The organism is Curtobacterium sp. UNCCL17, assembly GCF_000686685.1.
Classification (GTDB): Bacteria; Actinomycetota; Actinomycetes; order Actinomycetales; family Microbacteriaceae; genus Curtobacterium; species Curtobacterium flaccumfaciens.
On sequence record NZ_KK366002.1, the window covers coordinates 1 to 56590 of the forward strand.

The 56590-nt window shown below is 71.4% G+C and carries 53 protein-coding genes, 1 tRNA gene and 1 rRNA gene (1 of these 55 cut by a window edge); 20 read left to right on the forward strand and 35 right to left on the reverse strand.

Annotation, left to right across the window (positions count from 1 at the left end; translation table 11 throughout):
• The 16 genes from BR70_RS0113770 to infC form a co-directional block, all read right to left on the reverse strand.
• Positions 1 to 139 (reverse strand): 16S ribosomal RNA (locus BR70_RS0113770); the annotation flags it as partial.
• Positions 140 to 720: 581 nt separating this feature from the next.
• Complete coding sequence (gene tyrS / locus BR70_RS0113775; protein WP_027466540.1) at positions 721 to 2034, reverse strand: tyrosine--tRNA ligase; 1314 nt, start codon at positions 2032 to 2034, stop codon at positions 721 to 723.
• 63 nt (positions 2035 to 2097) lie between these two features.
• On the reverse strand, positions 2098 to 2796 hold the full coding sequence (locus BR70_RS0113780) for a DNA-3-methyladenine glycosylase (RefSeq protein WP_051596959.1): 699 nt from the start codon (positions 2794 to 2796) through the stop codon (positions 2098 to 2100).
• A complete protein-coding gene (gene argH, locus BR70_RS0113785) occupies positions 2793 to 4229 on the reverse strand; it encodes an argininosuccinate lyase (protein ID WP_027466542.1) in 1437 nt (478 codons plus the stop codon). Before argH ends, BR70_RS0113780 begins: the two co-directional genes overlap by 4 nt.
• A gap of 38 nt (positions 4230 to 4267) precedes the next feature.
• Positions 4268 to 5464 (reverse strand): argininosuccinate synthase, encoded by a 1197-nt coding sequence (locus tag BR70_RS0113790; RefSeq protein ID WP_027466543.1) that lies wholly within the window; start codon positions 5462 to 5464, stop codon positions 4268 to 4270.
• 18 nt (positions 5465 to 5482) lie between these two features.
• Positions 5483 to 6406: an ornithine carbamoyltransferase gene (argF, locus tag BR70_RS0113795; protein ID WP_027466544.1), complete on the reverse strand. Its 924-nt coding sequence runs from the start codon at positions 6404 to 6406 to the stop codon at positions 5483 to 5485.
• Entirely contained in the window at positions 6403 to 7626 is a 1224-nt protein-coding gene (locus tag BR70_RS0113800; RefSeq protein ID WP_027466545.1) for an acetylornithine transaminase, read from the reverse strand. The genes argF and BR70_RS0113800 overlap by 4 nt, the downstream gene beginning before the upstream one ends.
• Entirely contained in the window at positions 7623 to 8675 is a 1053-nt protein-coding gene (gene argB, locus BR70_RS0113805) for an acetylglutamate kinase (protein WP_027466546.1), read from the reverse strand. The genes BR70_RS0113800 and argB overlap by 4 nt, the downstream gene beginning before the upstream one ends.
• Entirely contained in the window at positions 8675 to 9874 is a 1200-nt protein-coding gene (gene argJ / locus BR70_RS0113810) for a bifunctional glutamate N-acetyltransferase/amino-acid acetyltransferase ArgJ (protein ID WP_027466547.1), read from the reverse strand. The genes argB and argJ overlap by 1 nt, the downstream gene beginning before the upstream one ends.
• Positions 9871 to 10968: an N-acetyl-gamma-glutamyl-phosphate reductase gene (locus BR70_RS0113815; protein ID WP_027466548.1), complete on the reverse strand. Its 1098-nt coding sequence runs from the start codon at positions 10966 to 10968 to the stop codon at positions 9871 to 9873. Before BR70_RS0113815 ends, argJ begins: the two co-directional genes overlap by 4 nt.
• A 77-nt stretch (positions 10969 to 11045) precedes the next feature.
• On the reverse strand, positions 11046 to 13538 hold the full coding sequence (gene pheT / locus BR70_RS0113820; RefSeq protein WP_027466549.1) for a phenylalanine--tRNA ligase subunit beta: 2493 nt from the start codon (positions 13536 to 13538) through the stop codon (positions 11046 to 11048).
• A complete protein-coding gene (pheS, locus tag BR70_RS0113825; RefSeq protein WP_027466550.1) occupies positions 13538 to 14578 on the reverse strand; it encodes a phenylalanine--tRNA ligase subunit alpha in 1041 nt (346 codons plus the stop codon). The genes pheT and pheS overlap by 1 nt, the downstream gene beginning before the upstream one ends.
• Before the next feature lie 96 nt (positions 14579 to 14674).
• Positions 14675 to 15526, reverse strand: coding sequence for a TrmH family RNA methyltransferase (locus BR70_RS0113830; protein WP_027466551.1), 852 nt, complete (start codon positions 15524 to 15526; stop codon positions 14675 to 14677).
• Positions 15527 to 15591: 65 nt separating this feature from the next.
• Entirely contained in the window at positions 15592 to 15975 is a 384-nt protein-coding gene (gene rplT, locus BR70_RS0113835) for a 50S ribosomal protein L20 (RefSeq protein WP_017887975.1), read from the reverse strand.
• 28 nt (positions 15976 to 16003) lie between these two features.
• On the reverse strand, positions 16004 to 16198 hold the full coding sequence (rpmI, locus tag BR70_RS0113840) for a 50S ribosomal protein L35 (protein WP_017887976.1): 195 nt from the start codon (positions 16196 to 16198) through the stop codon (positions 16004 to 16006).
• 60 nt (positions 16199 to 16258) lie between these two features.
• Entirely contained in the window at positions 16259 to 16933 is a 675-nt protein-coding gene (gene infC / locus BR70_RS0113845; RefSeq protein WP_081827403.1) for a translation initiation factor IF-3, read from the reverse strand.
• A 283-nt stretch (positions 16934 to 17216) separates the two neighbouring features.
• On the opposite strand from infC, the gene BR70_RS0113850 reads away from it, so the two are divergent.
• Entirely contained in the window at positions 17217 to 17567 is a 351-nt protein-coding gene (locus tag BR70_RS0113850) for a DUF1844 domain-containing protein (protein WP_027466553.1), read from the forward strand.
• A gap of 75 nt (positions 17568 to 17642) precedes the next feature.
• On the opposite strand, the gene BR70_RS21050 is transcribed toward BR70_RS0113850, so the two are convergent.
• Positions 17643 to 18956, reverse strand: coding sequence for a phosphotransferase (locus tag BR70_RS21050; protein ID WP_231495708.1), 1314 nt, complete (start codon positions 18954 to 18956; stop codon positions 17643 to 17645).
• A 128-nt stretch (positions 18957 to 19084) separates the two neighbouring features.
• On the opposite strand from BR70_RS21050, the gene BR70_RS0113860 reads away from it, so the two are divergent.
• The 4 genes from BR70_RS0113860 to BR70_RS0113875 all read left to right on the forward strand — a co-directional run bounded on the left by BR70_RS0113860 (position 19085) and on the right by BR70_RS0113875 (position 24375).
• Entirely contained in the window at positions 19085 to 20557 is a 1473-nt protein-coding gene (locus BR70_RS0113860; protein ID WP_027466554.1) for a CYTH and CHAD domain-containing protein, read from the forward strand.
• Positions 20558 to 20577: 20 nt separating this feature from the next.
• Positions 20578 to 21033 carry a MaoC/PaaZ C-terminal domain-containing protein gene (locus tag BR70_RS0113865; protein WP_027466555.1) on the forward strand — a complete coding sequence of 152 codons (456 nt, stop codon included), beginning with the start codon at positions 20578 to 20580 and terminating at the stop codon, positions 21031 to 21033.
• A 90-nt stretch (positions 21034 to 21123) separates the two neighbouring features.
• Entirely contained in the window at positions 21124 to 23004 is a 1881-nt protein-coding gene (locus BR70_RS0113870; protein WP_027466556.1) for a glycoside hydrolase family 2 protein, read from the forward strand.
• Positions 23005 to 23154: 150 nt separating this feature from the next.
• Positions 23155 to 24375 carry a hypothetical protein gene (locus BR70_RS0113875; protein ID WP_027466557.1) on the forward strand — a complete coding sequence of 407 codons (1221 nt, stop codon included), beginning with the start codon at positions 23155 to 23157 and terminating at the stop codon, positions 24373 to 24375.
• Between the two features lie 105 nt (positions 24376 to 24480).
• Here the strand turns inward: BR70_RS0113875 and BR70_RS21055 are convergent, their stop codons facing one another.
• Complete coding sequence (locus BR70_RS21055; protein WP_051596960.1) at positions 24481 to 25551, reverse strand: amidase domain-containing protein; 1071 nt, start codon at positions 25549 to 25551, stop codon at positions 24481 to 24483.
• A gap of 107 nt (positions 25552 to 25658) precedes the next feature.
• Between BR70_RS21055 and BR70_RS0113885 the strand changes: the two genes are divergently transcribed.
• Positions 25659 to 26042, forward strand: a complete 384-nt coding sequence (locus BR70_RS0113885) for a response regulator (protein WP_027466558.1) — start codon at positions 25659 to 25661, stop codon at positions 26040 to 26042.
• A gap of 72 nt (positions 26043 to 26114) precedes the next feature.
• On the opposite strand, the gene BR70_RS0113890 is transcribed toward BR70_RS0113885, so the two are convergent.
• The 4 genes from BR70_RS0113890 to galU form a co-directional block, all read right to left on the reverse strand.
• Positions 26115 to 26190: transfer RNA gene (locus BR70_RS0113890), tRNA-Ala, on the reverse strand.
• 73 nt (positions 26191 to 26263) lie between these two features.
• Entirely contained in the window at positions 26264 to 27391 is a 1128-nt protein-coding gene (locus BR70_RS0113895) for a hypothetical protein (protein WP_027466559.1), read from the reverse strand.
• 117 nt (positions 27392 to 27508) lie between these two features.
• Positions 27509 to 28168: a GNAT family N-acetyltransferase gene (locus BR70_RS0113900; protein ID WP_017887986.1), complete on the reverse strand. Its 660-nt coding sequence runs from the start codon at positions 28166 to 28168 to the stop codon at positions 27509 to 27511.
• A gap of 88 nt (positions 28169 to 28256) precedes the next feature.
• Positions 28257 to 29147, reverse strand: a complete 891-nt coding sequence (gene galU / locus BR70_RS0113905; RefSeq protein ID WP_027466560.1) for a UTP--glucose-1-phosphate uridylyltransferase GalU — start codon at positions 29145 to 29147, stop codon at positions 28257 to 28259.
• A 115-nt stretch (positions 29148 to 29262) separates the two neighbouring features.
• Between galU and BR70_RS0113910 the strand changes: the two genes are divergently transcribed.
• From BR70_RS0113910 to mscL, 3 genes are all read left to right on the forward strand, one after another.
• The gene (locus tag BR70_RS0113910; protein ID WP_027466561.1) at positions 29263 to 29847 is read left to right on the forward strand and encodes a 5-formyltetrahydrofolate cyclo-ligase; all 585 of its coding nucleotides are present in this window, start codon (positions 29263 to 29265) and stop codon (positions 29845 to 29847) included.
• A gap of 1 nt (position 29848) precedes the next feature.
• Positions 29849 to 30139: an FmdB family zinc ribbon protein gene (locus BR70_RS0113915; protein WP_027466562.1), complete on the forward strand. Its 291-nt coding sequence runs from the start codon at positions 29849 to 29851 to the stop codon at positions 30137 to 30139.
• A gap of 77 nt (positions 30140 to 30216) precedes the next feature.
• On the forward strand, positions 30217 to 30711 hold the full coding sequence (mscL, locus tag BR70_RS0113920; RefSeq protein ID WP_027466563.1) for a large conductance mechanosensitive channel protein MscL: 495 nt from the start codon (positions 30217 to 30219) through the stop codon (positions 30709 to 30711).
• 111 nt (positions 30712 to 30822) lie between these two features.
• On the opposite strand, the gene BR70_RS21060 is transcribed toward mscL, so the two are convergent.
• Together BR70_RS21060 and BR70_RS0113935 are read right to left on the reverse strand one after the other, a co-directional pair.
• Complete coding sequence (locus tag BR70_RS21060) at positions 30823 to 31407, reverse strand: CDP-alcohol phosphatidyltransferase family protein (RefSeq protein WP_051596961.1); 585 nt, start codon at positions 31405 to 31407, stop codon at positions 30823 to 30825.
• Between the two features lie 355 nt (positions 31408 to 31762).
• Positions 31763 to 35590 (reverse strand): ATP-binding protein, encoded by a 3828-nt coding sequence (locus tag BR70_RS0113935; protein ID WP_027466564.1) that lies wholly within the window; start codon positions 35588 to 35590, stop codon positions 31763 to 31765.
• Positions 35591 to 35753: 163 nt separating this feature from the next.
• Between BR70_RS0113935 and BR70_RS0113940 the strand changes: the two genes are divergently transcribed.
• The 4 genes from BR70_RS0113940 to BR70_RS0113955 all read left to right on the forward strand — a co-directional run bounded on the left by BR70_RS0113940 (position 35754) and on the right by BR70_RS0113955 (position 39442).
• Positions 35754 to 36626 (forward strand): HpcH/HpaI aldolase/citrate lyase family protein, encoded by an 873-nt coding sequence (locus tag BR70_RS0113940; protein WP_027466565.1) that lies wholly within the window; start codon positions 35754 to 35756, stop codon positions 36624 to 36626.
• A gap of 10 nt (positions 36627 to 36636) precedes the next feature.
• Entirely contained in the window at positions 36637 to 37104 is a 468-nt protein-coding gene (locus BR70_RS0113945) for a DUF6264 family protein (RefSeq protein ID WP_027466566.1), read from the forward strand.
• A gap of 144 nt (positions 37105 to 37248) precedes the next feature.
• Positions 37249 to 38496 carry an FAD-dependent oxidoreductase gene (locus BR70_RS0113950; RefSeq protein ID WP_035809213.1) on the forward strand — a complete coding sequence of 416 codons (1248 nt, stop codon included), beginning with the start codon at positions 37249 to 37251 and terminating at the stop codon, positions 38494 to 38496.
• A gap of 67 nt (positions 38497 to 38563) precedes the next feature.
• Complete coding sequence (locus tag BR70_RS0113955) at positions 38564 to 39442, forward strand: aldo/keto reductase (protein WP_027466568.1); 879 nt, start codon at positions 38564 to 38566, stop codon at positions 39440 to 39442.
• 95 nt (positions 39443 to 39537) lie between these two features.
• Here BR70_RS0113955 and BR70_RS0113960 read toward each other — a convergent pair whose 3' ends face one another.
• Positions 39538 to 39990, reverse strand: a complete 453-nt coding sequence (locus tag BR70_RS0113960; RefSeq protein ID WP_027466569.1) for a hypothetical protein — start codon at positions 39988 to 39990, stop codon at positions 39538 to 39540.
• A 149-nt stretch (positions 39991 to 40139) separates the two neighbouring features.
• Between BR70_RS0113960 and BR70_RS0113965 the strand changes: the two genes are divergently transcribed.
• Complete coding sequence (locus BR70_RS0113965) at positions 40140 to 41105, forward strand: NAD(P)H-quinone oxidoreductase (RefSeq protein ID WP_027466570.1); 966 nt, start codon at positions 40140 to 40142, stop codon at positions 41103 to 41105.
• Here BR70_RS0113965 and BR70_RS0113970 read toward each other — a convergent pair.
• The 6 genes from BR70_RS0113970 to BR70_RS21070 all read right to left on the reverse strand — a co-directional run bounded on the left by BR70_RS0113970 (position 41102) and on the right by BR70_RS21070 (position 47277).
• Positions 41102 to 41878, reverse strand: coding sequence for an amino acid ABC transporter ATP-binding protein (locus BR70_RS0113970; RefSeq protein ID WP_027466571.1), 777 nt, complete (start codon positions 41876 to 41878; stop codon positions 41102 to 41104). The genes BR70_RS0113965 and BR70_RS0113970 overlap by 4 nt on opposite strands.
• The gene (locus BR70_RS0113975) at positions 41875 to 42753 is read right to left on the reverse strand and encodes an amino acid ABC transporter permease (RefSeq protein ID WP_027466572.1); all 879 of its coding nucleotides are present in this window, start codon (positions 42751 to 42753) and stop codon (positions 41875 to 41877) included. Before BR70_RS0113975 ends, BR70_RS0113970 begins: the two co-directional genes overlap by 4 nt.
• A 4-nt stretch (positions 42754 to 42757) precedes the next feature.
• The gene (locus BR70_RS0113980; protein ID WP_027466573.1) at positions 42758 to 43579 is read right to left on the reverse strand and encodes an ABC transporter substrate-binding protein; all 822 of its coding nucleotides are present in this window, start codon (positions 43577 to 43579) and stop codon (positions 42758 to 42760) included.
• An 82-nt stretch (positions 43580 to 43661) separates the two neighbouring features.
• Complete coding sequence (locus BR70_RS0113985) at positions 43662 to 44180, reverse strand: cupin domain-containing protein (protein ID WP_231495709.1); 519 nt, start codon at positions 44178 to 44180, stop codon at positions 43662 to 43664.
• Entirely contained in the window at positions 44177 to 45562 is a 1386-nt protein-coding gene (locus BR70_RS0113990; RefSeq protein WP_027466575.1) for an amidohydrolase family protein, read from the reverse strand. Before BR70_RS0113990 ends, BR70_RS0113985 begins: the two co-directional genes overlap by 4 nt.
• Complete coding sequence (locus tag BR70_RS21070) at positions 45559 to 47277, reverse strand: adenosylhomocysteinase (protein ID WP_051596963.1); 1719 nt, start codon at positions 47275 to 47277, stop codon at positions 45559 to 45561. Before BR70_RS21070 ends, BR70_RS0113990 begins: the two co-directional genes overlap by 4 nt.
• Before the next feature lie 81 nt (positions 47278 to 47358).
• Here BR70_RS21070 and BR70_RS0114000 point away from each other — a divergent pair, with 81 nt between their 5' ends.
• Both BR70_RS0114000 and BR70_RS0114005 read left to right on the forward strand, forming a co-directional pair.
• Positions 47359 to 47628 carry a glutaredoxin family protein gene (locus tag BR70_RS0114000; protein ID WP_027466576.1) on the forward strand — a complete coding sequence of 90 codons (270 nt, stop codon included), beginning with the start codon at positions 47359 to 47361 and terminating at the stop codon, positions 47626 to 47628.
• Positions 47629 to 47731: 103 nt separating this feature from the next.
• Complete coding sequence (locus tag BR70_RS0114005; protein WP_027466577.1) at positions 47732 to 48007, forward strand: GlsB/YeaQ/YmgE family stress response membrane protein; 276 nt, start codon at positions 47732 to 47734, stop codon at positions 48005 to 48007.
• A gap of 222 nt (positions 48008 to 48229) precedes the next feature.
• Here BR70_RS0114005 and BR70_RS22500 read toward each other — a convergent pair whose 3' ends face one another.
• Positions 48230 to 48823, reverse strand: coding sequence for a TetR/AcrR family transcriptional regulator (locus BR70_RS22500; RefSeq protein ID WP_051596964.1), 594 nt, complete (start codon positions 48821 to 48823; stop codon positions 48230 to 48232).
• A gap of 77 nt (positions 48824 to 48900) precedes the next feature.
• On the reverse strand, positions 48901 to 50961 hold the full coding sequence (locus BR70_RS0114015; RefSeq protein ID WP_027466578.1) for an MDR family MFS transporter: 2061 nt from the start codon (positions 50959 to 50961) through the stop codon (positions 48901 to 48903).
• Between the two features lie 170 nt (positions 50962 to 51131).
• On the opposite strand from BR70_RS0114015, the gene BR70_RS0114020 reads away from it, so the two are divergent.
• Complete coding sequence (locus BR70_RS0114020; RefSeq protein WP_027466579.1) at positions 51132 to 52082, forward strand: phosphotransferase family protein; 951 nt, start codon at positions 51132 to 51134, stop codon at positions 52080 to 52082.
• 72 nt (positions 52083 to 52154) lie between these two features.
• Positions 52155 to 52544, forward strand: a complete 390-nt coding sequence (locus BR70_RS0114025) for a hypothetical protein (protein ID WP_027466580.1) — start codon at positions 52155 to 52157, stop codon at positions 52542 to 52544.
• 34 nt (positions 52545 to 52578) lie between these two features.
• Here BR70_RS0114025 and BR70_RS21080 read toward each other — a convergent pair whose 3' ends face one another.
• Together BR70_RS21080 and nadE are read right to left on the reverse strand one after the other, a co-directional pair.
• Entirely contained in the window at positions 52579 to 54036 is a 1458-nt protein-coding gene (locus tag BR70_RS21080) for an SPFH domain-containing protein (RefSeq protein WP_051596965.1), read from the reverse strand.
• A 177-nt stretch (positions 54037 to 54213) separates the two neighbouring features.
• The gene (gene nadE, locus BR70_RS0114035) at positions 54214 to 55041 is read right to left on the reverse strand and encodes an ammonia-dependent NAD(+) synthetase (RefSeq protein WP_027466581.1); all 828 of its coding nucleotides are present in this window, start codon (positions 55039 to 55041) and stop codon (positions 54214 to 54216) included.
• A gap of 452 nt (positions 55042 to 55493) precedes the next feature.
• Here nadE and BR70_RS0114045 point away from each other — a divergent pair, with 452 nt between their 5' ends.
• Positions 55494 to 55931 (forward strand): MarR family winged helix-turn-helix transcriptional regulator, encoded by a 438-nt coding sequence (locus tag BR70_RS0114045; protein WP_027466582.1) that lies wholly within the window; start codon positions 55494 to 55496, stop codon positions 55929 to 55931.
• Positions 55932 to 56171: 240 nt separating this feature from the next.
• Positions 56172 to 56590, forward strand: the 5' portion of a protein-coding gene (locus BR70_RS21085; protein WP_035809216.1) for an MATE family efflux transporter. 1009 nt of this gene lie beyond the right edge of the window; only the first 419 of its 1428 coding nucleotides appear in the window; the start codon lies at positions 56172 to 56174; the stop codon falls past the right edge of the window.

Below are 56590 nucleotides of genomic sequence, written 5' to 3' on the forward strand. Positions count from 1 at the left end.
GAGTCAGGGGCAGGTTACTCACGTGTTACTCACCCGTTCGCCACTAATCCACCCAGCAAGCTGGGCATCATCGTTCGACTTGCATGTGTTAAGCACGCCGCCAGCGTTCGTCCTGAGCCAGGATCAAACTCTCCGTAAAAAAATACAGACCCAACACCCGAAGGCATCAGACCGAGTTGATTCTGACTGTTGACTGTCTACTGACAATCTTCAATCCAAAAGGAATTGCTTCATGACCCAGTCAGCAAGCCGACCAGGCACGAGGTCAATCAATAAATTGGCATTGACAATGTGCACGCTGTTGAGTTCTCAAGGACCAGACGCACTTGCTCCTCAGCTCGAGTTCGAGCTTCAGCCACAAGGCTTGTGTTCTTGGCTTGCCACCGTTGGTTCGTCGGACCCGGAGGTCCAGTGGCTCATCCCGAGGGGAGAGAACCGGTGGACTTGTCATCCTAGGCGTCGAAGCGATCCGGCGCAAGGCCCGATCTGAACTTCAGTGGAGGATGGTCCCGCTTGAGGGCCGACGTGCTCTGGGCTTTCGCTCCAGCCGCTCCGCCGCACCTTTGGGGTGACGAGTAAGAACTATACGCAGCCCTGAGCGAGTGCGCCAAGCCAGCTCCCATCCCGGGCGTGTCGCGTTGTGCAACAGGCGTCGCCCGGACGCAGCGATGCCCGGTTCCACAGGGGAACCGGGCATCGCTGGGGGTCGAGCAACCGGGGTCAGGCGAGGGTCACGCCGGCGAGGGTCTTCTTGCCACGACGCAGTACGAGCACTCCCCCGGGCAGGGCGAGGTCGGACAGCGGGGCGGCCGGGTCTTCGGCCCTGACGTTGTTCACGTAGACGCCGCCCTGGTCGATCGCGCGGCGGGCCTCGCCGAGGGACTTCACGAGTCCGGTCTCCACGAGTGCGCGTGCGACGTCCGCTCCGGAGTCGAGCGTGACCGTGCCCGGCAGCGCGGCGATCGCCGACCGCAGGGTCTCCGGGTCGAGCGCGCCGAGCTCGCCGTTGCCGAACAGCGCTGCCGCGGCATCGATCGCCGCCTGGGTCGCCGCCACCCCGTGCACGATCGAGGTCACCTCGAACGCCAGGGTCCGCTGGGCCTCTCGTCGGAAGGGTTCGTCGGCGACGGCCTGCTCGAGTCGTTCGATCTCGGCACGCGTCAGGAACGTGAACTGCCGCAGTCGGGCGATGACGTCGGCGTCCGCCGTGTTGAGCCAGAACTGGTACAGCGCGTAGGGCGAGGTCATCTCGGCATCGAGCCAGATCGCGTTGCCCTCGCTCTTGCCGAACTTCGTGCCGTCGGAGTTCGTGATGAGCGGGGTCCCCAGGGCGTGCACCGTGGCCCCTTCGGCACGACGGATGAGCTCGGTCCCGGAGGTCAGGTTGCCCCACTGGTCCGAGCCACCGGTCTGCAGCGTGCACCCGTACTGGCGCCAGAGCTCGCGGTAGTCGAGCCCCTGCAGGATCTGGTAGCTGAACTCGGTGTAGCTGATCCCCGCATCGGAGTTCAACCGCGCGGCCACCGCGTCCTTCTTGAGCATCGAGTTGACGCGGAAGTACTTGCCGACGTCACGCAGGAAGTCGATCGCGGACAACGGCGCGGTCCAGTCGAGGTTGTTCACCAGGCGGACGCCGTTGTCGCCGTCCGGACTGAGGAACCGGGACACCTGTGCCTGCAGCCGGGACACCCACTCCGCCACGGTCTCCGGGGTGTTCAGCGTCCGCTCGGCCGTGGGACGGGGATCGCCGATGAGACCGGTCGACCCACCCACCAACGCGAGTGGCTTGTGCCCGGCGAGCTGCAGCCGGCGCATGGTCAGGAGCTGCAGCAGGTTGCCGCAGTGCAGCGACGGCGCCGTCGGGTCGAAGCCGCAGTAGTACGTGATCGGCTCACCGTCGAGGGCCTCTTGCAGCGCGGTCTCGTCGGTCGAGACCTGCACCAGACCGCGCCACTGGAGTTCGTCCCACACCGAGTCGAAGGCGGGATCGTTCTGCTGGCGCGTCAGGACGTCTTGAGCGGTATCACTGGACACCCCGCCATCGTAGCGGCGACGGACGTCCGTCAGGCGCGGCAGCCGGGAGGCCCGGGGCCGGGTTCACGAGTCGAGGGCGCCCTTGTGCCGTCGGTACGTCGAGACCGTGGGGTCACCCGTCAGCCAGAAGCGCCAGGGGTACCGCACCCCGCCGGCGATGCCGCCGACGCCGGTGCGCGGGCCGCGGGAGATCCGCGGGACCGCAGCGCCCGCGGGCGGGCCGGCCAGGGTCTCGGACAGGAGCTCGTCGACCACGTGGGCCGGTCCGGCGGAGGCGAGCCGGGCCTCCAGGCCGGGTGCCAGGGTGAGCACGAACGGGCCGGACCCGTCGAGGAGCGACGTGCCCTCGTCCTGCCCGAGGATCGCTCCGAGCGCACCACCGAGGTTGCCGGGCCCACGTGCCAAGGCGACGTCCGCGACCTTCGACCCGCGACGCGCTCGCGCGACGTCCAGGCCCTCGACGACCTGCGCACCGCGCAGCAGGGAGCCCGACGAGGTGCCGGTCGGCCCGCTCACGACGTTGACGCAGGTGTGGATGCCGTACGAGCGGTAGGCGTACAGCGTGCCGGGCGGACCGAAGAGGTGGCGGTTGCGCTCCGTCATCCCCCGGTGTCCGTGTGAGCCGGGGTCGGTGGGGCCGGAGTAGGCCTCGACCTCGGTGATGCGGAGCGCCACGCCGCGCCCCGCGATCGTCGCACCGAGCAGGGCCGGCGCGATGATCGGGGCGGGCTCGGCGAGCAGCACGGCGATCCCCCGGGTCATCGCGAGAAGGGTGCGCCCTCGGCCAGGTCGCGGACGCGGCGGGTGACGGACGCGAGCTGCTCGGCGACCCGGTCGGGTGCGGTGCCGCCGACGCCGGAGCGCGATGCGACGCTGCCCTCGATGGTCAGGACGGAACGGACGTCGGGCGTGAGGTGCTCGGAGACCGACCGGTACTCGTCGTCGGTCGGCTCGTCGAGCTCGATGCCGCGCTCCTCGCAGTACCGTACGAGCGCGCCGGAGACCTCGTGCGCATCCCGGAACGGGACGCCCTGACGGACCAACCACTCGGCGACGTCCGTCGCGAGCGAGAAGCCCTGCGGCGCGAGCTCGGCCATCCGGTCGGTGTCGAAGGTCAGGGTCGCGATCATGCCGGTGAACGCGGGCAACAGGACCTCGAGCGTCGCGACGGAGTCGAAGACCGGCTCCTTGTCCTCCTGCAGGTCGCGGTTGTACGCCAGCGGCAGTCCCTTGAGGGTCGCGAGGAGCCCGGTCAGGTTGCCGATCAGGCGCCCCGACTTGCCCCGGGCGAGCTCGGCGATGTCCGGGTTCTTCTTCTGCGGCATGATGCTCGAGCCGGTCGAGAACGCGTCGTGGAGCCGGACGAAGCCGAACTCCTTCGTGTTCCAGAGGATGACCTCTTCCGACAGGCGCGAGACGTCGATGCCGATCTGCGCGAGGACGAACGCGAACTCGGCGACGACGTCACGGGCTGCCGTGGCGTCGATCGAGTTGTCCGCCGGACGGTCGAAGCCGAGCTCCGCGGCGATCGCGGCGGGGTCGAGGCCGAGGGAACTGCCCGCCAGCGCACCGGCACCGTACGGGCTGACGCTCGCGCGGCCGGCCCAGTCGCGGAGGCGCTCGAGGTCGCGGACGAGCGGCCAGGCGTGCGCGAGCAGGTGGTGGGCCAGGAGCACCGGCTGTGCGTGCTGCAGGTGCGTGCGCCCCGGCATGATCGCGGCCGGGTGCTCGGTCGCCTGCTGAGTGATCGCGTCGACGAGGTCGATGACGAGTCGGCCGATGCGCCGCCCGTGGTCGAGCATGTGCATGCGGCCGAGGGTGGCGATCTGGTCGTTGCGGCTCCGACCGGCACGGAGCTTGCCGCCGAGCTCGGGACCGAGGTCGGCGATGAGCAGGCGTTCGAGGGCGCCGTGGACGTCCTCGTCGGAGTCGTCGGGCTGCAGTGTGCCGTCGACGTGCGCCGCTTCGAGCCGGTCGAGGCCGGCGAGCATGCGTTCGAGCTCGTCGGCGGTCAGGTAGCCCGCGGTGTGCAGCGCTCGGGCGTGGGCACGGGACCCCGCGATGTCGTAGGGCGCGAGCTGCCAGTCGAAGTGCGTCGACTTCGAGAGCGCGGCGAGGGCCGCACTCGGGCCGTCGGCGAAGCGGCCGCCCCAGAGGGCACCGGTGTTGGTGGCGTCGGTCTTCTCGTCGGTCATGTCGTCCTGCGTCGTTTCGTCTGTGGTGCGGCTGTCGGTCAGTTCGCCGCGTCGCGGCGGGCGGAGATCTTGCTGGGCAGTGACCAGAGCTCGATGAACCCCCTGGACACGGACTGGTCGAACGCGTCGCCGGTGTCCGACGTCGCCAGGTCGAAGTCGTAGAGGCTCTGCTCCGACCGACGGCCCGTCACGGTGGCACGCCCGCCCTGCAGCCGCAACCGGACGTCGCCGGAGACGTGCTGCTGGGTGTGCTCGACGAAGGCGTCGAGGCTGCGCTTGAGTCCGCCGAACCACAGGCCGTCGTAGACCAGGTCGGCCCACTCGGACTCGACGCCGCGTTTGAACCGGGCGACGTCGCGCTCGAGGGTGAGGCTCTCGAGCTCCTCGTGCGCGGCGATGAGCGCGATCGCGGCCGGCGCCTCGTAGACCTCGCGCGACTTGATGCCGACCACCCGGTCCTCGACGACGTCGATCCGCCCGACGCCGTGCTTGCCGGCGACCGCGTTGAGCTCCTGCACCATGCGCAGCACGCTGAAGCGCTGCCCGTCGAGGGCGACCGGGACACCACGGTCGAAGGTGATCGTGACCTCGTCGGCCTGCTGCGGGAGCGCCGGGTCCTGCGTGGTCGCGTAGAGGTCGGCGGCGGGGGCGTTCCACGGGTCCTCGAGGAGCCCGGTCTCGACGGCTCGGCCCCACACGTTCTGGTCGACCGACCACGGCTCCCGCTCCGAGTGCTGGATCGGCAGCCGGTGCTCCTGCGCGTACGCGATGGCGCGGTCGCGGGTCAGGGCGAGGTCCCGCACCGGGGCGACGGTCCGCAGGTCCGGTGCGATCGCCGCGACGGCTGACTCGAAGCGGACCTGGTCGTTGCCCTTGCCGGTGGAGCCGTGCGCGACGCTGTCGGCACCGAGTTGCTTCGCCGTCAGCGCGAGGTGCTTCGCGATGAGCGGGCGGCTCAGTGCCGAGACGAGCGGGTACCGCTTCTGGTAGAGCGCGTTGGCCCGGAGCGCCGGCACGATGTACTCGTCGGCGAACTCGTCCTTGGCGTCGACGACGAGTGACTCCACGGCGCCGCAGTCGAGCGCACGCTGCCGGACCGCCCCGAGGTCTTCTCCGCCCTGGCCGACGTCGACCACGAGTGCGACGACGTCCTTGCCGGTGGCGTCGCGCAGCCAGCCGATCCCGACGGAGGTGTCGAGACCGCCGGAGTACGCGAGGACGACGCGGTCAGCCACTGGTGATCGGTCCGTCGGCTAGTCGTTGGCGAGCAGCCAGGCCAACAGCGCCTTCTGGGCGTGCAGACGGTTCTCCGCCTCGTCCCAGATGATGCTGCGCGGGCCGTCGATGACGTCGGCGGTCACTTCGAACCCACGGTCGGCCGGCAGGCAGTGCATGAAGACGGCGTCGTCGGCGGCGTGCGCCATGAGCGCGTCGTCGACGCGGTACCCCGCGAAGGTGTCGAGACGCGACTGCTTCTCGGACTCCTTGCCCATCGACACCCAGGTGTCGGTGACGACCACGTCGGCACCCGCGACCGCGGCCACCGGGTCGGTCACCACGAGGACGGAGCCACCCGTCACGGCGGCGCGTTCCTCGGCGTCGGTGACGACCTGCGCCGACGGGGAGAACTCGGCGGGGGCGGCGACGCGGACGTGCATGCCCGCCGTCGCCCCGGCGAGCAGGTACGACTGCGCCATGTTGCTCGCGCCGTCGCCGATGACCGCCACGGTCTGCCCGGCGAGGGCGCCGCGGTGCTCACGGATGGTGAGCAGGTCGGCGAGGAGCTGGCAGGGGTGGAAGTCGTCGGACAGCGCGTTGACGACGGGGACCGTCGTGCCGGCGGCCATCTCCTCGAGCCCGGCCTGGCCGTAGGTGCGCCACACGATCGCCGACACCATGCGCTCGAGCACGCGGGCGGTGTCCGACGGGGTCTCCTTGCCGCCGAGCTGGCTGTTCGCCGTCGAGATGATCAGCGGGCTGCCGCCGAGGTCGGAGATGCCGACGTGGAAGGACACCCGGGTACGGGTCGACGACTTGTCGAAGATCACCGCGACGCTCTGCGGACCGGCCAGCGGCTTCTCCGCCCAGCGGTCGGCCTTCATGCGGTCGGCGATGTCGAGGATCGCGGACTGCTCGGCCTGGCTCAGGTCGTCGTCGCGGAGGAAGTGGCGGGTCATGCGGTGGGCTCCTGCGCTGCGGCGACGGCCGCGAGGCTCTGGGCGAGGATCGACAGGAACTCGTCGATCTCGGCGTCGGACACGATGAGCGGCGGCGCGATGCGCAGGCTCGACTCGTTGGGGGCGTTGATGATGAGGCCACGCTCGAGGGCGGCCGCGTTGACGGCCGGACCGATCGGACCGGTCAGACCGACGCCGATGAGCAGGCCGGTGCCACGGACCTCTTCCACCAGCGGGGAACCGATGGCGCGGATGCCGTCACGGATCCGCTCACCCTTGACCACTGCGCCGGCGACGAGGTCGGCGCGCTCGATCTCCTCGAGCACCGCGTTGGCGACTCGGGTGCCGAGCGGGTTGCCGCCGAAGGTCGAACCGTGCTGCCCGGCCGAGAACAGGTCGGAGGCCCAGCCGAACGTGACGAGGGCGCCGATGGGGAAGCCACCGGCGATGCCCTTGGCGACGGTGATGGCGTCCGGCGTCACACCGTGGCCCTGGAACGCGAACCAGTTGCCGGTCCGGCCGACACCCGTCTGGATCTCGTCGAGGATCAGCAGTGCGCCGTGCTCCGCGGTCAGTCGGCGTGCCGCCAGCAGGAAGCCCTCCGGCAGGTCGACCACGCCGGCCTCGCCCTTGATGGGTTCGAGGATCAGGGCGGCGACGGAGTCGTCGATCGACGCTTCGAGGGCCTCGATCGAGGTGTCGATGTGCTCGACACCCGGGATCATCGGCAGGAAGTCCTGCTGCAGCGCGGGCTTGCCGGTGAGCGCGAGCGCGCCCATCGTGCGGCCGTGGAAGCCCTGCTTGAGCGCGAGGATCCGGGTCTTGGTGCCGTCCGCACCCTTGTTGAGGCGGGCCAGCTTGAACGCGGCCTCGTTCGCCTCGGCGCCGGAGTTGCCGAAGTACACGCGGCCCGCGTCGCCCGCGCCGGTGATGCGCTTGAGGCGCTCGGCGAGTTCGAGCTGCGGCGGGGTGGCGAAGTAGTTCGACACGTGCACGAGCTTCGCGGCCTGGTCGGCGATCGCCTCCACCAGGGCGGGGTGCGCGTGGCCGAGCGAGTTCACCGCGATGCCGGCGAGGAAGTCGAGGTACTCGTTGCCCTCGACGTCCCAGACGCGGCAGCCCTGGCCGCGCTCGAGCATGATCTTCGGCGGGGTCAGGGATCGCATGAGCGACGCCCCGAACCGGTCGTTCCAGGTCTCGGTCTGCGTCTCAGTGCTCACTGCTGGTGTCCCTTCTCGTTCGTACCCGCCACGTGCTGGCCGGTACGGCTGTCGATCGACGGCGACGCCACGCGACGGCCGATCTCGGCGTGGGTCATCTGGTTCTCGGTTCGTCGGCTCGGGTCCGGGATCACCTCGGTGCCCGCACCCCGCAGGGTGAAGACCTCGAGCAGGATCGAGTGCGGGATCCGGCCGTCGATGATCGTCGCACCGCCGACCCCGCCGACCACTGCGTCGAGGCACGCGGTCATCTTGGGGATCATCCCCGACTCGAGGCTCGGCAGGAGCTCGCGGAGCTCGTCGACCGCGATGAGGTCGACGATCGAGTCACGGTCGGGCCAGTTGCGGTACAGGCCGGGGACGTCGGTGAGCATCATGAGCTTCGATGCCCGGAGCGCGATCGCCAGGGCACCCGCCGCAGCGTCCGCGTTCACGTTGAGTGCCTGGTCGGGGTGCGCGTCGTCGATCGCGATGCTCGAGACGACCGGGATCCGGCCGGCCTCGATCGCGGCGAGCACACCGGACGGGTCGACGTGGGTGATGTCCCCGACATGGCCGAGGTCGTACTCCTGCCCGTCGACGACGACGCCCTTCTTCTCGCCGGTGAACAGCGAGCCGCCGTCGCCGAACACGCCGACGGCCAGGCCCTCGCCGTGTTCGTTCACCAAATCGACGATCTCGCGGTTGACCTCGCCGGCCAGGACATCGCGGACGACCGTGATCGCCTCGGTCGTCGTGACGCGGTAGCCGCCGCGGAACTCGGACTCGATGCCCTGTTCCTTGAGGGCGGCGGAGATCTGCGGCCCCCCACCGTGCACGACGACCGGGTGCAGGCCGGCGTAGCGCAGGTAGACCATGTCCTCGGCGAAGGCGCGCTTCAGGTCCTCGTTCACCATGGCGTTGCCGCCGAACTTGACCACGACGACCTTGCCCGAGAAGCGCTTGAGCCACGGCAGCGACTCGATGAGCGTCGCCGCCTTGACCGCGGCGAACTCGTGTTCTTCTTCCTTCGTGAGGGGCGTGCCGGCCCCGTTCGTGTCGGCCGCCATCAGCTGGAGTACGCGCTGTTCTCGTGCACGTAGTCGTGCGTGAGGTCGTTGGTCAGGATCGTGGCGGAGTGCGTGCCGACACCGAGGTCGATGCGCACGTGGGTGTCACGTGGGGTCAGGTCGACGGAGTCGCTCGGCTCGTCGGGTGCGCCCGCGTGGCAGACCCGGACGCCGTTCATGCTGACGTCCACCGCGTACGGGTCGAACTCGGCGTCGGTGGTGCCGATCGCCGCGAGCACCCGGCCCCAGTTCGGGTCGTTGCCGAAGACCGCGGCCTTGAACAGGTTGTTCCGGGCGACGCTCCGACCGACGGTCACGGCGTCGTCCTCGGTCGCGGCGTGCACGACCTCGATCGCGATGTCGTGGCTCGCGCCCTCGGCGTCCTGCTGCAGCTGGCGGGCCAGGTCGGCACAGACCGCGGTCAGGGCCTCCTGGAAGTCACCGACCTCGGGCGTCACGCCGCTCGCACCCGACGACAGCAGGACGACGGTGTCGTTCGTCGACATGCAGCCGTCGGAGTCGACCCGGTCGAACGTGATGCGGGTGGCGGCGCGGAGCGCCTGGTCGAGCTGGTCCGGCGTCTGCACGGCGTCCGTCGTGATGACGACGAGCATCGTCGCGAGCCCGGGCGCGAGCATCCCGGCGCCCTTGGCCATGCCGCCGACGGTCCAGCCGTCCTCGGTCACGACGGACTGCTTGGCCTTCGTGTCCGTCGTCATGATCGCGGTCGCCGCATCGGGACCGCCGTCGTCGCTGAGTGCCGCACTCGCCAGGTCGACGCCACGGAGCACGTTGTCGCGGAAGGTCTGGTCGCCCACACCGATGAGCCCGGTGGAGCAGACGACGACGTCGCCGGCCCCGATCCCGAGGGCGTCGCCCACGGCTTCGGCCGTCAGGTGCGTGGTCTGGAAGCCGAACGGGCCGGTGAAGCAGTTCGCGCCACCGGAGTTCAGGACGACGGCACGCGCGACGCCGTCCCCGACGACCTGGCGGGACCAGATGACGGGGTGCGCCTGGGCCCGGTTGCTGGTGAAGACGGCGGCCACGGCCGCGTCGGGGCCGTCGTTGACGACGAGGGCCACGTCCGGCTTGCCGCTCGTCTTGAGACCGGCGGTGACGCCGGCGGCGCGGAAGCCCGCTGCCGCGGTGACGCCCTGGAGGCCCGGCTCGGTCTGGGTGGTCGTGCCTGCGTCGGTCACGGTGCGACTCCGTCCACGCTGAGGCCCGTGGTCTCGGGGAGACCGAGGGCGATGTTCGCCGACTGGACGGCGGCGCCCGCCGTGCCCTTGGCGAGGTTGTCGAGCGCGGTCACCGCGACGACACGGCTGGCGGCCTCGTCGACGGCGATGCCGACGAGCGCGGTGTTCGCACCGATCGTGTCCGCGACCCGGGGGAACTCGCCCTCGGGCAGCAGGTGGACGAACGGCTCGTCGGCGTACGCCTGTTCCCAGGCGAGTCGGACGTCGCGTGCGCTGACGCCGGGCGAGAGCTTCGCGGTGGTGGTCGCGAGGATCCCCCGCGACATCGGGACCAGGACCGGCGTGAACGAGATCGTCACGTCGGAGGCCCCCGCGACCTGCAGGTTCTGCTGGATCTCGGGGACGTGCCGGTGCGAGCCGCCGACGGCGTACGCGCTGGCGGACCCCATGATCTCGGAGGCCAGGTAGGTGGTGCTGAGCTTCTTGCCGGCACCGCTCGGGCCGACGCTGAGCACCGCGACGAGGTCGTCGGACTCGACGAGGCCGGCCTGGATGCCCGGCTGGATGCCGAGCGTCACCGCGGTGACGTTGCAGCCGGGCACCGCGATGCGCTTCGTGCCGACCAGGGCGGAACGCTGCTTGCCCTGCGAGGCGATGTCGTCGACCTCGCGCCATTCATCGGCCGAGCCCGGAGTGGGCGCCGCGAGCAGCAGCTCGGGCAGCCCGTAGGTCCACGCGCCGAAGTAGTCACCGCCGTAGAACCGTTCCCACGCCGCCGGGTCCGTCAGACGGTGGTCCGCGCCGCAGTCGATGACGAGCGCGTCGCCGCCGAGTTCCGCGGTGATCGCTCCCGACTGCCCGTGCGGCAGCGCCAGGAACACCACGTCGTGCCCGCGCAGCGTCTCGGCCGTCGTCTCCGCCAGGGTCAGGTGCGACAGTGAACGGAGGTGCGGCTGCGTCGCGATCAGGGGCTGTCCGGCGTTCGAGAACGCCGTCACCGTCCTGACCTCGAACTCGGGGTGGGCGGAGAGCACGCGCAGGAGCTCACCACCCGCGTAGCCGGAGGCTCCCGCCACGGCGACGGATACGGACATGGGATTCCACCTTTGGTCGGACTGGTCGTCGAGAGAGTCGGAGGCGGCGACCCCGGGCGGTGCTGATCCCGTGTGGGTCAGTCGCGCAGGGTCGCCCCGAATCGCTCGCCGGCACGTCGGACAGCGCCGTCACGGGCCTCGGTGGCCTCGGCAGCGGTCAGCGTGCGGTCCGTGGCACGGAAGCGCAGGGCGAACGTCAGGGACTTCTGTCCCTCGTCCACGCCGGAGCCCCGGTAGTCATCCACGAGCCGAGCATACTCCAACAGGTCTCCGGCGCCAGAGCGCACCGCATCCAGCACGTCACCGGCCGGCACGTCGGCGTCGACGACGAGCGAGAGGTCCTGCGTGGCTGCCGGGTAGGAGACGATCGGCGCGACCGCGACGAGTTCCGGGGCCGCGGCGACCAGTGCGTCGAGGTCGAGCTCGACGGCTGCCACCACGCGGGGCAGGACGGCGGCCTCGGCCAGTTCGGGCAGGAGCTCTCCGGCGACGCCCACGACCGTGCCGTCGACGAGCAGCGACGCGGCGCGGCCCGGGTGCAGGGACGGGTGGGTCGTCTGCGCGACGGTGAGTTCGACACCGACGGCCCAGGCGACCTGGCGGGCCGCATCGATCGCGTCGGCGATGCCGAACGGTTCCGCCGTGGTGCCCGGCTGCTTGACGACCCGGTGGCCGGTGAGCAGTGCGGCGACGTGGAAGGGCTGGGCGGGCAGCGAGGCGTCCAGCGCCTCGAGCGTCGCACGGTCGGGCCGGGCGGCGCCCGCCGGGACCTCGTCGGTGCCGAGCGTCACGCCCGTCACCGGCAGGAACACCCGGGACGTCTCGTAGAGCGCGACGTCGACGAGCCCGCGCGACACGTTGCGGCGGGCGGCGTCGACCAGGGCCGGCACGCCGCTGCGGCGCAGGAGGTTCTGCTCGCTGTCCAGGGCGTTGGCGAGCACGACGCTCGGTCCGCCCTGCGGGTCGATCCCCGGGTAGGCGTCCTGCGTGGCCGCGGACACGAACGGCGCCGTGACGACCTCGGTCAGGCCCGCCGCGGCCAGCGCCGAGGCGACCCGACGACGAGCCTGCTGGTGCCGGGTCAGGCCCCGACCGGGCGGAGCGACCGGCAGCACGCTCGGGATCCGGTCGTAGCCGACGATGCGCGCGACCTCTTCGACGAGGGTGGTGTCGTCGGTCAGGTCGGGACGCCAGGTGGGCGGGGTGACCGCGAGCTGCTCACCGTCGGCCTCGACCGTGGCGCCGATCGCGCGGAGCGTGTCGATGACCTCGGCGTCGGTGTACTCGACGCCGACGAGCTCGGCCGGACGCGAGAGCCGCATCGTCACGGTCGCCCGCGGCTCGGTGTCGACGAGTGTCGACCCGAGGGCGTCAGCGGTGCCGCCGGCGAGCTCGACGAGGAGCTCGACGGCACGGTTCGCCGCGGCCTCGGCCACCTGCGGGTCGACACCACGCTCGAAGCGACGGGATGCCTCGCTGGGGAGCTTGTGGCGACGAGCGGTGCGAGCGATGGAGACCTGGTCGAACCCGGCGGCCTCGATCAGGACGTCGGTCGTGCTCGCCGAGATCTCGGTGCGGGCTCCGCCCATGACGCCGGCGAGGCCGACGGGACCGTCGTCGTCGGTGATGACGAGGTCTTCGGGGTCGAGCTTCCGGACGGTGCCGTCGAGGGTCTCGAGCGTCTCGCCAGCGGCCGCCCGGCGCACGCCGAGGCCGCCCGCGACGGTCTGCAGGTCGTAGCCGTGGAGCGGCTGGCCGAGCTCGAACATGACGTAGTTCGTGATGTCGACGGGCAGGGAGATGGAGCGCACCCCGGCCAGCGACAGGCGCGACACCATCCAGGACGGTGTCTTCGCGGCCGGGTCGATCCCGCGCACGACACGCGTGACGAACGTCGATGCTCCGGCCCGACCCCGGATCGGGGCCTGGTCGTCGATCGTGACCCGGAAGCCCTCGGCCGTACGCGGCGCGACGCGGTCGACGGGGTCGTGGAAGCTCGCTCCGGTGGCGTGCGCGTACTCACGGGCGACCCCGCGCATGCTGAGCACGTAGCCGCGGTCCGGCGTGACGTTGATCTCGACCGCGGCGTCGTCGAGGCCGAGGAGCGCGATGGCGTCGGCACCGACGGTGGGGTCCATGCCGAGGTCGGCGAAGCGCAGGATGCCGTCGTGCTCGTCGCCCAGCCCGAGCTCGCGGGCCGAGGCGATCATGCCGTCGGACACGTGCCCGTAGGTCTTGCGGGCTGCGATCGGGAACGGCCCGGGCAGGACTGCGCCGGGCAGCGTGACGACGACGAGGTCGCCGACGTCGAAGTTGTGCGCGCCGCAGACGATGCCGCGGGGCTCGGCTTCGCCGACGTCCACCTGGCACCAGTTGATGGTCTTGCCGTTCTTCTGCGGCTCGGGGACGCGCTCGAGGACCCGACCGACCACGATGGGTCCGGTCAGGTCGAAGGTGTGGACGTCCTCTTCCTCGAAGCCGACCGACACGAGCGCCGCGTGGACGTGCTCGAGGGTGACGTCCTCGGGGAGGTCGACGGACTCACCGAGCCAACGGAGTGGGACGCGCATCAGACCACCGTTCCGAACTGCTGCGAGAAGCGGATGTCGCCCTCGAGGAAGTCACGCATGTCGTTCAGGCCGTTGCGGAACTGCAGTGTCCGCTCGATGCCCATGCCGAACGCGAAGCCCTGGTACTCGTCCGGGTCGATGCCGGCGGCACGCAGGACGTTGGGGTTCACCATGCCGCAGCCACCCCACTCGACCCACCGCGCGCCACCCTTGGCGTTCGGCTGCCAGACGTCCATCTCGGCGCTGGGCTCGGTGAACGGGAAGTAGTTCGGGCGGAGCCGGATCTGCGCCTCGGCGCCGAACATCTGCCGGGCGAAGTGCTCGAGCGTGCCGCGCAGGTGCGCCATCGTGAGGCCCTTGTCGATCGCGATGCCCTCGACCTGGGTGAAGACCGGCAGGTGCGTGGCGTCGAGCTCGTCGGCGCGGTAGACGCGACCCGGGGCGATGACGTACAGCGGGAGGTCACGCGACAGCAGCGACCGCACCTGCACCGGTGAGGTGTGGGTGCGCATGACCAGGTGCCGGTCGACGGGCTCGACGAAGATCGTGTCCGCCATGGCCCGGGCCGGGTGGTCCTGGTCGAAGTTCAGCGCGTCGAAGTTGAACCACTCGTGCTCGAGCTCGGGGCCTTCTGCCACTTCCCACCCCATGCCCACGAAGATGTCGGCGACGGCTTCGTTCAGCAGCGAGAGCGGGTGGCGGGAGCCGGTGGCGCGGTGGACCGGCAACGCGGTGACGTCGACGCGCTCGGCTTCGAGCCGTGCGCGCTCCTCGGCCACCGCGAGGACGGATTCCTGCTCGGCGATCGCCGCGTTCACCCGCCCACGGGCCTGCCCGACGAGCTTGCCCGCCGCGGCCTTCTGCTCCGGCGGCACACTGCGCATCGATGCGTTCATCCGCGCCAACGGTGACTGCTCACCGGTGTGCTCGGCCCTGGCCTGCTTCAGTTCTGCGACCGTCGTCGTGGCACGGACGGCGGCGAGGGCCGCGTCCACCGCGTCGGCGACGGCCGATTCGCTGATCTCGAGAGGTTCTGACACGAGACCCAAGCCTACCGGCCGTCGGGATACCACCCACCTGCACCGAGCGGACGGTGGATGGCCGACGCCGACGACCGGCCTGGGGAGGGACGAGGGTCAGCTCCGGAGCGCGAAGGCCGACTCGTACAGGCACACCGACGCGGCCGTGGCGAGGTTCATCGACTCCGCCTGCCCGTAGATCGGCACCTTGACGGCCCGGTCGACGAGCGCCAGGTCGTCGGCAGTCAGTCCGCGGGCCTCGTTGCCGAAGACCCACGCGGTCGGTCCGTCGAGCATCCCCTCGGCTCGGACCACCGGCAGGTCGTCGCCGGAGACGTCCGCCGCGAGCACCGTGTAGCCCAGGGCCTTCGCCCGCTCGATCGTGTCCGCCAGGGTCACGCCGACGGACACCGGGACGTGGAACAGGGACCCGGTCGTCGACCGGACGACCTTCGGGTTGTACGGGTCGACCGAGCGTCCGGTCAGCACCACCGCGTCGGCGCCGGCCGCGTCGGCGGCCCGGATGATCGTGCCGGCGTTCCCCGGGTCCCGCACCTCTTCGAGGATGGCGACCAGTCCGGGCAACGCGGCCTGCTCGTCGGACGCATCTCGGGCCTCCGCGTCGGCGGCGGCCGCAGCGCGGTCCGGGAAGACGTCCTTCACCGACGTCGGGAACTGCTGGCACACCGCCACCACGCCCTGCGGGGTGACCGTGTCGGCCATCGCGTCGAGCACCTGCTCGGTCACGAACCAGGTGTCCACCGGCGCATCGTCGAGCCCGTAGCGGGCAGCGGCGGTCGGCGTCACGTAGAGCTCGCGCAGGAGCTCCGGGGCGTACTCCAGCGCTTCGCGGACCGCTTGGGGCCCTTCCAGCAGGAACAGGCCGGTCTCGGCCCGGACGTCCTTCTTGGCCAGGGCCGCAACGGCCTTCACGCGTCCGGCACGGGGGTTCTCGAGGAGATCGCTCACGACCCAAGTCTAGGAACGACGAAACCCCCGCCGTGCGGCGGGGGTTTCGCGAGCAGAAGAACTGACTACGCAGCCTTCGGGGCCGAGGTGTCGGCCGGGAGGGCCTTCTTCGCGGTCTCGACGAGCGCGGTGAAGGTCTCGGGGTTGTTCACCGCGAGGTCGGCGAGGATGCGACGGTCGACCTCGACGCCGGCCAGGTTGAGACCCTGGATGAGGCGGTTGTAGGTCAGGCCGTTCGCACGGGACGCAGCGTTGATGCGCTGGATCCAGAGGCGACGGAACTCGCCCTTCTTCGCGTGACGGTCGCGGTACGCGTAGACGAGGGAGTGGGTGACCTGCTCCTTGGCCTTGCGGTACAGGCGCGAACGCTGGCCGCGGTAGCCCTCGGCGCGTTCGAGGATGACGCGGCGCTTCTTGGCGGCGTTGACCGCTCTCTTTACTCGTGCCATTGCACTATTCCTTTACGATCTGCGGGGCTCAGTGGCCGAGGAGCTTCTTGACGTTCTTCGCGTCACCCTTGGAGAGGACCTGGTCCTCGTTCAGGCGGGCCTTGCGCTTGGAGCTCTTGACCTCGAGGTTGTGACGCATACCGGCCTGCTGCTTCATGATCTTGCCGGTACCGGTGACCTTGAAGCGCTTCTTCGACCCGGAGTGGGTCTTCTGCTTGGGCATGGTGGTGCCTTTCCGTGGGATGGATGGGGGGCCGCGTCGTTGCGGGGTCGGTCCGGGGACCTATTCGGCCGCGGCGTCCGTGGATTCCGCGGCTGCCTCGGACGTGGAACCGGCCTCGGCCTCGTCCTTGCCCTTCGCGGCGTGCTCGGTGGCACGACGCTCGGCCTTCTGTGCAGCACGCTTGGCGTTCTGCTCGCCCTTGACGTCGGACTTGTTCTTGAGCGGGGCGATGATCATCGTCATGTTGCGGCCGTCCTGGGTCGGACGCGACTCGACGACACCGAACTCGGCGATCTCTTCCGCGAACTTCTGGAGGAGACGGACACCCTGCTCCGGACGCGACTGCTCGCGGCCACGGAAGAGGATCATCGCCTTCACCTTGTCGCCACCGAGGAGGAACCCCTCGGCGCGCTTGCGCTTCGTCTCGTAGTCGTGCACGTCGATCTTCAGGCGGAAACGGACCTCTTTCAGGTCCGTGTTCACCTGGTTGCGACGAGCTTCCTTGGCCTTCTGAGCGGCTTCGTACTTGAACTTGCCGTAGTCCATGATCTTGGCCACGGGCGGCTTCGAGTTCGGCGCGACCTCGACCAGATCCAGTTCGGCTTCCTGCGCGAGACGCAGTGCCATGGCGATCGGGACAACGCCGACCTGCTCACCCTGCGGACCGACGAGTCGGACTTCGGGAACGCGGATTCGGTCGTTGGTACGGGGATCGGTGATGCGGAGCTCCTTCAATCAGGTGGTGGCCGTCCGGGGCGTTTGCCCTGGACGACAGCACGAGAGAGGAGATCTGACGCACGGGATGTCAACCCGTTCGGCAGCCGCCCTGCATCGGATCCGTGGGATCCGACCGACGAGCACAACACGTGCACTCGCGGAGCGGTGGTGACCCGGTAGCCTGGTGGAACGCGGCCGCGGGTGGGAGAGACTCCTCTTTCGTGACACCGTCCGGGTGTTGTCGAGGAACTGACGGCACACGGACAGCATCTGCCGCGAGCAAGCCTAGCAGAGGAGCACCGTGAGCGACACCCCGATCGACGACACCGGCATCGACGCCGCCAGGGACATCGCGGAGGTGCCGGCGGTCGAACTCATCAACACCGTTGCGGTGCACCTGCTCAGTGCCGCGGCCGTGAAGGTCGGCCTGGCCGACGACCCGCAGGAACAGACCGACCTGGACGAGGCGCGGAAGCTCATCACCGCGCTGGCCGGCCTGGTCACCGCCGCCGCGACCGAGATCGGCGACCACCACGCCCGTCCGCTCCGCGACGGACTGCGGTCGCTGCAGCTCGCCTTCCGCGAGGCGTCGGCGATCCCGGACCCGATCGGTGCCGGACCGGGCGAGAAGTACACGGGTCCCGTCAACTGAACGACGTCACCCGGTGACGGACGGGAGGCCCGTGGCGGTGTCGCCACGGGCCTCCCGTGCGTCCGTGGGTCGCGCTCAGGACCCGCTGTCGCCGACCAGGCGCGCGACGGCCGCGAGCGGGATCCCGACCCAGTCGGGTCGGTTGCGTGTCTCGTAGACGACCTCGTAGACCGCCTTGTCGAGCTCGAAGGCGTCGAGCAGCGCGCTGTGGACGGCGAGGTCCGCGCCGGTCCCCTGCTGGTAGCCCTCGAGGAAGCGGGCTCGCGCCTCGGCGGCCCACGAGGCGGCGTCGACCGGTTCGGCATCGTGTGCCAGCGCGCCCGCGACGTAGTCGAAGGAGCGCAGCATGCCCGCGACGTCGCGCAGGGTGACGTCCGGCAGCGAGCGTTCGTCGAGGGGGCGGAGCGGCTCGCCCTCGAAGTCCAGGAACACCCAGCCGCGGGGGTCCGGTGCCGACAGGACCTGTCCGAGGTGCAGGTCACCGTGGATGCGCTGCAGATCCGGCCACGTCGCGTCAGCGGCACGGGCGTAGACCGCGCGGATGGCGTCGACGTGGCCGGCGACGACCGGGGCCTCGCGGGCGGCGGTGTCGAGTCGGGCGTGCATCGTCGCGACGGCGGCGTCCCGTCGGGGCGCGTCGGCCGGTTCCGTCGGCAGCGCTCCGGCGAGGGTGCGGTGCACGTCGGCGAGCGCGGTGCCGAGCTGCTCGGCGCGGTCACCGAACGGGGTGCCGGCCTGCGCCTCCTGCAGGGCGACGCGCCAGGCGTCGTCGAGCCCGGGCAGGAACTCCTGGGCGAAGGCGAGGTGCCCCGTCGCCGTGCCGTCCGGGCGTCCGATGTCTGGCCAGTCGGCGCGGAGGGCGCCGTAGACCCGCGGCACGCGCGTGCTGCCCGCCGCCGTGAGGGCGAGCTGCGTGGTCACGTCGGGGTTGTCGCCGTGGTGCAGCACGCGGAAGACCTTGATGATGACGCGGTCCCCGGACTCGGTGTCGCAGATGACCGACGTGTTGGACTGCTCACCCGTCAGGACGCGGGCAGCGGTGACCAGGCCGATCGGGCTGAGGCTGTCCGGTGCCGCGTCGATGCGTGCGGCGAGCGCCGAGACCCATGCGAGGTCGGTGGTGGCGTCGACGATCGCGCCGTCGGGGTCGCTGGTGATCGGTGACTGGTAGAGGACGGGGACCGCGGGGGCCTCGTCGAGCACCAGCCGGGTCCCGTCGTCGGTGGCGATCGTCCGGAGGCGTGGCTCGGACCCCTTCGAGGCGTACCAGCGGCGGTCGGCGATCCAGGACTCGAGGTCGCGGTCGCTCGGCGTGCTGGTGGGGGCTGTGGTTTCGGGGGCGCTGTGGTCTGCGCGGGTGTCGGGGGCGCTGGGTGCTCCGTCGCTCATGCAGCGGAACCTACGCGCCGGGGCCTGGCGAGGTGCCGAGTCCCCCACAGGACACGCCGGGCAGGACTCCGTCCACAGAACCCCGTTGCCCCCGGTCTGACACGGGTGCGGCGGACGACACTTGCGGCATGCCCCGATCCGCTGCCGCTCCTTCCTCCGCCGCTGACGCTGCACCTGCGCTCCCCGACCCCCGCCGGACCTGGCGGATCCTCGATGACCGCAGGCTCCCCGCACTCGAGCCGTTCGCCGCCGACGTGCGCCGTCACGAAGCGGTGACGGTGCGCGAGACGGTGTGGGACTCCGACGACCGGGTGCTCGCCGCCGAGGGTGTCGTGCTCACACGCTCGCCGGACGGCGGCTGGACGACCGACCGGGGCGGGCACGGGACCGGCCCGGAGCCGCTCGGGGGCGTGTCCGACGATCCCCCGCGAGACGCCGTCGAGGTGTTCCTGCGTGGTCGTCCCCTGCGGACGGTCCTGGTCCGTGACACCACCACGACGCTCGTGACCCTGCGCGGCGGGGACGGCCGGGTGCGGGCCGAGGTCGCCGACGTGCGCGTGGACGACGGCGACCCGGACACCACCGTGCTGCGGTCGTCGCGGTGGTGGGCCCTGACCGACGACGGACGCGACGGCGCCACGGCTCGAGCGGCCGAACGAGCGCTGCACGATGCGGCGACCGATCCGGTGGACATCGCGTCGGTTCCGCTCCCCCGCGGCCCCGAGCCCGCCCCGGAGCAACGACGCGGCCGAGCGAAGCGCCCCCGGCCGGACACCGCCGCCGGGTTCGTCCTGCGGGTGCTCGATGCCCTGCGGCGTGACCTCGTCGCGGTGGACCCTCGGGTACGGGCCGACGAGCCCGAGGCCGTGCACGACCTGCGGAAGGTGCTGCGCCGCCTGCGGAGTGTGCTCGCGGCGTTCCGCGGCGCCCTCGACCGCCGGGCGACCGAGGAGCTCCGTGCCGCCCTGGCCCAGACCGGTCGGGTCGCCGGGACCGCTCGCGACGCCGAGGTGCTGCACGCCGGCTTGTCCCGGTCGGCGGCACGAGCCCCCGACGGGTACGTGGACGCCGGGACCCTGGACCGCATCGGTTCGGCGACCGCGGAACGTCGCAGCGTCACCGCTGCTGAGCTCCGGCGAGCGCTGCGCTCCGACGCCTGGTTCCGGACGCTCGACGCCCTCGACGACCTGCTGCTGCGGGCACCGGCCGGCCCGCACGCGGACGACGACGCAGCCGCGTTCGTCACCAGGCGCATCCGGCACGAGCGAGCACGCGTCGGTCGGCTGCTGGGCGATCCCAGCGACGACCTCGACACCCTGCACGAGGTCCGGAAGGCCGCGCGCCGGTTGCGCTACGCGCTGCAGGCGGCCGGGGACCTGCCCGACGTCGGCAAGCGTCGGCTCGGACGGCTGCGACGGGTGCAGGAGACCCTGGGCGAGACGCTCGACGCCGCGCACGCAGCCGATGCGTACCGAGGGCTGGCCGCTGTGGCAGCGCAGCACGGCGAGGACACGTTCGGGTACGGGGTCCTGGCGACGACCGAGCGGGCGGCCAGTGCGCAGGGCCTGCACCGATCGCGGAAGCTGCTCGCCCGACTCTGACCGGGTGCGAGAATCGGGCCGTGCCGCACTACTTCGAGGACCTCGCTGCCGGACAGACCTTCACCACACCGGGGCGCACCATCACCGAGGCGGACGTGGTGTCGTTCGCCTCGTGGACGAACGACAACAACCAGGTGCACACGGACGTCGAGTTCGCCGGGAAGACCCGGTACGGGCAGCGGATCGTGCACGGGCTGCTCGGCACCTCGCTGTGCCTCGGGCTCATCGCGCGCACGGGCGTGTTCGAGGGGTCCGCGGTGGCACTGCTCGGGATCGACCAGTGGCGCTTCACCGAGCCCGTGTTCATCGGGGACACCGTGACCTGCACCGTCGAGGTCCTGGGCACCCGGCTGACGAGTTCGGGCACGACCGGGATCGTCGAGCGGGCGGTGGCGCTGCGGAACCAGCACGGCGTGGTCGTCCAGCAGGGACGGATGGACGTCATGGTGCTCACCCGCGACGCCGCGATCGACTGAGCGACCGCTCGACGAGAGCCCCGCCGAACCTGTTCCGCGCAATCCCGGCTCCCTCTTTACAACGATGTACCGGCACGGGAGCATGGACGCATGAGCACGCTCGACGGCACCGTGGCCGCACCTGACTCCGCTTCCGCCCCCGGCCTCCCCCTCGCTTCGCGGCAGGACGGCACGTACCCCCGGCCGCAGATGCTCCGCACCGCGTGGGCCGATCTCGACGGCACGTGGTCGTTCCGGAACGACGGCGACGACCCCGCCTGGCACACGGGCTTCGCCGACGCACGGGACATCGTCGTCCCGTTCCCGCCCGAGTCCCCGGCCTCGGGCATCGACGAGCCCGGCTTCCACCCCGTGGTCTGGTACTCCCGTGCGATCACCCGCTCCGAGCTCGACGCCGCCGGGTTCGGCGACGGCGCCCCTCGACTCGTCCTGCACTTCGGCGCCGTCGACCACCGTGCCCGCGTCTGGATCGACGGGCAGTTCATCGGCGGACACGAGGGCGGCCACACCCCGTTCTCCTTCGACGTCACCGAAGCCCTGGCGGCCGACCCCGACGCCGTGCACACCCTGGTGGTCCGCGCCGAGGACGACCCGCACGACCTGACCCAGCCGCGCGGCAAGCAGGACTGGCACGAGGACCCGCACGCGATCTGGTACCGCCGGACCACCGGGATCTGGCAGACGGTCTGGCTCGAGGCCGTGCCGACCGCCTCGATCGCGTCCCTGCGCTGGACGAACGTCGACCACGCGACCATGCGCCTGACGGTCCGGCTCGACGGTCACCGCACCGGCGGCGAGCGCCTGCGCATCGAGGCCCGCTGGGACGACCGCGACGAGCACCTCGCCACGATCGAGACCACCGTCGGCGAGACCGGCGACGAGTTCGACGTGGTCGTGCCGATCGCGCGGCAGACGAACGGGCAGGCCGAGGACGAGCTGCACTGGACGCCGGACACGCCCCGGCTGATCGACGCCACGGTCACGCTGCTGCCGAGCGCCGGCAACGCCACGACAGCGAGCACGGGCGCGCTCGACGCCGTCGCCAGCTACTTCGGGATCCGGACGGTCGGGGTCGACGGCGGCGCGTTCCTGCTCAACGGCCGACGCCACGACGTCCGCAGCGTCCTGAACCAGGGCTACTGGCCCGAGTCGCACATCGCCGCCCCGTCCCGCCAGGCACTCCGCCGCGAGGTCGAACTCATCAAGGAGCTCGGCTTCAACGCGGCCCGCAACCACCAGAAGATCGAGGACCCGCGGTTCCTGTACTGGGCCGACCGACTCGGACTCATGGTGTGGGGTGAGGCTCCCGGCGCCTACGCGTTCTCCCCCCGCGCCGTGCAGCGTCTGATGCGCGAGTGGATGGACGCCGTCGATCGTGACGCCTCGCACCCGTCGATCGTCACGTGGGTGCCCGCCAACGAGAGCTGGGGCGTGCAGCACATCGCCACCGACCCGGCCCAGCAGGCCTACGCCCGGGCCCTCGCCGACGTCACGCGGGCATTGGACCCGACGCGTCCGGTGATCTCGAACGACGGGTGGGAGCACACGAACTCCGACATCGTCACGATCCACGACTACGAGGGCGACGGCCCCCGGCTCGCGGCCACCTACGCGGACGAGACCGCACGGGCCCGACTCCTCGGTGGCATCGGTCCGGCGGATCGCCGCATCCTGGTCGGCGGCGCCGAGGACCTCGGCCAGCCGGTCATGCTCACCGAGTTCGGGGGCGTGAACTACCAGCCGGGCGTCCAGCGCGAGGACGGCTGGGGCTACACGTCGGCCACTGACGGCGACGACTGGGTCGCCCGCATCACCGCGCTGTACGACGCGATCCGTGCGAGCTCGTTCCTCGCCGGGTCCTGCTACACGCAGCTCACCGACACCATGCAGGAGACCAACGGCCTGCTCAACGCCGACCGGTCGCCGAAGGTGCCGATCGAGCAGATCCGTCGCGCGGTCACGGGGCGCTAGCCGGGAGGCCCGCACTTCGTGAGCAGGAATGGTCGGGTCCGGCAGACGGACCCGACCATTACTGCTCACGATGCACACAGGTTGCCTCGCGGCGGACGCGGGACGGCCCGCGATGCGGGGCGCGGCCCGCGGTCTGGGAGGATCGGGCGGGTGACGAACGTGACGGAAGCGAGCCGGGCCTCCAGGCGGGGGTTCCGCAGCCTGCTGACCGGACGGCGCAGCGCCTGGACCGCACCGTTGCTGATCTGGGCGGGCTCGCGGGTGGTCAGCACCGTGCTGCTGGCGACCGTGTACCTGCTGGCGACCGCGAACGGCTGGCCGTTCGCCTCGTACCGGCAGGATCCCTCGTTCTTCACGTTCTCGGGCTCGTGGGACGCCTCGTTCTACCGGATCATCGCCGAGCACGGGTACCCGGCGACGCTGCCGACCGATGACTCCGGGCACGTCCTGCCGAACGCGTGGGCGTTCCTGCCGGTGTTCCCCGCGGTGGTGCGGGTCGTGATGACGCTGACCGGAGCGTCGTTCTGGGTCGCCGGGGTCCTGGTGGCGTCGATCGCCGGAGCGGGCGCCTGCGTGCTGCTGTACCGGCTGGTGCTCGCCGTCGGGTGTTCGCACCGGGCCCGCTGGGCGACCGCACTGTTCGCGTTCGCGCCGACGGGGTTCCTGCTGCAGGTCGCCTACGCGGAGAGTCTGCTGCTCGTGCTGCTGTTCGGCGCCCTGCTCGCCCTGGTCCGGCGACGGTACTGGCTGATCGCCCCGCTCGGTGTCGTGGCGGCGTTCACGAAGCCCGGGGTCCTCGCGCTGGCGCTGGCACTGGCCGTGCACCTGGTCCTGCGGTGGGTGGCCTGGCGCCGGCAGCAGGACGCGTTCCCGTGGCGCGACCGGATCGCGATCGTGGTGACCGGCATGGTCGTCGCGGCTGCGGGACTGGCGTGGCCCGTCATCGCGACGGCCGTGACCGGGCGACCGAACGCGTACCTGGACACCGAGCTGTCGTGGTGGGTGGGGTTCGTCGGTCGCCAGCACTTCGCACCGCTGACGCCGTGGTTCACGATGGCGTCGACGTGGCTCGGGCCGCTCGGCATCGGACTCGTCGTGGTGGTGCTCGCCGGCGCGGTGTGGTTCTTCTCGCGCAGGAGCACCCGGGCCCTGGGCACCGACGTGCTCGCGTTCACGGCGTCCTACGGGCTGTACCTGGTGGCGGTGTTCCTGCCGCAGCAGTCGTTGCCGCGGTTGCTCATGCCGATGGCGCCGTTGCTCGGGTCGGACGTGTTCGTGGGGACGCGGCGGCGGGCGGTGACGTGGCTGGTCGTCGGGGTGTGCCTGCAGCCGGTCGCGATCGTGCTGCTGTGGTTCCTCGGGTACCCGTGAGCGGTGCTGGTCCGCGCCTCTGCAAGACCCCGGTGTTCGCCGGTTGAACACGCGCAGACCGCGGTGCGACGCGCGAACACCGGTGTCTTGCGGGCCTGGTGAGCGCTACGCGTCGAACGTGTGGAACCAGGCCGATCCGCCGGGGTGCTGCACCGTGATCATCTCGTCGAGGTCGCGGTAGGGGCCGTCCTGGTTGTGGCTCGCCGACTTGATGCGGATGGTGCCGTCGGGCTCGGTGAAGACCTCGGACACGATGGTGGTGTGGTCGGGTGAGCCGTTGGCGTTCCAGTCGAAGAACACGATGTCGCCGACCTTGACCTTGTCGCGCTCGTCCGAGGAACGCCGGGTGAGCCCGAACTCGCCCGCGTTGTCCGCGAGCCAGGGGTCCATCGTCGGGCAGTAGGTCCACGTCGCGCTGTGCTCGGCACCGGCGGCCCGGTTGTACCAGTCGGACCGCTGCTCCCACCCACGGGCGATGAGCGTCTGGCTGACGTAGTTCGCGCAGTCGCCGCCGATGGGGTTCATCGTGCCGTACTCGGCGAGGTTGTAGTCCTTCCAGTACCGCATCGCGTAGGCGAGCTGCCGGTCGACGTCGGTCAGTGCGGCGTAGGCGAGGGTGCTCGAGGCGACCGCGCTGCCCGCGGCGGGCGTCCGGGCGGCGGTCGGCGTCGGCGACGCGGCCGCGGTGTCCTGGGTGGCGCCGCTCTGCCCGTCGTTCGCGGCGCTGCCGTTGCCGTCCGAGGACCGGTTCGCCGACGGGGTCGGCTCGATCGCGGACGTGAAGAGTGCGACGTCGGCGTCGCCGGCCGTGTACATCGCCTGGTGCGGTGCCGTGAAGCTCACCTTCGACGCGGTGGCCTGCACGTCACGCGCCGCGACTCCGCCGACGGTGACGCCCTTGACGGCGGCGAGTCCGGTCCCCGTCACGGTGACCGTGACGCCACCGGCGAGCGGGACCTGCGCCGGAGTGAGGGACTTCGCGACGGGCTTCGCCGTCGTCGTCGACGTCTCGTCGCCACCACCGGAGCTCCCGCGCCCGCCGCCCGAGCCGTTGCCCGAGCCCTTGCCCGAGCCGCCGCCCTTGTCACTGCCGGAGGAGCACGCCGCGACGGCGAGTCCGATCCCGGCGACGCCGGCGAGGGACAGGAGTGCGCGGCGGTTCATCGAGGCAGTCATGACACGACCAGCTTAAGCGACACCTCCGTCGTTCCGACACGGCATGATCGTCTTCGGGGGCGAGCGTCCTCCGTGTCCCAGCGGACCCGTTCGGAAGGAACACACACATGCCCGAGAGCCACGACTTCTTCGTCGCGACCGACCCCGAGACCGCCCGTGCACAGGTGCGCGAGGCCCTGTCCCGCGAGGGCTACACCGTCGACGACGCCGAGCAGGGTTCACTCCGTGCGACCCGCGGCAGCCTCGGCCTGACGCTGCTCATCGGCGGCATGGCGAACGACCGCACGTTCCACACCCGCCTGGACGTGCAGATCATGATCGCCCCGGACGGCCGCACCGTCGCCCGGCTGCTGCGCGGCTCCGGCAAGTCCGCGATCAAGGGCGGAGCGCTCGGCATCTCGCGCGGCAACCGGGCCTTCGAGCAGGCCGCGAACGCCATCCACACCACCTTCGCGCAGTCCGGCGTGCTGACGGAGAGCATCGCGGGCTGACGCACGACGAACAGCCCGACAACGGCAGAACGGCCCGGAACCTGTGGGTTCCGGGCCGTTCGTGTTGCTACCTGGTGGAGCTAAGGGGATTCGAACCCCTGACCTTCTCATTGCGAACGAGACGCGCTACCAACTGCGCCATAGCCCCAAGTGCTCGATCACATTAGCACCCTCGGTCGGCCCAGCCGAAATCGCAGGTGGCCCGTCGGGCGTGCCGCGGGTCAGACCGCGCGGCGCCGTCGCATGATCGCGTCGAGGTCGGCCTGCTGGTAGGCGTCGTCGTCGAGGACCCCCATGCCGGCCCACTTGCTCGGCGGACCGGCCGGAGCGGCGGGTTCGTCGGCAGCGGGAGCAGCAGCAGCGGCAGCGGCAGCGGCAGCGGCAGCGGCAGCGGCAGCAGGAGCAGCGGGCGCCCGCAGCCCGAGCCGCTCGGCCAGACGCCCCTGGTCGTGCGCGGACAGCGATGCCGCAGCTTCCTCGAGCTCGGGTCGCATCCGCGAGACCCACGCCAGCGACGGGTCGGACTCCCCCGCCCGGATCGCCGCCGCTTCGGCCTCGGGTTCCGCCTTGGCCGCGGCGACGCGCTCCTTCAACCGCGCGGCGAGTTCCGCCGACGACTCGGGCGATGCAGCCGGTGCGCTCGGCCGCTCCACGTAGAGGGGCTTGGGCACGTGGTTCGGGGTCCACGAGCGGTCCGCAGCGGGTGCAGCGGGCTGCTCGGTCGACAGGGGCGGGGCCGGGTCGGTCCAGGCGGTGGCCGGCCGGGAGGCGCGGGTCGCGCCCGTCTCGCCGGCCGCGAGACGCTGCTTCCGCGCCGTCGCCACCTGGTGCAGCTGGGCCAGGACCGCTGCGGACCCACCGGCGGCGACGAGGCCTGCGACACCGACGAGCCAGAGCGACGGTGCCGCGACGAACACCACGAGGGCCACGACGATGCCGAGCGTGCCGAACAGGGTCGCCCCGAGCCGGGAACGGCGCATGCGCATCGCGGTCAGGGCCGGCACGGCGGACGCCCGCTCGAGCACCGGGGCCTGCTCGGCCAGGCGGCGGGTGATCTCACGCTGCCGCGCCGCTTCGTGGGCTCGGACGATGGCGGTGCGCTTGGCCTCTTCGGACCGGGCGACGCGCTGCGCCTGGGCGAGGGACTTCGCGTTCATCTCGATGCGGACCTCGTCCGGCAGCTCGGCGGTCTGCGCGAGGATCCGGAGGGTCTGCTGCAGCCGGATGGCGTTCCGCTCGGTGGCCAGGTACTGGCGGCGGGCGGCCCACGACGGCATCAGGTAGACGAGCCAGAGGACGGCCGCGACGAGCAGGACGATGCCGCCACCCCACGAGCCGATTCCTGCCATGCGAACACGGTAGGGGCGGCGGTTCCCGCGCCGCGTGATTGCCGGACGCGTGTTGCGCGTGTCGGGGGCGAATCTGCGGGGGCGAGCCGCGCCTCCAGGCCCGTGACAGGCGGCCCGTCAGATGCGGGGCGTCGTGTCCAGCGGCATCGCGGCCTCGTCGCGTGCGGCAAGGGGAACGGTCCCCACACCGGGAGGCACCTGCCCCTGGACCCAGCGCTCGAGGACGCCGCCGCGGACCTCCTCCGCCACCAGCGCGAAGCAGAAGTGGTCGCGCCAGTCCCCGTTGATGTGGATGTAGCGGCGACGGAGTCCCTCGTACCGGAAGCCGAGCTTCTCCACGACGCGCAGGCTCGGGGCGTTCTCCGGCCGGATGCAGATCTCGATCCGGTGCACGCCGAGCGACCGGAAGCAGTGGTCGACGGCGAGGGCGACCGAGATCGGCGTCACGTTGTGGCCGGCGGCGTCCTCGACGACCCAGTAGCCGATGGAGGCACTCGCGAGCGAGCCGTAGGAGATGCCGGAGACGTTGAGCTGACCGACGAAGCGGCCGTCGAGCTCCATCGCGAACGGGAGTCCGAGTCCCGCGCGGGCGTTGGCCTGGAGCGCGCGGATGCTGCCGCGGACGTCGGTGGAGACGTGTCCGGAGGGGTTCGTGGCCTCCCAGGTGCGGAGCCACGAGCGGTTCGTCGCGAGTGCCGCGTCGAGGTCGCGGGTGTCGCGGAGCCGGAGGGGCCGGATGGTGACCCGCCCGTGGGACAGGGTCGGGATCGTCGTCATCGCTGGGTTCCTCCGGGGTCCCGCCGCTGTGCGGGACGGGGTGTCCCGCTCGGGTTCGTCATGTGACGGACCCGAGCGGGATGGCCGACTATTCGCCCGCGTTGAACTCCTTCAGCCACGACTTGAGGTCGGGGCCGAGGTCATCGCGGTCCGAGGCGAGCTGCACGATCGCCTTGATGTAGTCGAGTTTGTCACCGGTGTCGTACCGGCGTCCACGGAACACGACGCCGTACACGCCGCCGGTCCACTCTTCGGCGCTCGCCATCTTCATGAGCGCGTCGGTCAGCTGGATCTCGCCGCCCTTGCCCGGCTCCTGCTTCTCGAGGACGTCGAAGACCTCGGGACGGATGACGTAGCGGCCGATGATGGCCAGGTTCGAGGGCGCCTCGCCCTGCGGGGGCTTCTCGACGAGCCCGGTGATCTTCACCACGTCGTCGGTGTCGGTCGGCTCGACCGTGGCGATGCCGTACAGGTGGGTCTGCGACTCGGGGACCTCGAGCAGGGCCACGATGGTGGCGTTCTTCTCGCCCTGGACCTCGATCATGCGCTGGAGCAGCGGGTCACGGGCGTCGATGATGTCGTCACCGAGGAGCACGGCGAACGGCTCGCGGCCGACGTGCATCTTCGCGCGGAGCACCGCGTGGCCGAGGCCGAGCGGGTCGCCCTGCCGCACGTAGTGCATGTCGGCGAGGTCCGTCGACTGGTTCACCTTCTGCAGCTTCTCGTGGTCGCCCTTCTTGCGGAGGGTCTCCTCGAGCTCCGACACGTGGTCGAAGTGGTTCTCGAGCGCGTTCTTGTTGCGCCCGGTGATCATCAGCACGTCGGTCAGCCCGGCACCGACAGCCTCTTCCACCACGTACTGGATGGCCGGCTTGTCGACGACGGGGAGCATCTCCTTCGGCATCGCCTTGGTCGCGGGGAGGAAGCGGGTACCCAGCCCTGCGGCCGGGATCACCGCCTTCGAAATCTGGAAGCCCATGGTCAGACCGTATCCGATCCCCCTTTCGAGGGCATGTCGTCGCTCCGGGGGACACGGGACCCCGCGGGTTCCCGGCGGGAAGCCGCAACCGTGCCCCCTCGGTAGACTCCTGCCCATGATCGCCGATCTCGGGAACGAGAAGCGCGCCCTGCGAGCCGAACTCCGGCAGCGGCGGCGCACCCGGACCACGACCGAACGCGACGCGGACACCCAGACCCTGACCGCGACCCTGCAGCGCTTCGTCGAGGAACGCCAGGTGACGTCCATCGGCCTGTACCTGTCCGCACCGGACGAGCCGAACGTCCGCCCGTTCCTGAACTGGGCGTTCGGGCAGGGCATCCGCGTGCTGCTGCCGGTCACCCGCGAGGACGGGCTGCTCGACTGGGCCGTCGGCGATGGCGAGAGCGAAACCGAGAGCCTGCTCGGCCTGCCCGAGGTGGTCGGCGAGGTCCTGTCCCCGCTCGCGATCAACGACGTCGACGCGATCCTCGCCCCGGCGGCGGCGGTCGGGCACGACGGCGTCCGCATGGGCTGGGGCCGCGGCTACTACGACAAGACCCTCGGGTCCATGGCGAACCGCCCGCCCGTCTATGCTGTGATCTTCGACGCGGAGTACCTCGACGAGGTCCCGCGCGAACCCCACGACGAACCCGTTGACGGCATCATCACGCCGTCGCGCATCATCACGTTCCGGAGCTGACGTGCCCACCTACTCGTACCGTTGCACCGAGTGCGACAACGCGTTCGACATCAAGCAGTCCTTCTCCGACGCCACCCTGACGGAGTGCCCGGTCTGCGGCGGCGTCCTGCGGAAGGTGTTCTCCCCCGTCGGCGTGACCTTCAACGGTGGTGGTTTCTACCGCACCGACTCGCGTCCGGCCCCGAAGTCCGAGGGCTCGTCGAGCACCCCCGCGAAGTCCGAGCCGAAGAAGTCCGAGCCGGCGAAGAAGGCCGAGTCGAAGCCCAGCGGCTCGAAGCCCGCCGCGTCCTGACGCGGCCTGCGCTCTCCGGATAGGTTGGGGCGCGTCGCCACTCGGCGGCCGTCCTCGACCCGGAAGGAGACCCTCGTATGAAGGGCTTCAAGGAGTTCCTGCTCCGCGGCAACGTCATCGACCTGGCCGTCGCAGTCGTCATCGGTGCGGCGTTCACCGCGATCGTCAGCACGATCGTCAGCGCCCTGATCAACCCGCTCATCGGTGCGGTGTTTAACGCCTCGAGCCTCGACAAGGCGCTGGTCGTGGCGATCCCCACGTTCTCCGGCGGTGACGCAGAACTGAAGTTCGGCGCGATCATCGGCGCCGTCCTGAACTTCGTCATCGTCGCCGCGGTCGTGTACTTCGCGCTGGTCGTGCCCGTCAACCACCTGAAGAAGGCGGCGTTCGAGCGCGTCAAGAACGACGAGGAGCAGACCCCGCAGGACGTGCCCCCGACCGACGTCGAGGTGCTGCTCGAGATCCGCGACCTGCTCCGCCCGCAGACCGGCGGTGCCACGAGCGCGGGCGCGCACATCGCCCCGTCGAACGCTCCCGAGGGGCCCGGCATCGGCGGCTCGACGAAGCTCTAGCCCCGGAGCCGTCGCCGGCGCCCTTGCAAGACACCGGTGTTCGCGCGCTGCACACCCGCAAACCGCGGTGCGCAGCGCGAACACCGGTGTTTTGCGGAGAGGGCGGCCCCGTCAGGCGGCGGGGACCGCGCGGCGCTTCGCGAACATCGCGACGGCGTACTGGGCGCCGGCGAGCACGTGGCCCGCTGTGCCGAGGTACACGAACACCAGGGCCACGACCCGGACCCACGGTGCGTTCTCGTCGACGGTGTGCACCGCGGAGAACAGCAGCACCGGCAGCCCGACGAACAGCAGGGCCGAGCGGATCTTGCCCGTCCACGTGACGTCGAGGTCCGGGTTGCCGTGGAACAGCACGCTCGACAGGACGACGAGCACCAGGTCGACGAGCACCACGACCGCCACCACCCACCAGGGCAGCAGGCCGACGAGCACCAGGGACAGCACGATCGCGATGATGGCCAGGCGGTCGGCGACGGGGTCGATCGCCTTGCCGAGCTTGGACCCCTGGTCGAACTTGCGGGCGATGAAGCCGTCCGCCCAGTCGCTCACGCCGATCACGACGAGGGCGACGAGCGCCCACCCCGGGTGGCCGGCGACGACGAGGCCGATGAACACCGGGATCAGCACGAGGCGGAACAGCGTGATCAGGTTCGGCCAGGTCTGCCAGTCGGGGCGCTGTCGCGCGGTGTCAGTCATCACGGGCCAGGCTACCGGTTACCAGTGCGGGGGGACGTCGCGTCGGAGCTGGTCGTCGTTCTCACCGTCGCGGTGCCGCGCCGGTTCCGGCGGCGGCGCGGGGTCGTAGCCCGCCACCGGCTGGGTGGTGACGCGTCTGCGGCGCCGCGCCGGGCCTCCCGGCTGGTCCGCCGTCTCGCGTCCGGACGATGCTGCCGGGCCGGGAGGCGCGGCTGACGACGCGTCGTCGGCCCGGGTCCACGTGCCCACCAGCTGGTCCGTCTCCGGCGTCACCGGACCGGCGGGCCGCGAGGCCCGGCGGCTCATCGGCGGGCGGGGCCGACCGTGGACACGCTGGGATCGAGATCCTGCGTGCTCACCGGCGGGCGGGGATCGGCGGGATCGAGATCTCCTGCGTGGCGCCGCGGTCGACCCCGAGCACGGCGGCGACGGTGTCGGCGACGCGGTCCGGGTCGGAGAACAGCTGGAACGCGTGCACGCGCACGTAGTGCCAGCCGAGTCGGCGGAGCACCTCGGGACGCAGGCGCAGGGACTCGCGCAGCGATCCCTTGACCAGCGACGCATCGGTCTCGATCGTGACGCACACCCCGCCGTGCGCGGCGACGAGGCCGAGCTTGCCGCGGTGTCCGAGCGCCACCGGGATGCCACGCATCTCGAGGCGCCGGGCCAGGTCGACGAGCAGCGGGTCGGAGTCGTCCGGCACGTACTCGGCGGTGGTCCGGGCACGCACCTCGGCCAGGATCTCGGCGAGGGCGACGGTGCCGTGGCCCATGCGCTCGGCCTCGATGTCCGACGGCTGGAAGCAGGTGACGATGACCATCGAGCGACGCGCGCGGGTCATGGCGACCGCCAGCAGCCGCTCGCCGCCGGGCTTGCCGAGCGGACCGAAGTCACGCAGCACACGGCCGTGCGGGGTGCGGCCGTAGCCGATGGAGAACACGACGCGGTCGCGGCTCTGCGCCACCGACTGCTCGAGCGTCGCCACGATGAACGGCTCGGCACGGTCGCCGATGACGAACTCGGTCAGGTCCTTGTGGCCCTGGGCGGCGGTCAGCACGGCCTGCTCGACGCGCACGGCGTGCTTCGCCGACGCGGTGATGACCATGAGCGACTCGGTCGGACGGGTGCGGGCGTGGTCGATGACGAGCCGGACCACGCGGTCCACCTCGGCGTCGACGCTCTCGACGGCACCGGACTCGGGGTCCGGGACGGCCTTGCCGTCGCTGACGTAGTCGAGCGCGATCGACCCGTGGCCGAGGAACGAGCCGGCCCACGGCAGGGACTCGATCTTGCCGCCGTAGAAGCGACGGTTCACGAGCTCGGCGAGGTCCTCGCCGCCGGCGCGGTACGACCGCGACAGCGACAGGGTCGGCAGCAGGGTGGACAGCTTCGCCAGGGCGGAGTCGGCGTGGAACGCGTCGAGCGTGCCCTCGTCGACCTGCAGCGCCCGGTGCTCGGGGTCCACGGCGATGCGGAACGGCGACGGCGTCTGGGTGACCGGGTCACCGAACACGACGGTCTGCCGGGCACGACGGACGGCACCGACGGTCTCGGCGATCGTCACGGCGCCGGCGTCGACCAGGATCACGGTGTCGAAGGGCATCGTGTCGGCGATCTGCGGCACCTCGTACGGGCTGGCGAGCCAGATGGGTGCGATCGACCGGGACAGGTGCGGTGCGGAGTCCTGCAGCAGGCGCGAGGTGATCGCGCCGTCGCGGAGCTGGGTCTTGAGGGCCGTCGCTTCCTCGGGCCAGTCGACGAGACCGACCTTCCAGTTCTCGGCGAGCTGCCACGCGAGGCCCTGGGAGACCCCGGCCGCGTGGGCGTCGTCCACCAGGCGGAAGTCGGCCTCGACCCGGTCGAGCATGTCGGTGTTCGCGCCGAGCAGGGCCCGGTCGGACTCGAGCATGGTCTCGAGGGCGGACTGCCACCAGGCGAGCTCGAGCTCGGCCGGCACTTGCACGTCCGGCACGTGCCGGTTTGCCAGGTCGGTGATGAGCGGCTCGAGCTGCAGGTCGCGAAGGGTCTGCATGAGCTCGGTGCGCTCCTGCAGGTTGTGCAGGACGTCGGATTCGGCCGCGAGTTCGGCGATGGTCGGGACGAGCTGGTCGACCGGGGTGTTCGCGAGCTGGCGGTCACGCTCGGTGCGGCCCAGCGGCTCGTCGAGGCGCGCGAGGTCCTCGGCGACGTTCGAGAACAGGACCTGGACGTCGGCGATGCCCGTGGGCACCTCGGGGTTCACGCCGGCGGCGACGTAGCGCTGCCAGAGCACCCGCTGCTGCTGGACCCGGGTCAGGGCCTCGTGCAGGTCGGACACGTGCACGCCCGGGCGGACGTACTCGCGGGCGAGCTTCTTGAGCCGGCGACGGTTCGTCGACGACATCGGGGCGCCCTCGCCGCGGGGGGCGGTGGCGGCCACGAGCTCGGACACCGAGCGGTCGAAGACCACCGGCAGGAAGCGGTCGAGCGTGTCACGGATCTCGGTGAGCAGGCGCAGGTAGATGCCGAGCTCGTTGATCGTCGTGAACTGGCGCATGTGCGTCGAGCTCACCAGGTCGTGGGCGCGGCGGAGCAGGGTCGGCAGGCCGTCGGCGTCGAGGTCCTTCGCGATGCGGTGCGCACGCTGGGCACCGTCGCTCGAACCGAACTTCGCGCCGTACCAGGGCGAGTCGTCGGGGCCGTAGCGGAACTCACCGAGGTTCGCGGCGCTGACCATCGTCTCGGCGACGCGCGAACGGCCGTCGACCATCGAGGCGACGGACTGCTTCGACAGGCGCGCGGTGGTCGACGGGGCGACGGGCAGCAGCGAAAGGCGCGACAGCTCCACCAGGCAGTCGAGCACCGAGACGCCGAAGTCGGGGTCCTTGCGGGTGAGCGATCCGCGGTAGTCCTTCAGCACCTTGCGCAGGCGGACCAGTGCGTCGTCGACCTCGCGGAGGTTCGGACGCGCGGCCTTCTCGTTCCGGGCGATGGCACGGACGACGTCGCGGCGCAGGGTCGACGGCGTGACCGCGACCCCGGGCAGCTGGACCTCACCGAAGCGGGCGGCGATGCCCCGCAGGGTCGCGCGGCGCGGGCTCACGACGAGCACGCGCTTGTTCGCGGCGACCAGGCCACCCAGGGCGTTCACGATGGTCTGGGTGCCACCGGTGCCTGGAAGGGTCTTCACGACGATGGAGTTGCCGGCCGTGATCTGCGCGATCACGTTCTCCTGCTCGTCGTCGGCGTCGAGCAGGAGCGTGTCGGTCTCCGGGCTGCGCTCGTCCGACGGGGTCTGCTCGACCGGGTGGTAGGACTGCTCGACCTGCCACTTCGCGCTCGGGTTGCCGGCGAGGGCGTCGAGCACGGGGTGCGACAGGTCGCCGGTGTCCTCGACCATGCCGGTCGCGACCTCGGCGAAGGTGGACACCACGAGTCGGGCGTGCACCGAGAAGCCGGGGATGTGCGCGGTCAGGCCACGCAGGCGGTCGATGACGGGGTTCGGCGTGAAGGAGCCGTCCTGCTGCGCGAGGGCCACGAAGGACTGCGCGTCGAGGATGACCCCGAACTGCTCGTGCAGCGCGTCGGCGAGGCCCGGGTTGAGCACCGGTTCGCCGAGCAGGCGCACCTCGAAGTCGCGTCCGTGCCGGCGGATCGCCAGGGGGCGCAGGAGCACCGGGCCGCGGAACTGCTCGTCGCCGTGCTTCCAGTCGGCCATGCCGATGCCGAGCTTCACGGCGTCGATGCCGCGCACGGTGGCCAGCTCGGTGCCCTTCGCCTCGACGTGTCCGGCGGCCACGCGGGCGGCACGGAGCGCCACCTCGTCGCGGATCAGGCTGGACAGCAGGGTCGTCTTGCCGGTGATGAACTGCGCGAGACCGCCCGGGTGGGTGGTCGAGAGCTCGATGCGGGCGCGCGGGTGGTCACTGAAGTGCGTGAGCGGGCTCGTGCCGCCGACACCGGTCAGCTGGGTGCGCCAGCCGTCCCACGTCGGTTCGGCCGCGTTGCCGGCCTGCAACCGCGGGTCGCCGAGGCTGATCGCCTGCGGGCTCGTCATCTGCAGCTCCGGGCGGAGCGTGCGGTCCGGCTCGTCGTCGGTCCGTTCCTGGTCCACGTCCTGCTGCTCGTCTCGATCGTCGTCGGGGCGCGCGCGGGCACCCTCGACGGGGACGTCGTCGTTCACGTCGTCCTCACCGTCGGTCACCCTGTCCGCTCGCCACACATCCGACACTGTAGGCGGAACCGGACGGCCTCTCTGGCAATGAACCGAGGTTTCGGGGTTTCCGCACGGACCTGACCGGCGTCAGAGCCGACGTGCGGCGCGTCCGATCCGACGGCGGCCCCGTCCGGTGTGGTACCAACGGGGCATGGCCATCGACGACCGCACCACTCCGTCCGCCCCCACGCCGAACCGGCGTCGATCGGTCCCCGCCGAGATCTCACGGTCGTGGCTGTTGGTCTCCGGCACCGCCACCGACCGGTTCGACAAGTCCCAGCGCTCCCGCGCCGACCAGATCATCCTGGACATCGAGGACGCCGTCGACCCCGCCGCGAAGCCCTCGGCCCGGCAGGGCGTCGCCGCCTGGCTCGCCGGCGGCGGCGAGGCCTGGGTGCGCATCAACGACGTCACCACGGACTTCTGGGCGGACGACGTCGAGGAGCTCCGCGGCCTGCCCGGGCTGCAGGGCGTCATGCTCGCCAAGACCGAGTCCCCCGCGCAGGTCACCGACACCTGGCACCGGCTCGGCGGCCAGACGCCGGTGATCGCCCTCGTCGAGTCGGCCCTGGGCATCGAGGAGTCCGTGTCGATCGCCAAGGCGCAGGGCGCGTTCCGCCTGGCCTTCGGTTCCGGCGACTACCGCCGTGACACCGGGACCAGCGCCGACACGCTCGCGATGGCGTACCCGCGGTCGAAGCTGGTCGTCGCCTCGCGCGTCGGCGACCTGCCGGGTCCGATCGACGGCCCCACGGTCGGGTCGTCGCACCCGATCCTCCGCGAGCAGTCGCAGGTGGCCGTGTCGCTCGGCCTCACCGGCAAGCTGTGCCTGGACACCGAGCAGCTCCCCGTCATCAACGAGGTCATCTCCCCCACGCCGACCGACGTCGCCTGGGCGCAGGACTTCCTCGACGACTTCGAGGCCCGCGGCCGGGTCATCCGCGACGGTTCCGACCTGCCGCGGCTCGGTCGGGCGCAGAAGATCCAGCGGCTCGCACAGGCGTTCGGGGTCGAGGCGCGGTAGGACTGCACGCATGACCTGGTCCAACGTCCCCGGCCCTCCGCCGCAGTCCTCCTCCGGCCCCACGGACGCGCAGCGCGCTGCGTGGGAACGCGGTGGCACCACGCTGTTCCCGCCGGCGAAGCTCGCCGACCGGATTTCGACGGTGCTGCTCCTGGTGTTCGGTGCCGTCATGACCGCGATCACGGCGGTCGTCGGCATCGTCGCGATCGCCTCGGCCACGGCCGAGTGCGACGCCGCGGCCGGGTGCACACCCGGTGGGTACTTCGGCGGCGCGGCCATCGCGGTCGGTGGCGCCTTCGTGATCGGGGTCGCCACGATCGTGCTGTCGATCGGCGCGTGGATCCGACGGAAGCCGTCGTGGTGGATCGCGGCGATCGGCTTCGTGTTCGCGATCGTCGTCATCGCCTGGGGCGGGGTCGTCTTCGTGAACGCCGTCGACAGCGGGTCCGGATCGTCGTCGGTGTCCGCCAGCGCCTGACCGACGCCCACCGACACCACCCGTCCGACCGGACACCGGTCGTCCGCCGCGTGTCGGGCCTGCGAACGCGTGTGCGTTCCGGCCTGGAGGCGCGGGTCGGGGCCGCCACGCGCCTCCGGTCCGGACCGGGGTAGCGTCCCGGGCATGGTGACGGTGTCGCGGACGACGGTCGCGGTGGTCGGTGGCGGCCCCGCAGGGGTCGTCCTCGGGCTGCTGCTCGCCCGCGCCGGCATCGACGTGCGCGTGCTCGAGCGGCACGACGACTTCAACCGGGACTTCCGGGGCGACACGGTGCACGCCTCGACCATCCGGCTGCTCGACGAACTCGGACTCGGTGCACCGTTCCGGGCGTTGCCGCAGTCACGCCTCGACGACTTCTCGCTGCCGATGCCCGACGGCTCGCGGCTGCTGCTCGGTGACTTCTCGCGTCTCGCGCCCCCGTACGACCACGTGGCGATGGTGCCGCAGTGGGACCTGCTCGACCTGCTCGTGACCGCCGCCCGTCGGGAACCGTCGTTCCGCATCGCGATGGGCCTCGCGGCGACCGGACTCATCGAGGAGAACGGGGTCGTGACCGGGGTCCACCTGCGGCCGAGGGACGGGGCCGGCGAGCCCGAGGAACTCCGCGCCGACGTCGTGATCGCCTGCGACGGGCGGAACTCGGTGCTGCGTCGCGCCGCCGGGCTCGTTCCACGGGCGTTCCGGGTGCCGTTCGACACCTGGTGGTTCCGGTTGCCCCGGCACCCCGGGGACGCGGCGAGCGCCCTCACCCCCGCGTTCTCGGACCGGGACGTGCTGCTGAGCTTCCCGCGGCCGGACTACCACCAGGTCGCGTACTTCGCGCCGAAGGGCTCGGACGCGGCCCTGCGCGCAGCAGGGGTGGCTGCCTTCCGTGCCCGGGTGGCGCGGCTCCGACCGGACTTCGCGGACCGGGTCGACGCGATCGCCTCGATGGACGACGTGCACGTGCTCGACGTCCGCATGGACCGCCTGCGCCGGTGGTGGCGGCCGGGGCTGCTCTGCATCGGGGACGCTGCACACGCGATGTCGCCCGCCGGCGGGGTCGGCATCAACCTCGCGGTGCAGGACGCGGTGGCGACGGCGACGATCCTGGTGCCGGCGCTCCGACGGGGGCTCCGCGGTGGCGGCCTCGACCGGGCGCTCGCAGCTGTCCAGCGTCGTCGGACCCCGCCCGCAGCCCTGGTGCAGGCCGCGCAGGCCGTGCTGCACCGGGTCGTGTTCGAACGGGCCTTCGCCGGGCACCTGCAGGACGGTCCGCCGCTGCTCCCGGTGCTGCTCGCGCGCTGGGTCCCGCCGGTCCGGGGCCTCTACGCCCGCGGCATCGCGTTCGGCCCGCTGCCGGAACACGCGCCGGCGTGGGCGCGTCGGTGACGGAGGCTCGTGGCTCGTCGGTGCGGGAACTGGGCGTCGGCGTCGGGGGCGGGCGCATGCTGGGCCGATGAAGCAACGAGTCATCGGAGACGTGTCCGTCAGTGCCGTCGGTCTGGGCGGGATGCCCATGTCGATCGAGGGCCGACCGGACGAGCGTCAGTCCATCGCCACGATCCACGCAGCGCTCGAGAACGGTGTCACGCTCATCGACACCGCCGACGCGTACCACCTGGGCGGCCACGACGAGGTGGGGCACAACGAGGAGCTCATCGCGCGGGCCGTCCGGGAGTTCCACGACGACACCTCGGACGTGCTCATCGCGACGAAGGGCGGACACCTGCGCCCCGAGGCCGGCAACTGGGCGCAGAACGGGCACCCGGAGTACCTGAAGGAGGCGGCGAAGGCCTCGGCGAAGCGGCTCGGCGTCGAGCAGATCGGCCTGTACCAGTTCCACCGCCCCGACCCGGCCGTGCCGTACGCCGACTCGATCGGGGCGCTCGCCGAGCTGCTCGACGAGGGCGTCATCCGGATGGCGGGCATCTCGAACGCCGACCCGGATCAGATCCGCACCGCGAACGAGGTGCTCGGCGGACGCCTGGCGTCGGTGCAGAACCAGTACTCGCCGAAGTTCCGGTCGAGTGAGCCGGAGCTCGAATTGTGCGACGAGCTCGGCATCGCGTTCCTGCCGTGGAGCCCCCTCGGTGGCATCGGGAGCGCGGCGGACCTCGGGACGGCGTTCGAGGACTTCGCGTACATCGCCCGCGACCGTGGGGTCACCCCGCAGGTCATCGCGCTGGCGTGGGAGCTGCAGAAGAGCGACGTCGTCGTGCCGATCCCTGGTGCGTCGCGGCCGCAGTCGATCCTGAAGTCGATCACGGCGCCGACTGTGCGGCTTCGGCCGGAGGACGTCGCACGCCTCGACGCCTCGCAGCCCGCGGCGGTCTGACGCCCGTTCCCCCGACGGGGGAAGCACGACGCCCCGCCGCTCCTGGTCCAGGAGCGGCGGGGCGTCGTCACGTGCGGGGCTGCGCGTGGGACCGCTCAGCTCTTGGCGGGGCAGACCGCCGAGACCTGGTCGAGGGTGGTCTGCACCTCGGTCTGGGCCTTCTTGACCTCGGCGGAGTCCTCGGCCGCACCGGAGCGGATGGCGGAGCTGTAGCCCTTCGCCGCGCCGGAGAAGTCCTCGAACGTGTCGTGGACCTGGTCGTTCGAGACCTTCGTCAGCGCCGAGTCGATGCGCTGGACGAACTCGTCGACGAGCGCCGCACGGGCCTTCGGGTCGGCCGGGGCAGAGCTGGAACCCTGCTCCTTGAGGAACGACGCGAGTTCGTTCTCGAGCAGGGAGCAGGCTTCCCCCTTGGTCTGGGCGGGTGCTGCGGCGGCGGTCTTCGAGGCCGACGGTGCGCTGGACGAGCCCGAGTCGCCGCCGGAGCAACCGGCGAGCAGCGTGAGTGCGAGGCCGGCGGTGGCCAGCGCGATGAGCTTCTTGGGCATGGTGGAGAGTCCCCCTCGATCTGTCCGCACTCCCCCGGATGAGGTGCAGATCCGTCGTCGAGCGTACAGGGAACCTCCACAGGGACACCGGCGGCGGTTGTGGGCGACCGGCAGCCGGCCGGAGGCGGGTGGCGCGTACCGTCGAGGGCATGCGAGCCATCACGTTCGACGACGCTTCCATGTCCGTCACCGACCTGCCCGACCCCGAACCCGGCACGGACGAGGTCCTGATCGAGGTCGCCGCGGCCGGCGTCAACAACGCCGACCTGCAGCAGCGCGCCGGGAACTACCCGCCGCCGCCCGGGGCGTCGGAGATCCTCGGGCTCGAGGTCTCCGGCACCGTGCGGGCCGTCGGCGCGGGCGTCACGACCGTGGCGGTGGGCGACCGGGTGTGCGCGTTGCTCTCCGGCGGCGGGTACGCGGCACTCGTGGTCGCGCCGGTCACCCAGGTGCTGCCGGTCCCCGAGGGCGTCGACCTGGTCGAGGCGGCCGGACTGCCCGAAGCCGCGTGCACGGTCTATTCCAACATCGGCATGCTCGCCGGACTCCGTCCCGGGCAGACGCTCCTGGTGCACGGGGGTACGGGCGGCATGGGGTCGCACGCGGTGCTGTGGGCGAAGGCCCTCGGGGCGACGGTGATCGCGACGAGCGGCGGCGACCGCAAGGTCGCCGCGTCCCGGGACCTCGGCGCCGACCTGGTCATCGACCACCGCACCGAGGACTTCGTGGAACGCGTCATGGCGTTCACCGACGGTGTCGGCGTCGACGTCGTGCTCGACGTCGTCGGACCGTCCTACCTGGAGCGGAACCTGCAGGCCCTCGCCCCGAACGGGCACGTCGTGGTCATCGCCTCGGGCAGCGGCCGCACCGCCGAGCTCGACTTCGGGGTGCTGATGCGGAAGCGCGCGACGATCAGCGGCACGACCCTGCGCGCACGGCCGCTCGCCGAGAAGGCCGCCATCGTCGAGGCGGTCCGCTACAACGTCTGGCCGCTGGTCGCCGACGGCCGGGTGCGCCCGGTCATCGACTCGGTGCTGCCCCTGGCCGACGTCGAGGAGGCCCACCGCCGCGTGCGCGACGGCGAGGTGATCGGCAAGGTGCTGCTGACGCCCTAGGCGTGCACGCGGGCGAGGAACTCGACGAGCGCCGGGTGCTGCGGGTGGTCGAGGACGTCGGCGGGGGACCCCTGCTCGACGACCTCGCCGCGGTGCAGGAACACGATCCGGTCGGCGACGTTCCGCGCGAAGTGCATCTCGTGCGTCGTCATCAGGATCGTCGAACCCTGTCGCTTCAGCTCGGTGACCAGGTCGAGCACCTCACCGACGAGCTGCGGATCCAGGGCGCTCGTGACCTCGTCGAGCAGCAGGAGCTCGGGGTCGGACGCGATCGCCCGGACGATGGCGACGCGCTGCTGCTGCCCGCCGGACAGGCGGTCGGGGTACGCATCGGCGAAGTCGGCCAGGCCGATCCGGTCGAGCAGCCGACGAGCGGTCTCCTCGGCCTGCGCCTTGCCGACACCGTGCACCTGCCGCGAGGCCAGCGTCACGTTGTCGAGCACGGTCATGTGCGGGAACAGGTTGAACTGCTGGAAGACCACACCGATGCGGGCCCGGGTCGCGTCGACGTCGATCCGCGGGTCGGCGATGTCCGTGCCCTGCAGCAGGATCTCGCCGTCGTCGATGCCCTCGAGCAGGTTGACCGTCTTGAGCAGCGTCGACTTGCCGGAGCCCGAGGCCCCGATGACGCAGATGACCTGGTGGCGGTGGACCGTCAGGTCGATCCCGCGCAGGACCTCGTGCTCGCCGAAGGCCTTGCGCAACCCGCGCAGTTCGAGGACCGCGGCGTCCGTACCGGACGCACCACGGGCCTCCAGGCCGGCCTCGCTCATACGGTCCCTCCGATCTGCTCGCGCCGCTGCTGGCGACGCGCGATCGCGTCCGTGACGCGGATCAGCGGCAGGCTGATCACGACGAACAGCAGCCCGGCGACGAAGTACGGCGTGAAGTTGTAGGTCTCGGCCTGCGCGATCTGGGCGGAGCGGACCGCGTCGACGGCCCCGAGGATCGACACCAGGCCGACGTCCTTCTGCATCGACACGAAGTCGTTCATGAGCGCCGGGGTGACCTTGCGGATCGCCTGCGGCAGCACCACGAGCCGCAGGGTCTTGGTGTGCGAGAGTCCGAGCGACCGGGCGGCCAGGCGCTGGGAGGGGTGCACGGCCTCCATGCCGGCGCGGAGCACCTCGGCGATGTAGGACGAGTAGGTCAGGGTGATCGCGATCGTGCCCCAGACCTCGGCGGGGAGCCGCGGGAACACCCCGAGCCCGGGGATGCCGTAGCCGACCAGGTAGAGCACGATGATGAGCGGCAGGCCGCGGAACAGGTCCGTGTAGCCGGTCGCGAGCATCCGCAGTGGGAAGAACACGGGGTTGCGCAGGCCTCGGACGACCGCGAGCAGCGTGCCGAAGACGGCGACGCCGATGGCGCTGAAGAACAGGATCCGGACGTTCAACCAGAGGCCCAGCAGGATGTCCGGGAACGTGTCGACCGCGGTCTCCGGGTCGAAGAACGACTGCTGCACCGCCGCCCACCCGGGGGTGTTCACGACGCCGAAGTACACGACGGCGAGCACGACCAGGGTGGAGACGACCGACACGACGACGGAGCGACGGCCACGCTGGCGACGGTAGAGCCGACGCTCGAGCTCGACCTGGCTCGGCGCGGGTGCGGCGACCGGGGTGCCGGCCCCTGCTGGCAGGGTCATCCGGTTACTTCAGGACCGGCGTACCGGTCTCCGACGAGAGCCACTTGGTCTGCAGGTCCTGCAGGGTGCCGTCGTCGTCGAGGGTCTTCAGGGCCTTGTCGACCTTGCTCGTGAGCTCCGAGTCCTTCGGCAGGACGAAGCCGAACTCGTCGCCCTTGCCGTCGGACGGGAACTGCGCGGACACGGTGCCGTCGTCGAGCTGCGCCGAGGCCATGTAGAACGCCGTCGGCAGGTCGGTGACGATCGCGTCGATCTGCCCGGACTTGAGCGCGAGCACGGCGTCGTCGTTGGAGTTGAACACCTGCGGCGTGACCCCGAGGACGTCCTTGACGCTCGCGATGCTCGTCGAACCGGTCGCGACGCCGATGGCGTCCTGCTTGAGCGCGGCGATCGTGGTGTCGTCGGCGGCCTTCGACCCGGACGTGGTCACGACCGCCTGGGTCGTCGTGTAGTAGGCGCTCGACATGTCGACGGCCTTCTTGCGCTTCGCGTCGATCGAGAACTGCTGGACGTTGAGGTCCCAGTCCTTCGGCCCCGGTGCGATGGCGCTGTCGAAGGTGCTGCGCTTCCAGACGACGTCGGACTTGCCGTAGCCCATCTCCTTCGCGACGGCGTACGCCACGGCGGACTCGAAGCCCTTGCCGGACTCGGGCTTGTTGTCCTCGATCCAGGGCGAGTACGCCGGGTCGCCGGTGGCGATCGTGAGCTTGCCGTCGGTCACGGTGCCGTCGGCGTTGCTGCTGCCCCCGGCGGAGCAGGCCGACAGGGCGAGGGCGGCGACCGCGGCGGTGGCGACGGCGAGGGTGAAGCGGAGGTGACGGGTCACGGTCGGGCCTTCGTGCGAGGGGGTGGGGGCAGGTCGAAGTGTACTTCGCGGTGGGATACCAACGCGAAACGGTGTCGCGGTGCTACTCGGCGGCAGGGCCCCCGTCGTCGGCCATCGTGAAGTCGTCGAACGAGAAGCCCGGCGACACCAGGCAGCTCAGCAGCACCTCGCCGTCGCCCGGGATCGTCCGCTGCCACACGCCTCCGCGCACGAACGCCTGCGCGTCGTTCACCCGGTCGCGTCCGGCGTCCGGGCCGAGGGTGATCGTCGCGCCGGGCTCGGGGACGTCACCGTCGCCGCCGAGCTGCAGGTCGACGGTGTCCGGCCCGTGCCACATCCAGATCTCGTCGCTCGTGACCCGGTGCCAGGCGGAGGCCTCACCCGGGGGCAGCAGGAAGTGGATCAGCGTGGCAGCGGGACGCTCCCCCGCGGGGGTGGTGACCGTCGCCGGCGAGGTCCAGGTGCGGACGTACCAGCCACCCTCGGGGTGCGGTTCCATGCCGAGGGCGATCGCGCGCTTCGGCACGTCGAGCCACTCGATCAGCTCACCGGTGACGGTTCGCCGTGCGGCCATGCCGGGGTGGGGTGCGGACTCGGTCATCGTTCCTCCTGGTGCGGTGCGGGGGTGTCCGTGTGCGGGGAAGCCGGCTCGGTGACGACGCCCGCCGCGGCGCGGACGACTCCGCGGATCACGGTGGCTGCCGCCCGCCCGGCGCCGTCCTCGACGAGCTCGGCGAGCGCGTCCGGCACCGTGCGGGCGTCGACGTCGAAGACCGCCAGGTCGGCGCGCGCCCCGACGGCGAGGTGCCCGATGCGGTCCGGTCCGACGGCGAGCCCCATCGCGTGCGCACCACCGAGGGTCGCCGCTGCGAGCAGTCGCTCGTGCAGGTCACGGTGCCCGTAGCCCTGGGCGCGGGCGATGCGGTGCAGCGCGGTGACGTCGGCCATCAGGTCGAGGGACGGCGACGACGACAGGGAGTCGGTGCCGATCGCGATCGGGCTGCCCTCGCGCAGGTAGTCCGCGACGGGCGGCGGGTCGAGGCCGATGACGGCGTTGGAGCGGGGGCACAGCGCCACCGCCGTGCCACGGGCGCGCAGGAGCGCCCGGTCGGCGGCGGTCATGTACACGCCGTGGGCGATGTGGCAGTCCGGACCGAGCACGCCGAGACGGTCGACGAACGCGGTCGCGCTCGCACCGAAGCCCAGGGCTCGCAGCGCCCGGAACGACGGCACGTTCGCCAGGTGCCAGTCGTTCCCGTGGCCGACGCCGTCGACCCCGTCGAGCCCGGGCACCGGACCGAGGGCGGTGCGCTCGCCCTCGAACGCCGCCTCACCGAGGTGCAGGTGCAGCCGCAGGCCGCGCTGCCGCACGATGTCGGGGAGCTCGAGCAGCGGGGCGACCTCGAGCGAGTACGGCGCGTGCGGCGACAGGCCGGCACCGGGTGTCGTGGGGATCCGGTCGAGTTCGTCGAGCACCTGGTCGCGACCGTGCGACTGCCAGGCGTCGTTCTCCCAGTCCATCACCTCCCAGTACGCGATGCCGCCGAGCCCGGCGTCCTGCAGCGCGGTCGAGGCCTCGATGTCGGTGACGATGTCCGCGATGCTCGTGACACCGGCCAGGATCGAGGCCCGTGCACCGTCCGCGGCTTCGGCCCGCCAGTCGTGCGGTTCGGCGTAGTCGACGTTGAACGCCGCGGCCCAGTCCTCGAACCCGTTGTACTGGCGTCGGCCGACACCGGACATGCCGGTGTACTGGAGGTGTGAGTGCGCGTTCACGAGTCCGGGCAGGAGCGCGCCGCGCCACTGCCGCTCGGTGAACGTCGCGCCGGACCCGGTGAGCTGGTCGATGACCCACGACCGGTCGCCGACGTGCAGGATGCGGCCGTCCTGCACGGCCACCGCGCCGTCGGCGATCGGCGGCGCCGTCATCGGGACGACGACGCGCGCCGAGTGCACGGTGACCGGGTGTGGACGAGCGCTCATGCCGGGTCTCCGAAACGGTGGGTCCGGACGTCCGGCTCGCGGTCCGCCGGGTGCTCAGCGGGGAGCCCTGGGCCCACGGGTCGGCTCCCGAAGGCGGCGAGCGCCGCGCGGGCGGTCACGTCGTCGACCGCGGGGTCGATCGGCACGACGGCACGCTCCAGTTCGTCGCCGCGTTCCAGGAGCATCCGGACGGCGCCGAGCTGCACGGCGAACGACAGGTCCATGATCTCGACCGGGTTGCCCTCGGCCGCGGTGATGTTGATGCAGCCGCCGTCGTCGAGCACGATCGGCCCGCCGTCGGCCCCGGGGAACACGAACCGCTCGGCCTTCGGCCCCACGTCCTGGCGCCGGGCCCCGGCGGCGAGCGCGTCGTCGATGGCGATCTCCTGGTCGACCCCACCGGCGACGGCGAGGACCGCACCGTCCGCGCAGGCACGGAGCACGTCGAGATCGATGGTGTCCGGCACCCCGGTGGCGCTCATCACGAGGTCGGCGTCGCGCACCGCCTCGACGAGCGGGGCCACGGCGTACCCGGCGAACCGCGCCTGCAGGGCGCGGACCGGGTCGGTCTCGGCGACCGTCACCCGGAACCCGAGGGCGGTGAGCACCAGGGCGACCCCCTCGCCGACGTGCCCGAACCCGGCGACGACCGCCGCGCCTCCCGGCATCACCCGGTGGGTGCCGGACGCGAGCCCGTCGACCAGGTCGAGCACCGCGAACACCGTCGACTGCCCGGTGCCGTAGCGGTTGTCGAAGAACGTCTTGGTGCGGGCGTCGTTCACCGCGACCACGGGGATGCCGAGCTCGCCGCGCGCCGCGAGGACACGCAGGGGTCGCAGGCCGCTCGTGGTCTCCTCGGCGGCGCCGAGCATCGTCGGCAGCAGGTCGGGGCGTTCCTGGTGGGCGAGCCGGATGACGTGCGAGCCGTCGTCGAGCAGGATGTGCGGCGCGGTGTCGAGCATCGCGAGGGCCAGCTGCTTCTGCTCGGGGAGCGTCGCCGTGCTGCTCGCGAACACCGTCAGGCCGGCGGACCGCAGTGCGTCGGCGACGGCGTCGTCGGTTTCGTCGGCGTGGGCGTAGACGACGACCTCGGCACCGGCGTCACGGAGCAGCAGGCTCAGCACCGCCGTCTTGGGCTCGAGGAACATCGCGACGCCGATGCGCGTGCCGCGCAGGAGTCCGCTGTCGCGGAGCTCCGCGGCGACCGAGCGGGCGACCGGCATCGACCGTCGTGCCCAGCGCAGGCGTGCGTCCGCCGCGGGGTCGTCCTCGGGGTCGCGGCCGGTGGACACCAGGAAGACGTCGTCGGACAGCATCGGGACGGCGAGCACACCGGGGCGGGCGGGTGCGACGGGGCCGAAGGCGTCCTCGTCGACGGCGGGCAGGTACCGGCCGGCGTCGATGACGACCAGGGTGGTGCCGCGCGGGCGGTCGGCGGCCTGCTCGACCGCGGGGGTCGATTCGTCGGGCGTGCCGAGGCACCAGAGCTGGTCGACGAGGTCGGACGGCTGGTGCTGGTGGTCCGACTGGTTCGACTGCTCGACCTCGCGCGCGCCGAGTGCGGTCAGCAGGTGCCGCAGTGCCGCAGCATCCCGGGGGTCACCGCCGACGATGCGGAACCGGCGGGCGGCGACGAGCAGGTTGGTCGCCGCGGCGAAGCGCCGAACGGCCGCCGAGGCCCAGGCCAGCGTCGCGGGGTCGGGTGCTGGCGGCATGTGCCAATCGTAGGGTGAGCGGGGCGCGGGTCCGGCGGCGCTCCGGGAATGCCCGGGGGCGCTCCGACGTACTCTCTGCACATGAGCGATGCGACGACTGCCCCCGACCGCGTGACCATGTTCGGTGCCGAATGGTGCCGCGACTGCCGTCGGTCCAAGGCGCTGCTCGACACCCTCGGCGTGGACTACGAGTACGTCGACGTGGAGCAGGACCTGTCCGCGGCCGACCGTGCCGAGGCCATCAGCGGCCGGAAGAACATCCCCGTCGTGGTCCTTCCGAACGGCAAGCACTTCGTCGAGCCGTCGGACGCCGAGCTGCGAGCCGAGCTCGAGGCTTCCGGCGTGGTCTGATCGGCGAACCCGACAGTCCTCCCAGGAACCCCGGAGTTTCGTCGGATGTCGGCCCTGACTCCGGCAACCATGCCGCGGCAACCGCACCCACGAGGAGGACACCGTGCTCGGTCTCATCATCAGCTTGATCATCATCGGACTCATCGCCGGCGCTCTCGCCCGGCTCATCATCCCCGGCAAGCAGAACATCGGCATCCTCATGACGATCGTCCTGGGCATCGTCGGATCGTTCGTCGGCGGGTTCCTCGGGTTCCTGATCTTCCAGCACGACCCGATGGACGGCTTCTTCCAGCCGGCCGGCATCATCGGTTCGATCATCGGCGCGATCATCGTGCTGTTCATCTACACCCGCGTCGCGGGCCGCGGCTCGCGCCGCTAGGCACGACGCTGCCGGTCTGACCGGCGAACAACCACAGTCACCCCGAACCGCGTTTCCACGTGGTTCGGGGTGATTTTGCGTGTGCGGGCCGACTGCGCACTGCGGGCTGCGACCGGGTCGTGTCGTCCGCCACGGCCTGGAGGCGCGGTGCGGGTCGGACCGGCACCGCGCCTCCAGGCCGTGGTCGCCCCTGCGCCGGGGGCGACGCGATGGTCACGCTGATCAGGCGGTGGCGAGCCGCCCCATCTCGCCGACGACCGCGCGCAGCCGCGCAGCCAGTTCGTCGCGGGAGCCGTCCGCTGATCGGTGGGCGGACTCGATCACGGCGGCCATCACGAGGGTGGTCGCGGTCCGCGCGGTGTCCTCGTCGACGCGCTCGGCGGCCACCGCCAGCACGGTCTGCCGCGCGTGCGCCATCCACTGCATCATCGCCGGGACCATCTCGGGGCGGGCTCGGACGAGCTCCTTCATGCGCCGGCGGTCCTGCGGCAGGGTGACCGTGTGCGCGACGAGGTCGCAGAGGTCCGACACGAGCGGCCCCGTGGCACCGAGGAACGCTGCGCGTGCCGTGTCCGGGACCGTCGTCGCCGGCAATCCGAGGGCTGCTTCGGCCTTCGACGGGAAGTAGTTGAAGAACGTCCGGGGGGAGACCCCCGCGTCCGCGCAGATCTGCTCGACGGTCACCCCGGCGAGTCCTTGGTCGGTGACGAGGGCGAGCGCCGACCGGTGGATGGCGGCCCGGGTCTGCTGCTTCTTGCGCTCCCGCAGGCCGCAGTCGGTCAGGGCGGTGGCCTCGGTGGTGGTGAGCTCGTGCACGTGCTGCGCTCCGTCTTGTTCTCGGGTTGGTGCGACGCCGGGCCCCCGCGTCCTGTGACGAGGAGGCCCGGCGTGACTCAGACCTGCGCCCGACCACCCTGGACGGGGATCGAACCGGTGACCGGGGCGGTGGGCGAGCCCATCGTGTCCGCGGCCCGCACGGCCTGCGCTTCGAGGTCGTCGGCGGTGCCGGCGTCGTCCGCCTGCTCCTGCAGGGCCGAGCTCTTGCGGAGCGGCGGCGCCTTGAAGAAGAAGCTCAGGACGAACGCGAGCAGGATCACCGCGAAGCCGACCCAGTAGACGGTCACGGCCGAGGCGTTGAACCCGGACATGAACGGCCGGGTCAGAGCAGCGTCCGCACCGTTGAGGTACGACGTGTCGCTCGTCTCGGCGTTCGAGTCGCTCGAGTCGTTCGCGCCCTTGTCGATCTGCTTCGACAGTTCCGGTGCGAGCTGGTCCACCCAGTAGGTGCGCTGCGCCGAGTCCGACCAGTCGACGACGAGCCGGCCGCCCTGCACGCTGGCGTGCGCCTTGTCTGCGGCAGCGGTGAGCGCCTGCTGCTGCACGGCGTCGGGAGCCCCGGCGGTGGCCTGGGTCACCTGGTCGGTGGCGGTGTCGAGGCCGGACTGCACCTGCTTCTGGAGCGGGGTGACGATCGGGTTCCAGATCTGGTCCATGACGCCCTGGTTCGCCTTGGCGCTGGCGACCTCCGGGTCGAGCGCCGCACTGAGGGCGGGCTTGAGGTTCGACTCGTCCGCCGTGGCGTGCAGGATGTTCGCCGGCATGAGCGAGAACAGGACGGACAGCAGGACGGCGGTGCCGAGCGTGCCACCGATCTGGCGGAAGAACGTGGCGGACGACGTCGCCACACCCATGTCACGCGGCTGCACCGAGTTCTGGGAGGCCAGGGTGATGCTCTGCATGAGCTGGCCGAGCCCGAGGCCGATCAGGAACATGCCGATCATCAGGAACCAGAGCGGCTTGTCGATCGTCATGAACGTCAGGACGACGTAGCCGAGCGACACCAGGGCGGTGCCGATGACCGGGAAGATCCGGTAGCGGCCGGTGCGGGCCACGATCTGCCCCGAGGCGATCGAGGCGATCATCAGGCCACCGATCATCGGCAGCGTCGCGAAGCCGGACTCGGTCGGCGTCAGGCCGGTGACGATCTGCAGGTACAGCGGGATGGTGAGCATCGCGCCGAACATCGCGAAGCCGACCAGGAAGCCCAGGATGGTCGCCATCGAGAACGTGCTCGAGCGGAAGAGCTTGAGCGGGATGATCGCGTCGTCCTGCATGCGGGTCTCGATCACCAGGAAGGCGACGAGGCCGAGCGCACCGATGACGTAGCAGGCGATCGCGCTGGCCGAACCCCAACCCCACGTGCGGCCCTGCTCCGCGACGAGGAGCAGCGGCGCGAGCGTGACGATGACCGAGGTCGCGCCCCACCAGTCGATGCGCGGCTTGGCCTTGGCCTCGCCGAACTTCGGCAGGTGGAGGAACGCGATCACCATGAGGAGCGCGGCGACGCCGATCGGCACGTTGATCAGGAACACCCAGCGCCAGCCGGTGATGCCGACGATCGAGCTCGCACCGGCGAACAGTCCACCGATCAGCGGGCCGATCACGGACGAGATGCCGAAGACCGCCAGGAAGTAGCCCTGGTACTTCGCGCGCTCACGGGGCGCGAGGATGTCGCCCATGATCGCGAGCGGGAGCGACATCAGCGCACCGGCACCGATGCCCTGGAACGCGCGGAAGGCGGCGAGCATGGTCATCGACGTCGACAGGGTCGAGAGCAGCGACCCGAGGATGAAGACCGCGATGCCGAAGATGTAGAGCGGGCGACGGCCGAAGACGTCGGAGAGCTTGCCGTAGATCGGCGTGGTGATGGTCGACGCGATCAGGTAGGCCGTCGTGACCCAGGCCTGCTGGTCGAGGCCGTGCAGGTCGTCACCGATCGTGCGGATCGCCGTGCCGACGATGGTCTGGTCGAGCGACGACAGGAACATGCCCGCCATCAGGCCGTAGATGACGAGCAGGATCTGGCGGTGCGACATGATCGGCTTGCCCGGCGTGCTCGCCGGGGAGTCCTGTCGTCCGCGCGACACCTCGACGGGTGCGGTGGCAGTGGACATGCGGGGTTCCTCACAGGGGATGTGGCGTGGTGGTCGTCGGCCTGGTCGGGACCCCGAAACGAGGGTCAACCTTGCAGGCTCTGCAACTTTACACCGCAAGCACCTTTGCCGCCAACGCAAAGTTGCCGAGCGTGCACGTTCGTGTACGGGTTCTCAGGTAGCGTCGGCGCATGGGGCGAACCACCTGGACCGACGTACCGACGACGCTGCGGCAGCAGGTGGAGGGGGTGCTGGGCGGTCCGGTCGTGACCGCCGAGTCCCAGGCGAGCGGGTGGTCGCCCGGGAGCGCCGACCGGGTGACGACCGCGGCGGGGGAACGAGCCTTCGTGAAGACGGTGTCGCGCTCGCGCAACGAGGCCGCCCTCGACCTGCACCGCCGCGAGGCCGAGGTCATGGCCCAGCTGCCGAACACCGTGCAGGCACCGCGGCTGCTCGACGCGCTGCACGCCACGGTCGACGGCGACGACTGGGTCGCGCTCGTGCTCGAGGACGTCGCAGGGCACCACCCGGGCAGACACCTCGACGGATCGGACACGACCGCCGTGCTCGACGCACTCCACACACTGCCGCTCGCGACCGATGGACTGGCGACGCTCCCCCGCATCGCCGAGGACCTGCGCGGTGAGTTCGGCGCCTGGGACCGGATGCTGGCTGCCGGCTCGGACGCCGTCCGCGTCGCCGAGGTCGTCCCGCCGCACGTCCTCGACGCCGGCCCCGCGATCGCCCGCGCGGCATCGGGGGCAGCTGCCCTCGTCGACGGCGAACACCTCGTGCACGCCGACTGCCGGGCGGACAACCTGCTCGTCGACGACGCCGGGCTCGTCTGGGTGGTGGACTGGCCCTGGGCGAGCGTGGGTGCGCACTGGCTCGACCCGCTGACCTACCTGCTCGACACGCTGGTCCGCGGTGAGGACGACGACGTCGAACACCACCTCGCCACACACCCGGTCTTCGCCGGGGTGCCCGCCGCCACGATCGACGCCGTGCTGGCCGGGCTCGCCGGACTGTTCTTCGAGCACGCCCTGCCCCCGGCGCCGCCGAACATGCCCACCATCCGCGACTTCCAACGGCACGAGGGCGTGGCCGCCGCCGAGTGGCTGCTCCGCCGCTGGGCCGCCTGACGGCGCGTCCGCCCGAGCGGGGGACGCGTGGTGTCCAGGGAGCGCAGCGCACCGGAGCGTACGGTCCACCGCATGACTGATGAGCACCGCACCCCGCGTCCCGAAGACGACGCCGCGCGCCTCGGTCTCGTCGTCGTCGGAGAGGCAGCAGCCCTGCAGTCCGGCGACGAGGCGGCACTGGACGCGAGCGAGCAGAACATCCGCGACACGATCGACGAACTGGTCGACGAACCCCTGACCCCGCGGCAGGAGGAGGTCGTCGAGCGACTCGCCGCGGCAGGCGGCACCCTGACCGCCGGACTCAGCGGTGCCCTCGCCGCCCAGAGCGGTCGCAGCGTCGACGACGTGCTCGAGGGTGCGGCCCGCAGTGTCGTGTGGCAGCAGCGGCTCGCGGACGAGCGTGAGGACGCCGGCACGCAGCAGCGCGACCCGCAGAACGAGAACGGGCACGACGAGGGCTGATCCCCCGTCGCGCCCGCTGCAGGCACCCGCTCGGTTACTCGGCCGGCTCGACCTGTGGCACCGACTGCTCGCGCACGACGGCACGGGCAGCCGCTTGACCCGTCGTGGTGCTCTTCACGATGTCGCTCAGGGTGAACCCGGCGGTTGCGCCGAGCAACGCGTCGACCTCGCTGAACTGACTGACGACGCTCTTCGACAGGGCACCGGCGCCCTCGGAGGACACCACGGTGAGCGTGTCGATGTTGCTCATCGGCGCCGCGAGCTCGCGGGCGATGCTCGGCAGCGTCTCGATCGCCTTGACCCGCAGGACGGCCTCGGAGTGCTGGGCGAGCGCGTCGGCCTGCGCCTTGGTCGCATCGGCCTCGGCCTGACCCTTCGCACGGATCGCGTCGGCGGCGGCCTCACCCTCGGCGCGGGACGCGTCGGCAGCGAGCTTGCGGGCGTCCGCCTCGGCCTTCGCCTCGGCCGCGACGGCCTCTGCGGAGATCCGACGGGCCTCAGCCTGGGCGCGTGCGGTCTCGACCTGGGCTCCGGCGGCGGCTTCGGCCTCGACGCGGGTCTTGCGCGCCTGGGCCTCGGCGACGGCGGAGACCTCGGACTCGAGCTCGGCACGGCGCAGCTCGGCACGCTTCTGCGCGGTGATCTGTTCCTGCTCGACGACACCCTGGGACGCACGCGCCTGGGCGAGCGGGCCGACGGCAGCGGCTTCGGCGGACGCACGGTCGGCGTCGAGCTGCAGCGCGGCACGGCGGATGGCCAGGGTGTTCTCGGCCTCGGCGATCGCCTGGTCGGCGGTCGCGCGGGCTTCTCGCGCTTCACGGTCGGCCTGGGCCTCGGCGTTCTCGGCCTCGAGTCGCACGCGTGCACGCTCGGCACGGCCGAGGTCGCTGATGTACTCGTTGCGGTCCGAGATGCCCTTGATCTCGAACGAGTCGACATCGAGCCCCTGGCTGTGCAGGGCGTCCTTGGCGACGTCGAGCACAGCGACGGTGAGCTGATCGCGCTTGCGGATGATGGTCGACACGTCGGTCGCACCGATCGAGGCGCGGAGCGAACCGGACAGGACCTCGCGCGCGAAGTCGTCGATCTTCTTCTCCTGCCCGAGGAACCGCTGTGCGGCCGCCCGGATCGAGGCGTCGGTCTCGCCGACCTTGACGAGCGCGACGGCCTCGACGTCGATGGTGACACCGCGGGAGTCCTGCGCGTTGACGTTGATGTCGATCGCACGCGAGCTGAGCGACAGCTTCGCGACCTTCTCGAAGAAGGGGCGGACGAGCACGCCGGCGCCGAGCACGACCTTGATGCCGGACTCGACGGTCTCGGTGCCGTCGGCGTTCTTGACCTTGCGGGAGCGCTTGCCCGTGATGATGAGCGCTTCGTCGGCACCGGCGTTGCGGTACACGACCTTGGCGTAGATCAGCGCGATCACGGCGAGGACGATGATCCCCACGATGATCAGCGGGACGGCTCCGAGCGCGAACAGGACTTCCATGACTCCCCCTTGAGGACCAGGCACCAGCCTGGATTCCGCATCTGTTGTTCCCTTGGCTCCCATCCTAGGAGCGCACGCGGACAGCAGGAGCGCGGAGGGAAGGGTTGGGGACAACAGACGGGAGGCGCGGTGCAGGATCACCTGCACCGCGCCTCCCGTCCGGGGTTGCGTCAGCGCCTACGCGCCCGCACGCCACCACTCGTCGAAGGGCGTCGCCGGCACCTGGCGCTTGTGCTCCGTCGCGCGGTAGCGCGACTCGATCGCCTCGGCGACCTCGACCGGCACGTCGTGGCCCTGCAGGTAGGCGTCGATCTCGGCGTAGGTGAGTCCGAGGTTCGCCTCGTCGGTCTGCCCGGGCAGCTCGTCGAGCAGGTCGGCGGTGGGCGCCTTCTCGTACAGGCGGGCCGGTGCGCCGAGGTGCTCGAGCAGCTGCCGCCCCTGGCTCTTCGACAGCCCGGTGAGCGGGGTGAGGTCGACGCCGCCGTCGCCGTACTTGGTGAAGAAGCCCGTGACGGCCTCGGCCGCGTGGTCCGTGCCGACCACCAGCAGGCCGCGCTGCCCGGCGATCGCGTACTGGGCGACCATCCGCATGCGCGCCTTGACGTTGCCCTTCACGAAGTCACTCAGCTCGACGCCCGAGGCCGCGGTGTCCTCCATGACCCCGTCGACCCCGTGCTCGATGTTCACGGTGACACCCGGGTCGGCAGCGATGAACTGCAGGGCGAGCTGGGCGTCGTCCTCGTCGGCCTGCACCCGGTAGGGCATGCGGACGGTCGTCAACTCGGCCGGGTGCCCCTCGGCTCGGAGCGACTCGACCGCGAGCTGGGTCAAGCGGCCGGCCAGGGTGGAGTCCTGCCCGCCGCTGATGGCGAGGAGGTACCCCTTCGCCCCGGTCGTCAGCAGGTAGTCGCGCAGGAACCCGACACGACGGGCGACCTCCTGCTCCGGGTCGATGGTCGGCTGGACGTTGAGGTCCGCTGCGATGGCGGCTTGGAGTTCACGCACCACCCCAGTATCACGCCGATCCGGCTCCGTGGACCGGCGGGTTCCCGAAGACGTCGATCGGATCGACCGGGAGGTCCGGGGCGGCGGTGACCCGATCACCACCGCCCCGGGGATCCGCGACGACCCGAACGCGTCGCGGACCCGGTGAGGCGGACGCCGGTACCCGCCGGCGCCCGTCCTGGTCAGGCGCGACGAACTCGTCGCGCCGGGATCGCGGTGGGTGATCCGTGGTGTGGCACGATGCCTCCTGCTCCGACGGGGTCTCCGCCGCTGATCCGCCCCCGGTGGTGAGCCAGGGGATGTGGGGCCCGTCGAACGGGCCGGAGGCGGCTGGCGAGGCCGCTTGCTGTGGAAGGTATCAGGGTCCGGGCAGGACTCGACACCCCCGTTCTGGGGTCACGGTCGGGCTGGGTTCGTTGACAGTTTGATACCTAACAGTTAGAGTCCTGATCATGCAGGCACCGGACTTCACGACACCGCTCCAGCTCATGCGGTGGATCGGATGGGCACAGCGCAAGGGCGCCGAGGAGTGGGTCCGTGAGCGCGACCTCACCCACGAGCAGTCCTTCGTGCTCGGGTACCTACAGGAACACCCCGGCGCCATCCAGCGGGACATCGCCGAGGCCACCCGGACCAGCGCGGCCAGCGTCTCGAGTCTCCTGCAGGGGCTCGAGCGGCGTGGCCTGATCGAACGACGACCGGACGCCACGAACGGGCGGACGAAGACGGTGCACGCCACCCAGGCGGGCATCGACCTCATCGCCGGGTTCACCGACGCGATGGTCGCCCTCGACGACTCCCTGCTCGCACCGCTCGACGCGGACGAACGCGCCACCCTGCGGCGGCTGCTGCAGAAGGTGACCGCGGAACTCGCGCCGCCGACCCGCTAGCCGCACCACCCGCACCACCCGCACCAGCGCACCACCCGCGCCGCCGCACCGACCCGCTCCACGCACCACGCGCCTCCCGGCCGGATCCGCCGGCGCGCCCTCGCGATCCCGCGATCCCGCGCCCCCGCGATCTCGCGACCCCGCGACCCCGCGACCCCGCGACCCCATCGGTCGCGTGCTCCCCCCTGCCGTGCCGGCGTCCGTCGGCGCGCCCACCGTCATGCCCGGAAGGGAACCGTCATGTCCTCCACCACCACCGCTGCGGCGACGAACCGCTGGTACCTCTCCGCTGCCCCGATCGCCCGAGCCCTGGTGCACCTGTGCGTGCCGATGGCCGCCGCGATGGTCGTCAGCGCCCTGTACAACGTCATCAACGCGGGCTTCATCGGCGCCCAGCACGACACGTCCCTGCTCGCCGCGATCACCTTCGGCACGCCGCTGCTCGGCCTGGTGATGGCCGTGGGCGGGGTGTTCGGCGTCGGCGGCAGCGCCTTGATGTCCCGGTTGCTCGGAGCATCGGAACACGATCCCGACAAGGCGCGGGACATCAAGCACGTCGCCTCGTTCGCCCTGTGGGGAGCCGTGGTGACCGGCGCCGTGCTCGGCGTCGTCGGACTCCTGCTGCTCCGCCCGCTCGTCGCCGTCCTCGGTGCCGACGC

Coding starts and splice junctions, on each gene's coding strand:
- BR70_RS0114015 (WP_027466578.1), bottom strand. CDS start 50,961: ATGTCCACTGCCACCGCACCCGTCGAGGTGTCGCGCGGACGACAGGAC.
- BR70_RS0113960 (WP_027466569.1), bottom strand. CDS start 39,990: ATGCCCAAGAAGCTCATCGCGCTGGCCACCGCCGGCCTCGCACTCACG.
- BR70_RS0113815 (WP_027466548.1), bottom strand. CDS start 10,968: ATGTCCGTATCCGTCGCCGTGGCGGGAGCCTCCGGCTACGCGGGTGGT.
- BR70_RS21070 (WP_051596963.1), bottom strand. CDS start 47,277: ATGCCGCCAGCACCCGACCCCGCGACGCTGGCCTGGGCCTCGGCGGCC.
- BR70_RS0113780 (WP_051596959.1), bottom strand. CDS start 2,796: ATGACCCGGGGGATCGCCGTGCTGCTCGCCGAGCCCGCCCCGATCATC.
- BR70_RS0113955 (WP_027466568.1), top strand. CDS start 38,564: ATGAAGCAACGAGTCATCGGAGACGTGTCCGTCAGTGCCGTCGGTCTG.
- BR70_RS0113940 (WP_027466565.1), top strand. CDS start 35,754: ATGGCCATCGACGACCGCACCACTCCGTCCGCCCCCACGCCGAACCGG.
- BR70_RS21055 (WP_051596960.1), bottom strand. CDS start 25,551: ATGACTGCCTCGATGAACCGCCGCGCACTCCTGTCCCTCGCCGGCGTC.
- rplT (WP_017887975.1), bottom strand. CDS start 15,975: ATGGCACGAGTAAAGAGAGCGGTCAACGCCGCCAAGAAGCGCCGCGTC.
- BR70_RS0113885 (WP_027466558.1), top strand. CDS start 25,659: ATGCCCGAGAGCCACGACTTCTTCGTCGCGACCGACCCCGAGACCGCC.
- BR70_RS0113910 (WP_027466561.1), top strand. CDS start 29,263: ATGATCGCCGATCTCGGGAACGAGAAGCGCGCCCTGCGAGCCGAACTC.
- galU (WP_027466560.1), bottom strand. CDS start 29,147: ATGGGCTTCCAGATTTCGAAGGCGGTGATCCCGGCCGCAGGGCTGGGT.
- BR70_RS0113900 (WP_017887986.1), bottom strand. CDS start 28,168: ATGACGACGATCCCGACCCTGTCCCACGGGCGGGTCACCATCCGGCCC.
- BR70_RS0113945 (WP_027466566.1), top strand. CDS start 36,637: ATGACCTGGTCCAACGTCCCCGGCCCTCCGCCGCAGTCCTCCTCCGGC.
- argH (WP_027466542.1), bottom strand. CDS start 4,229: ATGACCGACGAGAAGACCGACGCCACCAACACCGGTGCCCTCTGGGGC.
- argB (WP_027466546.1), bottom strand. CDS start 8,675: ATGGCGGCCGACACGAACGGGGCCGGCACGCCCCTCACGAAGGAAGAA.
- BR70_RS0114045 (WP_027466582.1), top strand. CDS start 55,494: ATGCAGGCACCGGACTTCACGACACCGCTCCAGCTCATGCGGTGGATC.
- BR70_RS21060 (WP_051596961.1), bottom strand. CDS start 31,407: ATGACTGACACCGCGCGACAGCGCCCCGACTGGCAGACCTGGCCGAAC.
- rpmI (WP_017887976.1), bottom strand. CDS start 16,198: ATGCCCAAGCAGAAGACCCACTCCGGGTCGAAGAAGCGCTTCAAGGTC.
- pheT (WP_027466549.1), bottom strand. CDS start 13,538: ATGCGCGTCCCACTCCGTTGGCTCGGTGAGTCCGTCGACCTCCCCGAG.
- BR70_RS0113895 (WP_027466559.1), bottom strand. CDS start 27,391: ATGGCAGGAATCGGCTCGTGGGGTGGCGGCATCGTCCTGCTCGTCGCG.
- BR70_RS0113975 (WP_027466572.1), bottom strand. CDS start 42,753: ATGACCCTGCCAGCAGGGGCCGGCACCCCGGTCGCCGCACCCGCGCCG.
- BR70_RS0114025 (WP_027466580.1), top strand. CDS start 52,155: ATGACTGATGAGCACCGCACCCCGCGTCCCGAAGACGACGCCGCGCGC.
- BR70_RS0114000 (WP_027466576.1), top strand. CDS start 47,359: ATGAGCGATGCGACGACTGCCCCCGACCGCGTGACCATGTTCGGTGCC.
- BR70_RS0113970 (WP_027466571.1), bottom strand. CDS start 41,878: ATGAGCGAGGCCGGCCTGGAGGCCCGTGGTGCGTCCGGTACGGACGCC.
- BR70_RS0113965 (WP_027466570.1), top strand. CDS start 40,140: ATGCGAGCCATCACGTTCGACGACGCTTCCATGTCCGTCACCGACCTG.
- BR70_RS0113860 (WP_027466554.1), top strand. CDS start 19,085: ATGCCCCGATCCGCTGCCGCTCCTTCCTCCGCCGCTGACGCTGCACCT.
- mscL (WP_027466563.1), top strand. CDS start 30,217: ATGAAGGGCTTCAAGGAGTTCCTGCTCCGCGGCAACGTCATCGACCTG.
- BR70_RS0114020 (WP_027466579.1), top strand. CDS start 51,132: ATGGGGCGAACCACCTGGACCGACGTACCGACGACGCTGCGGCAGCAG.
- BR70_RS21080 (WP_051596965.1), bottom strand. CDS start 54,036: ATGGAAGTCCTGTTCGCGCTCGGAGCCGTCCCGCTGATCATCGTGGGG.
- BR70_RS0113990 (WP_027466575.1), bottom strand. CDS start 45,562: ATGAGCGCTCGTCCACACCCGGTCACCGTGCACTCGGCGCGCGTCGTC.
- argF (WP_027466544.1), bottom strand. CDS start 6,406: ATGACCCGCCACTTCCTCCGCGACGACGACCTGAGCCAGGCCGAGCAG.
- BR70_RS0113870 (WP_027466556.1), top strand. CDS start 21,124: ATGAGCACGCTCGACGGCACCGTGGCCGCACCTGACTCCGCTTCCGCC.
- BR70_RS0113950 (WP_035809213.1), top strand. CDS start 37,249: ATGGTGACGGTGTCGCGGACGACGGTCGCGGTGGTCGGTGGCGGCCCC.
- BR70_RS0113985 (WP_231495709.1), bottom strand. CDS start 44,180: ATGACCGAGTCCGCACCCCACCCCGGCATGGCCGCACGGCGAACCGTC.
- BR70_RS21050 (WP_231495708.1), bottom strand. CDS start 18,956: ATGAGCGACGGAGCACCCAGCGCCCCCGACACCCGCGCAGACCACAGC.